The sequence below is a fragment of the Polyangium sorediatum genome, from assembly GCF_029946465.1.
In the GTDB taxonomy this organism is placed as follows: Bacteria; Myxococcota_A; Polyangia; order Polyangiales; family Polyangiaceae; genus Polyangium; species Polyangium fumosum.
The window spans coordinates 1-57,671 of record NZ_JARZHI010000040.1 but is presented as its reverse complement, the minus strand read 5'-3'; the positions used below and the strand labels follow the sequence as shown (position 1 = coordinate 57,671).

General features: G+C 68.4%; 47 protein-coding genes (1 of these 47 running past the window's edge). 24 read left to right on the top strand and 23 right to left on the bottom strand.

Annotated features, from left to right (window positions below):
• The 3 genes from QHF89_RS32745 to QHF89_RS32735 all read left to right on the top strand — a co-directional run.
• A protein-coding gene (locus QHF89_RS32745; protein ID WP_136971297.1) for a hypothetical protein crosses the window boundary here: on the top strand, positions 1-91 show its end. The gene continues 614 nt to the left of window position 1, outside the view; only the last 91 of its 705 coding nucleotides appear in the window; the start codon falls outside the window, past its left edge; its stop codon occupies positions 89-91.
• A gap of 35 nt (positions 92-126) precedes the next feature.
• Positions 127-597 carry a Kazal-type serine protease inhibitor domain-containing protein gene (locus QHF89_RS32740; protein ID WP_284721213.1) on the top strand — a complete coding sequence of 157 codons (471 nt, stop codon included), beginning with the start codon at positions 127-129 and terminating at the stop codon, positions 595-597.
• Between the two features lie 149 nt (positions 598-746).
• Positions 747-2,807: a phosphocholine-specific phospholipase C gene (locus QHF89_RS32735; RefSeq protein ID WP_136971296.1), complete on the top strand. Its 2,061-nt coding sequence runs from the start codon at positions 747-749 to the stop codon at positions 2,805-2,807.
• Between the two features lie 21 nt (positions 2,808-2,828).
• On the opposite strand, the gene QHF89_RS32730 is transcribed toward QHF89_RS32735, so the two are convergent.
• Positions 2,829-3,263 (bottom strand): STAS/SEC14 domain-containing protein, encoded by a 435-nt coding sequence (locus tag QHF89_RS32730; RefSeq protein ID WP_136971295.1) that lies wholly within the window; start codon positions 3,261-3,263, stop codon positions 2,829-2,831.
• Positions 3,264-3,374: 111 nt separating this feature from the next.
• On the opposite strand from QHF89_RS32730, the gene QHF89_RS32725 reads away from it, so the two are divergent.
• The 3 genes from QHF89_RS32725 to QHF89_RS32715 are packed head-to-tail and all read left to right on the top strand — an operon-like array spanning position 3,375 to position 6,403.
• A complete protein-coding gene (locus QHF89_RS32725) occupies positions 3,375-4,445 on the top strand; it encodes a cation diffusion facilitator family transporter (protein ID WP_136971294.1) in 1,071 nt (356 codons plus the stop codon).
• Positions 4,446-4,503: 58 nt separating this feature from the next.
• Positions 4,504-5,766, top strand: coding sequence for a hemolysin family protein (locus QHF89_RS32720; RefSeq protein ID WP_342763977.1), 1,263 nt, complete (start codon positions 4,504-4,506; stop codon positions 5,764-5,766).
• A gap of 52 nt (positions 5,767-5,818) precedes the next feature.
• Complete coding sequence (locus tag QHF89_RS32715; RefSeq protein WP_136930041.1) at positions 5,819-6,403, top strand: hypothetical protein; 585 nt, start codon at positions 5,819-5,821, stop codon at positions 6,401-6,403.
• 18 nt (positions 6,404-6,421) lie between these two features.
• On the opposite strand, the gene QHF89_RS32710 is transcribed toward QHF89_RS32715, so the two are convergent.
• The 3 genes from QHF89_RS32710 to QHF89_RS32700 are packed head-to-tail and all read right to left on the bottom strand — an operon-like array spanning position 6,422 to position 9,417.
• Positions 6,422-7,579: a hypothetical protein gene (locus QHF89_RS32710; RefSeq protein ID WP_136971292.1), complete on the bottom strand. Its 1,158-nt coding sequence runs from the start codon at positions 7,577-7,579 to the stop codon at positions 6,422-6,424.
• Positions 7,580-7,630: 51 nt separating this feature from the next.
• Positions 7,631-8,377, bottom strand: a complete 747-nt coding sequence (locus QHF89_RS32705) for a LytR/AlgR family response regulator transcription factor (RefSeq protein ID WP_136971291.1) — start codon at positions 8,375-8,377, stop codon at positions 7,631-7,633.
• Positions 8,374-9,417 (bottom strand): sensor histidine kinase, encoded by a 1,044-nt coding sequence (locus QHF89_RS32700; protein ID WP_136971290.1) that lies wholly within the window; start codon positions 9,415-9,417, stop codon positions 8,374-8,376. The genes QHF89_RS32705 and QHF89_RS32700 overlap by 4 nt, the downstream gene beginning before the upstream one ends.
• 154 nt (positions 9,418-9,571) lie before the next feature.
• Here QHF89_RS32700 and QHF89_RS32695 point away from each other — a divergent pair, with 154 nt between their 5' ends.
• Positions 9,572-11,038, top strand: coding sequence for a B12-binding domain-containing radical SAM protein (locus QHF89_RS32695; RefSeq protein WP_136971289.1), 1,467 nt, complete (start codon positions 9,572-9,574; stop codon positions 11,036-11,038).
• Positions 11,035-11,598 carry a M23 family metallopeptidase gene (locus QHF89_RS32690; RefSeq protein ID WP_284721212.1) on the top strand — a complete coding sequence of 188 codons (564 nt, stop codon included), beginning with the start codon at positions 11,035-11,037 and terminating at the stop codon, positions 11,596-11,598. The genes QHF89_RS32695 and QHF89_RS32690 overlap by 4 nt, the downstream gene beginning before the upstream one ends.
• A gap of 19 nt (positions 11,599-11,617) precedes the next feature.
• On the opposite strand, the gene QHF89_RS32685 is transcribed toward QHF89_RS32690, so the two are convergent.
• The 7 genes from QHF89_RS32685 to QHF89_RS32655 form a co-directional block, all read right to left on the bottom strand.
• Positions 11,618-13,090, bottom strand: coding sequence for a serine/threonine-protein kinase (locus QHF89_RS32685; protein WP_136971288.1), 1,473 nt, complete (start codon positions 13,088-13,090; stop codon positions 11,618-11,620).
• Between the two features lie 10 nt (positions 13,091-13,100).
• Complete coding sequence (locus QHF89_RS32680) at positions 13,101-13,820, bottom strand: cellulose binding domain-containing protein (protein ID WP_284721211.1); 720 nt, start codon at positions 13,818-13,820, stop codon at positions 13,101-13,103.
• A gap of 9 nt (positions 13,821-13,829) precedes the next feature.
• Positions 13,830-14,915, bottom strand: coding sequence for a CDC27 family protein (locus QHF89_RS32675; RefSeq protein ID WP_136971286.1), 1,086 nt, complete (start codon positions 14,913-14,915; stop codon positions 13,830-13,832).
• Between the two features lie 417 nt (positions 14,916-15,332).
• Positions 15,333-16,172, bottom strand: a complete 840-nt coding sequence (locus QHF89_RS32670) for a C45 family peptidase (RefSeq protein ID WP_136971285.1) — start codon at positions 16,170-16,172, stop codon at positions 15,333-15,335.
• Positions 16,173-16,202: 30 nt separating this feature from the next.
• On the bottom strand, positions 16,203-18,587 hold the full coding sequence (locus QHF89_RS32665; protein WP_284721219.1) for an asparaginase domain-containing protein: 2,385 nt from the start codon (positions 18,585-18,587) through the stop codon (positions 16,203-16,205).
• Between the two features lie 305 nt (positions 18,588-18,892).
• Entirely contained in the window at positions 18,893-22,330 is a 3,438-nt protein-coding gene (locus QHF89_RS32660) for a WD40 repeat domain-containing protein (RefSeq protein ID WP_284721210.1), read from the bottom strand.
• A gap of 86 nt (positions 22,331-22,416) precedes the next feature.
• Complete coding sequence (locus QHF89_RS32655) at positions 22,417-23,181, bottom strand: hypothetical protein (protein ID WP_136971283.1); 765 nt, start codon at positions 23,179-23,181, stop codon at positions 22,417-22,419.
• Between the two features lie 644 nt (positions 23,182-23,825).
• On the opposite strand from QHF89_RS32655, the gene QHF89_RS32650 reads away from it, so the two are divergent.
• Complete coding sequence (locus tag QHF89_RS32650) at positions 23,826-24,149, top strand: helix-turn-helix domain-containing protein (RefSeq protein ID WP_136971282.1); 324 nt, start codon at positions 23,826-23,828, stop codon at positions 24,147-24,149.
• Between the two features lie 262 nt (positions 24,150-24,411).
• Here QHF89_RS32650 and QHF89_RS32645 read toward each other — a convergent pair whose 3' ends face one another.
• Together QHF89_RS32645 and QHF89_RS32640 are read right to left on the bottom strand one after the other, a co-directional pair.
• A complete protein-coding gene (locus tag QHF89_RS32645) occupies positions 24,412-25,305 on the bottom strand; it encodes a hypothetical protein (RefSeq protein ID WP_136971281.1) in 894 nt (297 codons plus the stop codon).
• Between the two features lie 28 nt (positions 25,306-25,333).
• Positions 25,334-26,872 carry a hypothetical protein gene (locus tag QHF89_RS32640; RefSeq protein ID WP_136971280.1) on the bottom strand — a complete coding sequence of 513 codons (1,539 nt, stop codon included), beginning with the start codon at positions 26,870-26,872 and terminating at the stop codon, positions 25,334-25,336.
• Positions 26,873-27,068: 196 nt separating this feature from the next.
• On the opposite strand from QHF89_RS32640, the gene QHF89_RS32635 reads away from it, so the two are divergent.
• The 6 genes from QHF89_RS32635 to QHF89_RS32610 all read left to right on the top strand — a co-directional run bounded on the left by QHF89_RS32635 (position 27,069) and on the right by QHF89_RS32610 (position 33,816).
• On the top strand, positions 27,069-27,956 hold the full coding sequence (locus tag QHF89_RS32635) for an RNA polymerase sigma factor (protein WP_284721209.1): 888 nt from the start codon (positions 27,069-27,071) through the stop codon (positions 27,954-27,956).
• A 39-nt stretch (positions 27,957-27,995) separates the two neighbouring features.
• Positions 27,996-29,237, top strand: a complete 1,242-nt coding sequence (locus QHF89_RS32630; protein ID WP_136971278.1) for a hypothetical protein — start codon at positions 27,996-27,998, stop codon at positions 29,235-29,237.
• 2 nt (positions 29,238-29,239) lie between these two features.
• On the top strand, positions 29,240-30,433 hold the full coding sequence (locus QHF89_RS32625; RefSeq protein ID WP_136971277.1) for a hypothetical protein: 1,194 nt from the start codon (positions 29,240-29,242) through the stop codon (positions 30,431-30,433).
• Between the two features lie 390 nt (positions 30,434-30,823).
• The gene (locus QHF89_RS32620; protein ID WP_136971276.1) at positions 30,824-31,456 is read left to right on the top strand and encodes a hypothetical protein; all 633 of its coding nucleotides are present in this window, start codon (positions 30,824-30,826) and stop codon (positions 31,454-31,456) included.
• Between the two features lie 256 nt (positions 31,457-31,712).
• The gene (locus tag QHF89_RS32615; RefSeq protein ID WP_136971275.1) at positions 31,713-33,119 is read left to right on the top strand and encodes a sigma 54-interacting transcriptional regulator; all 1,407 of its coding nucleotides are present in this window, start codon (positions 31,713-31,715) and stop codon (positions 33,117-33,119) included.
• 43 nt (positions 33,120-33,162) lie between these two features.
• Positions 33,163-33,816 carry a hypothetical protein gene (locus QHF89_RS32610; protein ID WP_284721208.1) on the top strand — a complete coding sequence of 218 codons (654 nt, stop codon included), beginning with the start codon at positions 33,163-33,165 and terminating at the stop codon, positions 33,814-33,816.
• Here QHF89_RS32610 and QHF89_RS32605 read toward each other — a convergent pair.
• Positions 33,794-35,158 (bottom strand): tetratricopeptide repeat protein, encoded by a 1,365-nt coding sequence (locus QHF89_RS32605; protein ID WP_136971273.1) that lies wholly within the window; start codon positions 35,156-35,158, stop codon positions 33,794-33,796. The two genes, QHF89_RS32610 and QHF89_RS32605, sit on opposite strands and share 23 nt — an antisense overlap.
• Positions 35,158-37,932, bottom strand: coding sequence for an nSTAND1 domain-containing NTPase (locus QHF89_RS32600; protein ID WP_284721207.1), 2,775 nt, complete (start codon positions 37,930-37,932; stop codon positions 35,158-35,160). The genes QHF89_RS32605 and QHF89_RS32600 overlap by 1 nt, the downstream gene beginning before the upstream one ends.
• A gap of 154 nt (positions 37,933-38,086) precedes the next feature.
• Between QHF89_RS32600 and QHF89_RS32595 the strand changes: the two genes are divergently transcribed.
• Complete coding sequence (locus QHF89_RS32595; RefSeq protein ID WP_284721206.1) at positions 38,087-38,722, top strand: hypothetical protein; 636 nt, start codon at positions 38,087-38,089, stop codon at positions 38,720-38,722.
• Here QHF89_RS32595 and QHF89_RS32590 read toward each other — a convergent pair.
• Positions 38,719-38,934 (bottom strand): hypothetical protein, encoded by a 216-nt coding sequence (locus tag QHF89_RS32590; protein WP_136930021.1) that lies wholly within the window; start codon positions 38,932-38,934, stop codon positions 38,719-38,721. The genes QHF89_RS32595 and QHF89_RS32590 overlap by 4 nt on opposite strands.
• Before the next feature lie 170 nt (positions 38,935-39,104).
• Complete coding sequence (locus tag QHF89_RS32585; RefSeq protein ID WP_284721205.1) at positions 39,105-40,898, bottom strand: ArnT family glycosyltransferase; 1,794 nt, start codon at positions 40,896-40,898, stop codon at positions 39,105-39,107.
• A gap of 163 nt (positions 40,899-41,061) precedes the next feature.
• Here QHF89_RS32585 and QHF89_RS32580 point away from each other — a divergent pair, with 163 nt between their 5' ends.
• The 5 genes from QHF89_RS32580 (at position 41,062) to mtnC (ending at position 48,069) form a co-directional block, all read left to right on the top strand.
• On the top strand, positions 41,062-41,676 hold the full coding sequence (locus QHF89_RS32580) for a methylthioribulose 1-phosphate dehydratase (RefSeq protein WP_136971269.1): 615 nt from the start codon (positions 41,062-41,064) through the stop codon (positions 41,674-41,676).
• 33 nt (positions 41,677-41,709) lie between these two features.
• Positions 41,710-44,796: a hypothetical protein gene (locus QHF89_RS32575; protein ID WP_136971268.1), complete on the top strand. Its 3,087-nt coding sequence runs from the start codon at positions 41,710-41,712 to the stop codon at positions 44,794-44,796.
• 656 nt (positions 44,797-45,452) lie between these two features.
• Positions 45,453-46,742 (top strand): porin, encoded by a 1,290-nt coding sequence (locus tag QHF89_RS32570; protein WP_136971267.1) that lies wholly within the window; start codon positions 45,453-45,455, stop codon positions 46,740-46,742.
• Positions 46,743-46,792: 50 nt separating this feature from the next.
• On the top strand, positions 46,793-47,377 hold the full coding sequence (locus tag QHF89_RS32565) for a 1,2-dihydroxy-3-keto-5-methylthiopentene dioxygenase (RefSeq protein ID WP_136971266.1): 585 nt from the start codon (positions 46,793-46,795) through the stop codon (positions 47,375-47,377).
• Complete coding sequence (gene mtnC / locus QHF89_RS32560; protein ID WP_136971265.1) at positions 47,371-48,069, top strand: acireductone synthase; 699 nt, start codon at positions 47,371-47,373, stop codon at positions 48,067-48,069. Before QHF89_RS32565 ends, mtnC begins: the two co-directional genes overlap by 7 nt.
• Before the next feature lie 13 nt (positions 48,070-48,082).
• On the opposite strand, the gene QHF89_RS32555 is transcribed toward mtnC, so the two are convergent.
• Complete coding sequence (locus QHF89_RS32555) at positions 48,083-49,018, bottom strand: alpha/beta fold hydrolase (RefSeq protein WP_136930014.1); 936 nt, start codon at positions 49,016-49,018, stop codon at positions 48,083-48,085.
• A gap of 213 nt (positions 49,019-49,231) precedes the next feature.
• Between QHF89_RS32555 and QHF89_RS32550 the strand changes: the two genes are divergently transcribed.
• Complete coding sequence (locus QHF89_RS32550; protein ID WP_284721204.1) at positions 49,232-49,771, top strand: hypothetical protein; 540 nt, start codon at positions 49,232-49,234, stop codon at positions 49,769-49,771.
• A gap of 6 nt (positions 49,772-49,777) precedes the next feature.
• On the opposite strand, the gene QHF89_RS32545 is transcribed toward QHF89_RS32550, so the two are convergent.
• The 4 genes from QHF89_RS32545 to QHF89_RS32530 form a co-directional block, all read right to left on the bottom strand.
• Positions 49,778-51,199, bottom strand: a complete 1,422-nt coding sequence (locus tag QHF89_RS32545; protein WP_284721203.1) for a proteinase inhibitor — start codon at positions 51,197-51,199, stop codon at positions 49,778-49,780.
• 227 nt (positions 51,200-51,426) lie between these two features.
• Positions 51,427-52,866: a cytochrome P450 gene (locus tag QHF89_RS32540; RefSeq protein WP_136971263.1), complete on the bottom strand. Its 1,440-nt coding sequence runs from the start codon at positions 52,864-52,866 to the stop codon at positions 51,427-51,429.
• A 57-nt stretch (positions 52,867-52,923) separates the two neighbouring features.
• On the bottom strand, positions 52,924-53,676 hold the full coding sequence (locus tag QHF89_RS32535; protein ID WP_136971262.1) for an SDR family oxidoreductase: 753 nt from the start codon (positions 53,674-53,676) through the stop codon (positions 52,924-52,926).
• A 9-nt stretch (positions 53,677-53,685) separates the two neighbouring features.
• Entirely contained in the window at positions 53,686-54,123 is a 438-nt protein-coding gene (locus QHF89_RS32530) for a 6-pyruvoyl trahydropterin synthase family protein (RefSeq protein WP_284721202.1), read from the bottom strand.
• A gap of 79 nt (positions 54,124-54,202) precedes the next feature.
• Here QHF89_RS32530 and QHF89_RS32525 point away from each other — a divergent pair, with 79 nt between their 5' ends.
• Positions 54,203-54,841, top strand: coding sequence for a MarC family protein (locus QHF89_RS32525; protein WP_136930010.1), 639 nt, complete (start codon positions 54,203-54,205; stop codon positions 54,839-54,841).
• A gap of 58 nt (positions 54,842-54,899) precedes the next feature.
• Entirely contained in the window at positions 54,900-56,837 is a 1,938-nt protein-coding gene (locus QHF89_RS32520; RefSeq protein ID WP_284721201.1) for a hypothetical protein, read from the top strand.
• A gap of 51 nt (positions 56,838-56,888) precedes the next feature.
• Here QHF89_RS32520 and QHF89_RS32515 read toward each other — a convergent pair.
• On the bottom strand, positions 56,889-57,671 hold a 783-nt coding region (locus QHF89_RS32515; protein ID WP_284721200.1), incomplete at its 5' end, for a dihydrolipoamide acetyltransferase family protein.

Genomic DNA, 57,671 nt, shown 5'->3' with positions numbered 1-57,671 from the left:
CCCGGCGGGAGAGCGCGTCGACGTGCTCTTCGTCGAGACGACCGGCGCCGTTCGCGATCGCCGTCCCCTCACGCTTTTCGTCATCCCCTGAACACCCAAGCGATTCCCTACGGAAGGAGAACCCCCATGTTTCGATCGAATACGCTCGCCGTCCTCACGCTCGCGTTCCTCGTTTTGCCTGCCTGCGGAGTCCACGTCGATTCGGGCGGCGAGCAAACGGGCTACACCAAGGACGAGGCCCGCGCGATGAACGGCGTCACGAAGGAAGGCACCGACGTCTGCGCCCTCGAAGGCTGGTACGACGACGGCACGTGCGACGATTTCTGTGTGGTCGACGACGGCGACTGCGTGGTCGTCGGCGACACGTTGTGCAGCGAAGAAGCCGGCATGCCGTGTGAAGAAGGGTTTTTCTGCGATTTCCCGATCGACACGATGTGCGGGGCGATCATCGATCAGCTCGGGACCTGCAAGCCCAGGCCCGAAGCGTGCGACCATAACTACGATCCGGTGTGCGGATGCGACGGCCAGACGCATTCCAATGCGTGTACCGCGAATGCCGCCGGTACGAGCGTCGCGTCGGCGGGGAACTGCCCCTGACCTCGACACGACGGCCCCGGCATCCGCCCCACGACGCGTGGTTGGACGGAATGTGACAGGTTCGCGAACGCGCGGCGCGGGGCTGCTTCGGCCTTGAGAAGTCCTCCAGCCGGGATAGTCTCCCGGGACGTCTTGGTTGGAGGTCTTCCGTGTCGAAGCTGAGCAGGCGTTCCTTTCTTCAGGTGAGCAGCCTTGCCGCGAGCGGTTGGGCCTTCCCGGGCTGCATCGAGAAGGCGGTCGAGATCCCGGCCCACGTGAGGACACGCTCGATCATGGACGTCGAGCACGTGGTGATCCTCATCCAGGAGAACCGCTCGTTCGACCACTATTTCGGCACGATGCGCGGCGTGCGTGGCTTCGGGGACCGGTTCACCATTCCCCAGGCGGAAGAGGAGAGCGTCTTTCGGCAGCGCAACGGCGCGGAGGTGATCCAGCCCTATCACCTCGACTCGACGGCCGGCAACGCCCAGCGCGTGGAGGGCACGCCCCATAGCTTCGTCGACGGACACGAAGCCTGGGATCACGGCCGGTACGGCCAATGGCCCGCGTGGAAAGCGCCGCAGTCGATGGGGTACTACAAGCGCGCCGAGCTCGAATTCCAGTTCGCGCTCGCCGAGGCGTTCACGGTCTGCGACGCGTACTTCTGCGGCGCCCACACCAGCACGAACCCGAACCGCCTTTTCGCGTTCACTGGCACCATCGACAGCCTCGGCCAGCACGGCGGCCCGGCCATCGACAACTCGCGCGATTTCCTGGGCGCCATTGAATCGGGCTACACCTGGAAGACGTACGCCGAGCGGCTCGAAGAAGCGGGGATTTCGTGGCTCGTCTATCAGGACTATACCGACAATTTCTCGGACAACCCGCTCATCGGGTTCCGCTCGTTTCGACAGGCGTTCTTCGAGGACCAGGAATCGCCGCTCTTCAAGAAGGGCATCGCGTCGAGGCTTTCAAATCAGAACCTCGATGGGTTTCGGGAAGACGTGCTCGCGGGGCGCTTGCCGCGTGTCTCGTGGATCGTCGGGCCGGCGGATTACTCCGAGCATCCGGGCCCGTCGAGCCCCGTGCAGGGCGCCTGGTACGTGCAGCAGGTCCTCGAGGCGCTCATCGAGAATCCCGAGGTCTTCAGCAAGACGGTGCTTTTTGTCACGTTTGACGAAAACGACGGCTTTTTTGATCACGTGCCACCGCCTTGTGCTCCCTCGCGGCGTGACGACGGCGTGCTCATGGGGGCGAGCACCGTGGACGATACGGGAGAGCGTTATGACGATACGCTCACCGAGCCGCTCGGAGGTCACCCGCACGGGCCCGGCGTGCGTGTTCCCATGTGGGTCGTCTCGCCATGGAGCCGGGGCGGGTTCGTCTGCTCCGAGACCTTCGATCACACGTCGATCTTGCGCTTCCTCGAAGCTCGATTCGGCGTGAAAGAGCCCAACATCAGCCCCTACCGGCGCGCAATGTGCGGCGATCTCCTCTCGGCGTTCGATTTCGTGACGCCGAACGACGAGGACCTGCCCGCATTTCCGAGCCTCACGCAGGAAGAGGCCGATGCCCTCCGCGCGGAGCAGGAGACGCTCGCGCAGGTGACGGTCCCGACGGGGGAAAACGGCTCTCTCCCGCAGCAGGAGACAGGGACTCGGCCGTCGCGCGCGCTGCCCTACGAGCTCGAGGTCCGGTGCGTGATCGACGAGGCCGAGGCCATGCTGACCTTCGTGAACACCGGCAACGCAGGGGCCGTGTTCCACGTGTACGACCGGCTCGCGCTCACGGAGATCCCGCGGCGTTATGCCGTGGAAGCAGGCAAATCCCTCGAAGGGCGTTGGCCGGCGACCGGACAGCAATATTCGCTCTTCGTGCTCGGGCCGAACGGCTTCCATCGTGATTTCGTGGATGCGGGGTCGGAGGGCGGGATCGAAATCGAGACGATGTACGACGTGGCCGGGTCACGGCTCGGGATACGCTGCACGAATGCGGGGGCGGCCATGCGCCGCTTCCTCGTGACGCCACGCGCGTACACGAAGGAGGGGGCGACGCTCGATGTCGATGCGATGGGCACGGCGGACGCGTGGTTCGACGTATCCCCGAGCGGCCGCTGGTACGATTTCTCGGTGACCGTGGAGGGGGAGGCGTCTTTCCATCGTCGTGTCGCGGGGCGCATCGAAAATGGAGAGCCGTCGATCACCGATCCGGCGATGGGGACGCCCGGGTGAACCCGGCGAAGGGGACTCGCGTCACCGCCGCGGTCCTTGGCGCGGCGGCGGCGGATCGCGGAAAGGGACGAGTTGCGCGCGGGCCTGGGCCTCCGTCTTGAAAAAAGCAAGCTCGAATGGAAAAGCGTGAGGGGCGAGCGCGCGGCCCGCTTTGACGACCATCGCCGCCACGATTCCGAGCGTGAAGCTCGTGCCATGAACGGCGATGGCGCGGTACGGATACGGACGAGCGGCCCGAGAGAGCTTCGACCGCGCATCGGGAGGGATGCTTTCGAGGTCGCGCATGTCTACGAGGAACGCGAACGTGCCGTAGCGGTCGCCGAGCTCGTACACGAGGCTCTTGTACGCATCCACCTCCGCGACATCCAACGTGCCGTGCATCTCCATGCACAGGAAATCCGGGGCCTCCAGCCATAAGCGTTGCTTCCCGCACATCCACTCGAGCGGAGGGCTCATCCCGCCTTTGTACGCAAACAGAGCGCCCCGCGTACAGCATTTTCCTTCCTCGTACCTGCGGGCGTGGCTTGACCGGGAGGCCGTCCCGCGCTGGGATGCAGAGGAACACCGATGGCGACTCCTTCCTCCTTGCCCGCCGTGATGGCCGCGCTCGCCGCGAACACGCTGGTGACGCTCCTCAAGTTCGTGGCCTTTTTCCTGTCCGGCTCGGGCGCGATGCTCTCCGAGGCCATCCACAGCGCTGCGGACACGGGCAACCAGCTCTTGCTCTTCATCGGGCTGAAGCGCGGCGCGCGGCAAGGCGACGAAGAATTCCCTTATGGATACGGCGGCGAGCGCTTCGTGTTCGGCTTGCTCTCGGCCGCCGGCATTTTTTTCATCGGCTGCGGCGTCACCGTGTACCACGGCATCGAGGGGCTGCGGGATCCCCACCCGACCTCGGTGAACGTGGTGACGTTCGTGGTCCTCGGGCTCTCGTTCCTGATCGAGGGGAGCGCGCTGCTCTTCGCCGTTCGGAGCATCGCCGCGCAGCGCGGGAGCATGCCGTTCTTCCAGTACGTGCGCGAGAAAGCGGATCCCGCGTCGGTGGCGATCCTGCTCGAGGACGGTGCCGCCGTGCTGGGTCTGTTCCTCGCCGCGGCCGGCATCGTCGCGTCGTACCACACGGGGAGCCCGGTCTGGGACGCGATCGCGTCCATCCTCGTCGGCCTGCTCCTCGGGTTCGTCGCGATTCACCTCGTCACGCAGAATCGCGGTTTGCTCATTGGGATGGCCGTCCCCGACGGCGTGGAGGAGACGTTCGTCCGCGTGCTGCGCGAGCGGCCCAGCGTCCGCGGGGTGCGCGACGTGAAGAGCCGGCGGATCACGCCCGAGCTCTACAAGCTCAAAGCCGAGGTCACGTTCGAACCGGCGTTCCTCGCGGCGCGGCTCGATCAGGCGTTGCCCCCGCAGCCCGGCGCCCTCTCGGGCGTGGAACGCGAAGCGACGCTCCGGACGGTGGCGGACGGCGCCCTCCGCGCCATCAGCGACGAAATCGACGCCATCGAGGTGGCCGTCCGCGCTGTGATCCCGGAGGCGGGGCACATCGATATCGAGGTCGACCATCACCTCGAAGAGCGACGCGCCGAAGGGACGCAGGATCACGCGCCTCGTCGGGCGCCGGCCGCCCAGATGTGGGATTGATCGGCTCTCTCGAAGGAGGTCGCCCATCGTCCCCGAGCTCCTCGTCATCCTCGCGCTCGTGCTGGTGAACGGCGTCCTCGCCGGCGCCGAGATCGCGGTCGTGGCCCTGCGGGGCTCCCGGCTCGATCAGCTCGTCGGCGAGAAGAGCAGGCGCGCGCGCGCCGTGAAAGAGCTGCGCGATGATCCCGAGCGGTTCCTCGCCACCGTGCAGATCGGCATTACCGTCATCGGCGCGCTCGCGGGCGCGTTCGGCGGCGCCACGTTCGCCGAAGATCTCGCGCCCTTGCTCCGGCGTGTCCCCTTTCTCGGAGAGCACGCCGACGCCATCGCGCTGGGCCTCGTGGTCGTGCTGATTTCGTACCTCTCGCTCGTCCTCGGCGAGCTCGTGCCCAAGTCGCTCGCGCTGCGCTACGCGGAGACGTATGCGCTTTTCATCGGCAGGCCGCTCCTCGGCCTCTCCTGGCTCGCGCGCCCGCTCGTCTGGTTCTTGACCGCGAGCTCGAACGTCGTGCTCCGCCTCGTCGGGGACAAAACCACCTTCACGGAGGCGCGGCTCTCGCCGGACGAGCTGCAGCAGCTCGTCGGGGAGGCGGCGAAGGCCGGCTCGCTCGATCCGAGCGCAGGCGAGATCGCCGCCCGCGCGCTCGATTTGCCCGAGCTGTCTGCGGTGCAGGTCATGGTCCCGCGCCCGCGCGTGGTGAGCCTGCCGCACGATGCGCCGCTCGACGAGGTGCGCCGCGTCGTCGCCGCGCATGGGTATACCCGAATGCCGGTGTACGAAGGGGATCTGGATCGCGTCATCGGGTATGTGAACGTGAAGGACATCTTCACGCGCGCCACGGGCGAAGCGCCGTTCACCGTGAAAGAGGTCTTGCGGCCCGCGTACTTCGTGGGGGAGACCATGCGTGCGGTCTCCTTGCTCGACGCAATGAAGAATCGCCGAACGCAGCTCGCCATCGTGGTCGACGAGCTCGGCGCGACGAGCGGCATCGTCACGCTCGAAGACCTCGTCGAGGAGCTCGTGGGCGACGTCTTCAGCGAACACGAAGCGCCCGGGCCGGAACTCGTGCGGCGCGAGCCGGACGGGACGTTCCTCGTCCTCGGCAGCGCGCCGGTGCACGACGTGAACCGCGAGCTCGGGCTCGATTTGCCCACCGGCGAGGGCTTTTCGACCCTCGCGGGGCTCGTCCTCGATCTCGCGCGAAGCATCCCCCCGGTCGGGGCGCGGCTCGAAACGCCGGACGGGACGAGCCTCGAGGTCGTCGAGGCCACGCCACGACACGTCAAAAAGGTGAGAATCAGGCCGCCCGTTCCCCGGTAGCAGGCGCGTTGACATTCGCTCCGCAGACGGAGACGCTCGTTCGTGAGGTCACATGCGAACCCACGGAGCTTGTCTGGCATTCCTTCTGACGTCCCTCGCCGCCACCACGGCCGCCTCCGCCGCAGAGCCGGCACCGCCGATGGCGGCGTATGCCCTCCCGTCCGTCGAGGGGTCACGCGAGGTCTGGTACGGCTGGCAAACCCTGACGATCGCCGGCGCCTCCCTCGGCGTGGGGACCGTTCCAGCGGTGTTTTTCGGCGTGCATCCTTATGTCTGGCCGCTTTCACTCAGCGGAATGGTGTTCAGCGGGCCCATCATGCACTGGAAACATGGGCGGGTCGGCAGGGGATTCGCGGTGCTCGGGATGAACGTCGGGGCCGCGGGGACCGCCCTCGGCCTCTCCCTGCCGGTCGCGTGCATCTTCGAGAAATGCGATGGGTTTTACCTCGAATACGGCATTGCCATGAGCTACCTGGGCGCGCTGATCGGCGTGGTCATCGACGCCGCAGCGCTCTCGACCTACGAGGCCCCCGCGCCGCGCACGGCCCAAAGGCCCCCGCGCCTCGTTGACTCGCTCGCGCCGGTGATCGACGTTCGGCAGGGGCATACGGTGCTCGGCGTGGCAGGCGCATTCTGAGCCGTCCATTGGTTCGACTCAGCGTGGTGACAGGCAAGCCAGGATCGCGTCCCTCGAGAGCTTCACGGCGTTCTCCGGCGCGCTCGTGGCCCCTGTCGCGAGGGCGTCGTCGAGCCCCGCGTAACAATCGCCGCCCACGCGTTCCGGGCCAAACCCTGCCACGTAGTTGATTCCCGCCGCGAGGATCTCCGCCTCCTGCGCCGGCAGCGCCACGGTCTCATACCCCGAGGTGTCGGCCCAGTATCCTTCCACCCAGGAGAGCTCGCCGGGGATCCATGCCCCTTCGACCCAGTGCCCCTCGGTCCAGACGTCCACCCATTGCCCCGGATCGCAGACCGTCTCGTAGATGTCGGTACAGTCCTCCTCGTAATACCCCGGATCACACTGGGTCTCCGAATACCCCGTGTCCACCCATTCGTCGGTCCACTCCACGCAGTTGCCCTCGTCGTCGTACGCGGAGCAGTAGCTCTCCCAGTATCCGTCGTCGATCCACACCTCGTAGCAGGACGCCTCGACCCAATACGTCTCGCACTCCGTCTCGACGTATTCGTCGTAGCAGGCGCCTTCCTCCCACAAGGACTCGGAGTATCCGTCGACCCAGAGCTGCTCGTAATACCCGTCCGAGCGCACCCACGCTCCTTCGACCCAGGCTCCGCGTTCGATCCAGACCTCCTGCGAAGCGTGCTCCGAGGCGGTGAGCACGAGGTAGAGGGATTCCCATACGATCTCCCCCGTCGGCTCCATTCTTACATCGTCGGGGAAGTTCATGGAACGAACGGTCTCGTTCCAGGCCGTGATAGCCTCGTGGTCGCTTCGAAGCACCCGGTCCGCCGCGTGCCCGAAGATGTCCACCCGGCTCTGCTCGGAGCCGTCGATCGGCGCCATGACATCCGCCGAGAGCAGCCCGATCGAGAGAAAGGCCTCCACCTTGTCCCACGTCGCTCCGACGGCCACGATCTCGGCGGGCCCCGGACCCTCGTCCACGCGACGCGCGAACTCGACGTCGAGCGTGCGCGCCTGATCGCCCCGCGTGCCCTGGGACATCGTGTCGTCCATCATCTGGTCGAACGCGGCGAAGAAACCGTCGCTGTACTGGACCGGCGGCGGCTCGCGATTCGTGACGCAGCCGCCGAGGAGGGGGACCATCAGCACCCAAAGGGATCGAAGTGAAGTCATGGTGGCTCCTCGCAGGATATCGCGAAGTGTCGTCCTGCGCAGCAACGAGGATCAATCCTCGTCGCTGCCCGTCCCGCGCGTGATCCCGAGCGCGCGGCGCAGCTCCCTCGCCGCCTGGCGAGAGACCTCGACCGCTTGGCCGTCCTTCATGCGCGCGAGGTAGCCGCCCGAGGGCGTGGGTTCGAGCAGGCTCACGTGTTCGAGGTTCAAGAGCGCGCGACGATGGACGCGGACGAAGGTGTCCGCGGGCAGGCGCTCCTCCAGCGCGGCCAGCGAGAGGACGGTGAGCACGCGCCGCCCGCCGGCCGCAATCGTGACGAGCGCGCCATCGAGCTCGGCGAAGGCGATCTCGGCAGGATCGAGGAGCAACACGCCCTCGCGAGTCTCGATCGCGAGCCGTCGCGCAGCGGGGCGAGGGGTGTCCGTTTTGGCAGCGTGGACGATGCGGCGGGCGCGCTCGATGGCGATCTGCAGGCGCCCGGCCTCCACGGGTTTGAGCAAGTAATCGACCGCGCCCACTTCGAATGCGCTGACGGCGTACTCGGCGTGCGCGGTGCAAAAAATCACGTACGGCCGCGGCTCGGGCAACAAGCGGAGCGCTTCGATCCCGGTGAGGCCGGGCATCTCGATGTCGAGCAGGAGCACGTCGATGCCGCCCTGCTGCACGGCTTTGCGCACGGCGTCGCCGCGATCGCACTCGCCCGCGACCACCACGCCCTCGATCGCGCCGAGCAGCCGAAAGAGGCGCGCCCGCGCGAGCTTTTCATCGTCGGCGACGAGCACCCGCAACGCCGTCACGAGGTCACCTCCGGCAGCTCCAGATCGACCCGCGTGTGGTCGCCTTCGCCGCGGATCGCGAGGCGCGCGCGCCCGTCGTAGGCGAGCGCGAGCCGGCGCTCGACCGTAGGCAATCCGTCGCTGCCCGACCTCGGGCCCGTGTAGGGGCCCGGATTCGAGAGCGTGATGCGGAGCGTGCCCTTCGTGCATTGGATCACGAGGCGCACCTCTCCCGCGTGCCCCGCGCCGGGGCCATGTTTCATCGCGTTTTCCGCGAGCGGCAAAAGCACGAGCGGCGGCACGGGCCAGGGCGAGGCGTCCGGATCGATCTCCGTGACGACCGTGAATCGCGACGGATCACGCAAGCTGAAGAGCTCGAAGAGCGTGCGCACGAGCGCGAGCTCCTGCTCGAGCGGCCACCATTCGGCGCGCACGCCAGCGAGGACCGCGCGCAGCATCGACGCGAGGCGCAGCACGGCCTGCTCGGCGACCGCGCCGTCGACGCGGCACCATTCGGCGATGGCGTTCAGCGTGTTGAAAAGGAAATGGGGATCGAGGTGCGCGCGGAGGGCGAGGAGCTGCGCGCGTTCTGCCTCGCGTGCGAGCTTCTCGGCGCGCGCTCGCTGGGCGACGAGGCGCGCCTCGAGATCGATGTCTCGACCGAGCCCCCAGCCGCCGACCCAGTAGAGCGCGAGCGAGCTGAGCAGGTTCCACGGCGCGGTGAGCAAGCTCGGCGGCAGGCGGAACCAGCGAGGGATCACGCCGCCGATGCCGAAGACCACGATCACGCCGAGCGCCGCATACACGAGGATACGAAGCAGCGTGGGACGATCGGCGGCGATCACGCGCCATGAGACCGGCGCGAGCAGCGTGAACGAGGCGCAGAGCGCGACGCCGACCGCGAGCGAGGCCGAGCCGCCCGAGCGCGCCTGCGCGATGAGGAGCGAGACGATCACCACGAGGATCGGGACGAGGCGGCGCGGCGCGGCGAGGGCGCGCAGGGTCGCGAGCGCGAGGGGCTCGGAAGGCTCTTCGGGTCCAGAGGCCACGTTCGCCGTCATTGGCGAAGGTGATAGCCGATCTCGCGACACGGCGGAACGTGCGACCGCTCGACACGGCGCCGCGACCGCTCGCGCCCCACGGTCGACCGTTCACGCACCTTTGCGCGACTCGCCCGGCTGCCGCGGCTATCGTCGTGTCCCCAGGAGACCCACGATGAAGGTGAGGATCGTCGTCGATTACGTGCCCCGCTACCGTCACGGTCATCAATGGCACTTCGTCCCGCCCGTGACGGGGATCCACCTCGCGGCGATCACGCCGTCCGAGCACGAGGTGGAGGTCATTCACGAGCAAGTGCGCCCCGTCCCCGTCGACACGACGCCGGACGTCGTCGCCCTCTCGTTTTTCTCGGGATTCGCCCGCCGCGCGTATCAGCTCGCCGATCGTTACCGTGCGCTCGGCGTGCGTGTGGTCGCCGGCGGTCCGCACGTCTCGTACTGGACCGAAGAGGCCCTGGAGCATGTCGACGTGGTGGTCACCGGCGAGGCCGAGTCGGTGTGGCCCGAGCTTTTGCGTGACCTCGATCGGGGAACACCGCGCCGCGTGTACCGCGGGGAGCCGGCGTCGCTCGCTGGATTGCCGACGCCCCGCTACGATCTGCTCGAAGACCGCTTCCTCGTCCCGCGCGTCCTCCAGGCCACGCGAGGTTGTCCCTTCACATGCAGCTTCTGCACCGTGCCCGATTTGAATCCGGGCTTCCGCGTGCGTCCGGTGGATGACGTCGTGCGCGACATCGCGACCACGCGGTTTCCTCGTTTCTGGCAGGACAAGGTCGCCTGGTTCTGGGACGACAACCTCCTCGTCCAGCGGCGCTGGGCCAAGGAGCTGCTCCGCGCGATGGTGGGCCTCGATCGGTGGTGGCTCACGCAGGCGTCGATCGACATCGTCAAGGATCGCGAGCTGCTCGACCTCATGGAGCGATCCGGATGCATCGGCATTTTCCTCGGCATCGAGAGCCTCGACGAGGCGGATCTCCGCAGCGTCGACAAACGCCAGAACCGGGTGCGCGAATACCGCGATGCGATCGAGCGCCTCCACGATCGAGGAATCTGCGTGATGGCGGGCTTCATCTCGGGCTTCGACGATCAAACGCCGGAGACGATCGTCGCGACCGCCGACCGCCTCAACGCCGTGGGCGTGGACGTGCCCTTCCTGAGCGTGCTCACCCCCTTCCGCGGCACGCCGCTCTACGACGAATACCTGCGCGACGGCCGGATCCTCACGGAGCGCGACTGGGGCCATTACACCGGCTACGGCGTGGCCTTCCGTCCCGCAAAAATGCGCCCCGACGAGCTGCTCACGGCGCATCGGCGGCTCTGGAACCGCGCCTTCTCGCCGGCGCTGGTGATGGATCGGCTCGCGCGTGGAGCCCGGCAATTGAGCCGCGGCGGAATGATGCTGTCGGCGGCGATGAACGGGTTTTACGGTCTGAAACAGCTCCTGGGCAACGAGCCGGCGTCGCCGCCGATCGATGGAGAAGGGCAGATCGTGCACCCCGATCCGAGGGAGGCGCCGTTGCGACTGTCGCAAATTGGCGTGCGTCGCGCCGAAAAGAAGAACGCCGCGGGGCGTGAAGAAGTGCCGGCCGCGGCGCACATCGCCAGCGCGGCAGGCCTCCGGTGAAGCGCCCGCCGCCCTCGCGACGACGAAGGATCGCGCTTCTGAGCTTCGTGCTCGGCCTCGTCTTGTCCTGGGCGGCGTATGCCTTCGACGGCGCTCCTCTTCACCCGCCGGTCGACGGCGTATCACCCGCGCGCATTCCACGCTCCTTTGGCGCGCCGCGCGACGGCCGGCGCTCGCGCCATCAGGGCATCGACATCCTCGCGCCGCGTGGCACGCCGGTGCGCAGCGCTGCGTGGGGGGTGGTGGTGGCGATCGAGAAGCAACGGCACGGCGGGAACGTCGTCTTCGTTGCGGGTCGTGGGGCGCTGCTTTTCTTTTATGCGCACCTCAATGGGTATGCCCCAGGGCTGCATGTCGGGCAGGTCGTCTCGAAAGGAACGCTCCTCGGCTACGTGGGGGACAGCGGCAACGCGAACGGTGTCCCTCACTTGCACTTCGAGGCGCGCCCCGCCGCGACGCTCTTTGCGCCCATCGATCCCCTGCTCTTGATGGGACCCCGGCGCGCGGAACCGGCTGCGCGTATCTTCGCCGCGCTCGCGACGATTGCAGAGCCGCGTTGAATGCGCGCTTTTCAGCCTGCTAAAGCTCCGAGGGGCGATACATCGGGCCGCCGCTCGAAGGCCGCGCGGTCGCCGTCGGGGGCGCGTTTGGATCACGCTTCGTCGTCGCGGTGGCCTTTCCCGTATTCGACGCGGAGGGCGCCGCCCGCGCGGACTCCATCGCGGGCGGCGTGGGCGCCGCGGAGGCGCTCGGCGGGGGCGCGGGCGCGAGAACCATGCTCGGCGTCGGCGTGATCGTCGGCGGATCGACCGAGGGCACCGGCTGTGACAACACCACGGGCGCGCCCTCGTTGGTCCTCGGAGCACGAAGCATCCAAAAGGCGCCGGCGGCGAGCGCGACCGCCGCGACGCTCGCCATCACGAGCGGCGCCGTCCGCATGTGTTTGCCGCGAGTCTCGTCCGGAGGCACGATCACGGCCGACGCGCTCTCCGAGGACTTCCTGTCGGGAGAGCTCATCCTGTCGGGGAAACTCGCGGCCGACGCTCGCCCGGAGACGGGATTCTCGATGCGCGTCGGGACCTGCGCGGCCTGGCCTTCCGCGTTGCTCTTCGCGCGCAAATCGACCAGCGGGGTGTGGACCCCGTGCGCCCGGACGAACGACGCCACGGCGCGCGGCGTGGCGATCTTCATTCCCATGCTGCGGGCGGCTTCGTCCAGGGCCTCGGCGAAATCGGCCGCCGTGGAATATCGATCGTCCGGGTTTTTCTCGAGCGCGCGCATGCACACGGCGTCGAGCGCCTCCGGGACGTCGGGGTTCACGGAGCGCGGGGAGGGTGTCTCGCTCGCCACGACCTTCGCGAGCATCTCGGCCTCGCTGTCGCCGCGGATGAGCCGCTGCAGCGCCATGAGCTCCCACAACAAGACGGCGGCCGCATAGACGTCCGTCCGCCGATCGACCGGCAATCGCCCCGCCTGCTCGGGCGACATGTACCCGATTTTGCCCTTGAGCTGCGAGCCGTGGGTCGTCGAGATACGCGCCTCGGCCCGCGCCACGCCGAAATCCGTGATCCTCGCGACGCCGTCCACGCCGATGAGGACATTCTGCGGCGATACGTCGCGATGCACGAGATGGAGGGGTTTGCCCTGCGCGTCCGTCAGATCGTGCGCGGCGTGCAGCCCGGCGAGCATGTCCAGAAACACGCGGAGCGCGATCTCGAGCGGCAGCGTGTTCCCTTGCTTGTGGAGGGAGCGCAGGAGCTGCTGCAAAGAAGCCCCCTCGATGTACTCCATCACGATGAAGACGCCCCGCTCGTCCTGCTGGACGTCGATCGTGCCGACCACGTTCGGGTGGCGGATCTGCGCGGCGAGGCGCGCCTCGTCGAGGAACATCGCGACGAACTCGGGCTCGTCGGCGAGGTGCGCGTGCATCGTCTTGACCGCCACGAGCCGCTCGAAGCCGCCCATGCCGCGGGCGCGCCCGAGGTACACGGTCGCCATTCCGCCCGATGCGATCAAGTGCAGGATCTCGTACCGCCCTCCGCGCAGATCCATCGTGCTCCCCTCAAGGCTCGTTTCCCCAAACGAGCACACCCTTCGAATAGAGCGTGACCTTCGTCCATTCCTCGAAGTCGACCTTCGTCGGATCGAACGAGTAATCGCTCGTCTGGTTCACGGGCGTGAAGTTCTGCGTGTGCAGGCGCGCCTGGATCTCCCCGGTGGTGTCGCCGGTGACGAGCACCCCGGCGTCGGGCAGGAACGATATCTCGACGTACATGTCGGCTTTCACGCCGGTCGCCGCGCCAAACGTCCCCGCCGTGTAAATGCAGTTGAACGGGGCGAAGTCACAATTGTAGACGAAGTTCGCCCCGCCGTCCCTCGTGAACCAGTAACGGATCGTGAGGTCGCTCAGCGGCACGTTGTCCTGGGTGTCGTTCACGATCTTGAAGTGCGGCTTGATCTGGATGTCGTCGGCCTTCGTGTTGGCCGCCTTGTATTGCAAACGAAGGCCGTCCGGAGGCGGGCCGCCGCCGCCCATGCCGCCGCCGCCCATGCCTCCCCCCATGCCGCCGCCGCCCATTCCGCCGAGGCCCGCTCCACCTGCGCCGGCATCACCTCCGGCGCCGCCGGATCCGGGACCCGTGGCCCCGGTCCCGCCGCTCGGGGCGAGCCGCGGATCGTACCCCTCCCAATCGAAGCTACACGCGCCGACGAAGACCGCGGCGACGGCGGCGACGGCGAGCAGGGGAGACGACGCGGGACCACGCCCAAGGATCGGACCCATTTCCCCCTCCTAAAAAGCTACCGTGCAGTGAAAGCCCGCGCGCCCCGGGGACATCGTGAAGCCCGCGCCCACGGCGGGGCCCGCGGGCGACCCGAAACGCGTGCGTGCAGGATCCGAGGGTGGAGCGCTGCGACCGGCCGACGGCCCGCCGAGCCAGACCATGAGCCCCCCGCCGAGGAGCCCGGCCGCGCCCAGGGCGAGGCTGACATTGGCGGCCGTCGTCAGCGCTGTGCCGCTGTCGACGACGTCGGCATATTTCAGATCGGTACAGCGCGCCCCGTGGCACTCGTCTTCGAGCGTCGCGAACCGGCTCCGGGCCATGAGCCCCGTCACGCCGAAGACGACGAGCCCCGCGACGCCGACGCCCGCGAGCGCGATCCCCGCCGTCCGCACGGCGCCGCCCCGCCGGACCTCGTCGCCGGCCGGCTTCGGGGCCTCCACGCGCACCGGGGCCGTCGGCTCGACCTTCTTGGGCGGCGGCTCCGGGAACACCACCGTCACCTGCGCGCTCTCGCCCGCCTTGACCGCTTGCTCTCGCCGCTCGACGCGCCCGTCCGTGTGGGTCGCCGTCACGACGAGGGTCCCGGGGTCCACCGCCATGGGAACGCCCAGTTTGTCCGGTGGTAAACGTGTTCCATTGACCGTCACGTCGACGCCCGCGGGATTCACGAGCTCGACGACGAGTTTTCCCACCTTCGACTCGAGGAGCGCGACGTGCTTCGCGGCTGCGTCGCGGGTCCGTACGTATTTCGGCTCGGTCTCCGCGCGCGTCGTGGCCTCGCGCAGCGTCGCGGACATTTCTTCGTAGGCCTCGGCCGTCCTCCCGAGCGCGACGAGGCAGGTGCCTATCATGATGCGCGCGTTCGGGCTGCTTGAAGCATTGTAGGCGTGGCGAAAGCCAATGAGCGCCTCGGCAAAGTTGCCTTGATCGAAGAGCTTTTGCGCTGAGGTGTAAAGATCCTGCGCGGATGGAGTGCTTTGGGTTTGGCCCCCCGTCGCGGCGTCTCCGTCCCCCTGGGCGATCGCGGGCGTCGCCGTGCAGAGGAGCAGGGCGACCACGAAACACGGGTACACGCGATTGCGGGTGCAGGTCATTGGCCTCTCCCTCGTGGAGGCTGCGGCGGTACGTGCACGAGAGGGCTCCAAGTGGCCCTTGACCGCTCGCTCGATGCGGACGGTGGTAGGTCCCCCCGGATGCTGCGATCACGCAGCGTCCCGCCTGTCTCCCCGCAAAACCCCATCGCCGAGGCCACGCTACATGAAAGGTTCGGCCGTCGCGACGGCATTGATGGTAAAACATCATTTTTTACCGTAGGCGAGCCTCACGCGCGGCGTCGTGGCCGGGAGGTACCCCGTATCGCTCTGCCTGGAAATGTACGGCCCGGGTACGTCGCCGAATGCTTCCTGGAGTCGCCGCCCGTCGATCTGCCCGAGCGCGTCGGCCGAGGGCCTCTCGTTCTCGCGGAGGAGCCCGTCGAGCCCCGCGAGCTCACCCCGCGGCTCTGTTCGGCTTCAGAGCCGCTTCGTCTCGTACGACTTCGTCCTCGGATTGCCGTTGAGGAGGTAGTCGGCGCTCACGGATCCGTTGGCCGCCGTGCCGATGAACGTGGCCTGCGTGAAATACTGCCCTGGCTGCCCCGCGATGCGGCAAATCGAGAGCTCCGTCTCGCCGTAGTACTGATCCCGCAGCACGGCCTTGATGGCCTCGATGCTCGGCTGCCGATCGAGGATGGCCTCGGCGCGGGCGAGCCGAAGGTACGTGCTGTGATTCTGGCTGTACTTCACGGTTTGCTGGAACATCCGCGCGTGGTTCGTTGAAACGAACCAGCCTTGCCGAGGCGAGAGCGTCAGGACCTTCGCCGTGCCCGGCCGGTCGCCGGGGTAGTATTCGAGAAAGATCGCTTGCGTGGGATCGGCGATCAGGACGATGTCGGGGGACTTGAAGCTCGGATCGGGGTTGCCCGGATCTCCCTGGGTCAAGTACCAATTCGAGAGGTATGCGATGGCGTCCGCGCTCGTGCCGTGGTCGGCGATGGACGCCTCGTAAGCCCGGAACAACGCGTCGACCGGGCTGCTCTCGCCCACGTGGCTGCTCGTGCGCGCGCATAACGAAGGCGGCGTGTCCGGGCTGCCGGGGTCTTGTTCCGTGTAGTAGTCGGCAGCCACGAAGCCGACGCCTCGCTGGTTCACCCCCGACCAGATCCCCGGGCGCCCCTCGCGCCGGAAGGCGAGGTAGCGCCCCGCGATCCCCTCGGCGATGTCGGGCTCGAGAAACTTCGTCTTTTGCGTCAAATCACACTGCTTGAACACATGCGTCGTGCCCTCGACGCGGACCCACCCAATGGTACACATGGCGTCACCTCGTCTTTCCAGTGTCGGGCGTCAGAGGATGTTCACGCCCGCGTTTGGCACGAACATGTAGCAGTAGAACGCGTATTCGACGATCAAGTCATTGGGGTTGTAGTCGGGCGCGGTCTTGTCGGGCTGGATGGGGCCCTGGTTGACCTGCCAGTTCGCCTTCGCGGGATCCCGGATCGGGTTGCCGGCGAAATCGAAGTTCGTGACCTGGTCGTTCCCGTCCTTCTGGGACCAGGAGCGGAACTCGACGTTGTCGTCGCAGCGCGCCCAGTGGTAATCACCGGGCCAGTTTGCGTCCCCCGGCGGCGAGATCATGAGCGCCACGAAATGGCCGTCGAGGGCGCCTTTGGTCCCCTTGCGGCTCGACGCGAAGGCGAAAAGCGAGGCCATGTCCTTGCCGACCTCGATGAGGCCGTCCTTCGTGGCATACGCCGCGACGGTGGCGCCGTCGAGCGTGTCCAGCGTGAGCAGGTTGCCGCTCGCCCGACCCGGCTGCGGGAAGGTGTTCGTCGCGATGTTACACCCGTAGGCATAACAGTTGTTGTTCGGCTGGAACTTGGACGACATGAAGGATCCGTCACAATCGCCCGCCGGGTTGTAGCTGTTCGAGATCCCGCGGACGGTCTTCGCGTATTGCGGGACGCCAATGACCCGCGTGGGGGGCGGATTCGTGATCGTGACGTTGACGGTCGTCGGGGCGATCTGGTGTTCGTCGGGCGCCGGCCCGCCGAGCGCGGCAAACGTGATGCGATGGCGCGTGTCCTCGGGCGCGGCGATGCCGCTGAACTTGAAACGTCGGGGCGTGGAGGACGATTTCATAGGTCTTCCTTTCTCGATGTCTGCGTTCGCCTGCTGATACAAGGTGATGGTGGCCGTGTTCGCGGAGTAGTCGTAGACCTGCAGGTACAAGCTCTCGTCGCTCGTCGATCCGCCGAGGATCAACAAGGACGACGCGCCGCGTGCGTCGCCGGTGTTCGTGGCCCACAACGCGCCGTTGTACCTGCCGTAAAAGACGAGGTTCCCGTCGTCCTGCATGACGAGGCGCCCCGGCATTTCGTCGGGCGGTGGACTCGAAAGCGCGGTCCACAGGACAGCGCCCGTGCTCGTCGTCAGGATCGGCCCACGCGCCGGGTCGTTGCTCAGCGTGGCGCTGCCGTCGAGCGCCGAGATCGATTGGCCCGCCAGGAGCGCGGCATTGGATCGGCTGTCGAGCCGGCTCACGCTCATCATCTCCCCGAGCAGATCGAGCTGCGTCAATTGTTTCACGTCGGCGAGGGACCATCCGTTGTGCTTGGCGGCGGCGAGGAGGACCATCACCTTCGCGAAGGCCGCCGTCGGCGTCATGTCCGCCGGGCTGAGCGCGCCCACGGCGGGCAACCACGCGCCGGCCGCGTAGGCGCTGTCGTTCACCACCCCGCGGATCACCTGCGTGCAATCCAGGATGACGACGCCCGCCTCGTTTGCCTGGTCGAGGGCCTTGTAAATGGCCCCGGCGCTCGGCGTGTCGGGGTTGCCCGACGGAAAATTCCCTTCGCCGTACGATTCGAGGATCAACGCCTTGATCCCCTGACCCACACAAGCGGTGATCAAGTTGGCCAGGATGGCCGTGGAATTGCTGGTGTTGTACCAACCCGGAAACGCATTGAACTGCATGACCGGGAACGCGTTGATGCACGCCTGGATGTCGGCGAGCTGCGCGATCGCCGCGGATCGCGCCGTCGTGTTGTCGAGGCTGACGGCGAAGCTGACGGGCGGAGGCTGTACGTTGTCGGCATGCAAGGTGAACGCGACGCCGTATTGCCCAAGGGCCGGGTAGTTCGGCGAGGAGAACGCGTCGAACTCGCTGGCGTTCGTCTTCAGCACCCGGCTCCCACGGAACAAGTTGCTGTCGAAATAGACGCACACTTCGGGGATGCCGGTCTGCGCGGACGCGACCGCGCCGCAGAAGTTCTGAAACGCGTCCGTGTTGTAGTTCAGCGAGAGCGCCTTCGTCGTCGGGTCCTGATAGAACATCGGGACCTGCGAGCCGGTGATCACGATCGGCTTGCTCAGCGCGGCGGTCGCCACGCCCCGCGCGTCGAAGCACGAGAGCAGGAAGGGCAGCGCCGTGCCGGTGAAGTCCATGCTGTCGGTGCCGTGCAGGACCACCCACCCGTCGTAGTCGGCGTAATGGTTCAAGATGTACGCGCCGAGCAGGCACCAATCCGTCGGCTGCAGGTTCGTGCTGTCCAGCGTCCCGGACTTGGACTCCGGGAACACGAGGTCCGTGATGTAATCGATGCTGAGCCCCGGGAACTTCTGGAGAAGGATCGGGTTCATGATCGTTTCGCACGCTGAAGCGAAGTCGCTCGCCGTCATGGGCCCCAGGGGGTTGCCGACACAGCTAATCGTACCCCCGGTATTGATCACCGCGATTCTCACGATGGTTCTCGCCTTTCTTCGTGCGCGTCGCACGGATGCCTGGAAAGCGCTGCTGCCGAGATGCCGCTGCGAACGCAGCGCGAGCCCGCTCGTATCCCCCCGTCGTGTCCCCCCGCGTAATCCCCCACCTCATCGTCGATCCCGATCGATGAGGGCCTTCAGCATCGCCCCGCCTCGCGCAAAATGTCAAGAGGTTGTTGCGATGGGCACAAGTCTTCGCAACCCTCCGGTGCCCGTCCCTCGGGGGACAGAGCGGGGGCGCTCAGGGGTCGAACTTTGAACGGTGCTTGAGATTAGAACCCGTCGCGATCGCTCGCCGCCAGCAAAATCGAGAGCCCGCGCTGCGGCGCGCCATTGATGTCCGGGGGCATCTGCCGCAAGACATCGAGCACCGCCGCCCACAATCCGCGCGCCCCGGCGGCGGACAGCAGCGGACCGTTGCGATAGGAGCGCATGCCCTTGCTGATCGCCATGAACGCGCGATGCGCCCCGGCGAGGTCGCCGGCCTCGGCCATCACCGAAACGACATCCTGGAGCGCGATGTCCGGATACCCCTCGCCGCGCGCCGCCTCGATCGCCTGGTCCAAGAGCGCGGCGCTGACCTCCACGAGCCCGCCGCGCGACGCGATCCCTGCCATGCGCTGGACCGACTTGCGGTCCTCGGGCATGACCTCGCGGGCGCGCGTGAACCAGTCGTTCCATTCCGGATGCGTCGGGTCGAGCGCGTCGAGCACGCCCACACGCACCTCGTGTTTCTCGGGCTCCGTGGGCCCGACCTTTTCGAGCTTCGTCGCCACGTCGAGCCGCCCGAGCGTCGCCGCGGCGGCGGCGAGGTGCCGCAAAAAATCGCGGTTCCATTGCTTGCGCAGCTTCGGCGCCGCCTTGACGATCGTCGGGAGGTGCTTTTCGGCCCGCTCCGGCGCCACGCGCGCGAGCCCCAGCAAGAACTCCGCGCAGCTCGCGTATTTCGGCACGAGCTCCTTGGCGATCGCCGCTTCGGCGCGCGCCACCTCGCCGGCGGCCACCATTTCCGTGACGAGCCGGAGGCGCGCCCGGGTGGTCGAGAGCCCGTCGAATTCGCCGATCCACGCGTTCGCCTCGTCCCACGCCTTCTGCGCGAGGAGCCGCGTGAGCCCGCGGTCGAGCAGCTCGAATTCGTTGTGCGCGTCGCGCGCCTTCATCCGCGAAACGAGGTGCGATAACTCCTCCGTCGACGCGCGCGGGCAGATGGCCGAGAAGGCGGGCCTCGTCTCGGTCCACGACGGTTTTTCTTCGCCGTCGGCGAGCATGTCGATGGCCTCGCGGATCCGTCCGACCGCGCAGAGCGCTTCGGCGACCACGCGGCGATTCTCGCCCGGGTTGTCCTCGGGATCGACGTTGGCGATCGCCAACGAAAGGAGCTTCTCGCCGCGGGCCGTCTCACCGAGCAGCACCCAGCCCGCGCCCATCATCGCCTGCGCCGGCAATGGGTTCCGCTGCTTGGCTTCCTTTTTCGTCAAGAGCTTCTCGGCCTCGCCGAGCCAGCGGCGCAGCGCGGCCGTCTGCGTGTCGGTCAGCGGTGGGCCCTTGCGCCACGCGAGCGCGGCCACCACGGCCTCGGCGCGGGCCAGGGCCGCAAACCACGGGTTCTTCCAGGCCGACCAGCCGCCGGTGCCGTCGAGCGCCGCCGCGGCGCGATCGAACAGGCCGAGCGCCATCGTCCGCTCGGCCAAGGTTCGCCGGTAATCGGCTTCGAAGTGGGGGTTCTCGAACTTCTTGACGGCCTCCTCGACGAGCGCCGCGATGTCGTCGATCGAGCCCCCTTCCATCGGCCATTTCGACTTCGGCGTCCGCGCGGGCGCCGTGCCCTTCTTGCCGAACTTGCGCTTGAACGAAGCCGGCGCCGCAGGATCGGCCGCCGCTGCCGCCGCGTCCGGCCACACCTTCGCCTCGCCCCAGCGCCACGGCCACGCCCATTTGTGATCGATGACCCACGCGATCTTGGCGTCGACCTCGGCCACGCTGGCGCTCGCGTCGGGGGGCCCGATCACCACACCTTCGGGCAACGCTGCGGCCACCCGCTCGTGGTCGAGCGGGAACGCCGGGTTCCAATCCCAGGTCGATCCGAAATCGTCGCCGCCCACCAAAAGCGGGCTCTCGCCGCTCGCCTCGACCGCCGGGCGGAACCGACCGATCTCCGCCCCGTCGTGATCACGCAAGAAGGCCAGCCCCTTCGACGTGAGGCTGACGAGCACGCCGTCCCCGTAGGACACGCCGCCGCTCGGCTCGGCGATATCGAGCACGCGCGCCGGCGTCTCGCCGAGCTCCCACACTTGCAGCCGCCCGCCCGCCGAGATTGCCGCCGCGTGGCCGTCGGGGCGCCACGAGAAGCCGTACGTCTCGTCGTCGCTCCGCGGCGCCGGCACGTCGGGGCTATACCGATACGTGCCGCGATCGTAAACGAAGATCCCCGGATCGGCGCCCCACTTGTTCTCCGGTTGCACGATCGCGGCGAGCCGCGCGCCGTCGCGCGTGTACATCAACGACCCGGCGCCGACGTGCATCGGCAGCTTCCCATTGGGCAATCCTGTCCGCGCGTCGTAATAGACGATGCCGGCCGGGTGCATCGCGAATTCGCTGCCGTCGGGCGAGAACGAGACGGGCGGATGCGCCTTTTGCTTCCACGAGATCTTCCCGGTCTTCGCGTCGAGGGCGAAGACCTGCGACTGCCCGCTGGAGCCGATGATGCGATCGGGGTGTGACCAATCGATGCCGCTCATCGGCTGAAGGCGTGGCTCGGCGTTCGGGTCGTTCGGGTCGTTGCGGCCGATCGATTCGCACCAGCGCGGCTGCGGCCGCCGGCCGACGAGCGGCACGATCGCCCCGAGCGCCATGTTCGGGCCCCAGCAGGCGATGTAGACGTCGCGGTTGTTCGACGACCACGCCCACGACGGCGGCCGGTTCCATCCGTCGGTCACGTAGGCGCACGAATCGGGCTCGCCGGACTTGCCGAACGGGTCGAAGCTGCCGACCCCATTCGTATCGAACGCGAGGCCGACGCGCTTGCCGTCGGGGCGCCATTGAATACATCCGCCATAATCGGGCCAGCCGACCCCGCCGCGCACGCGCAGCATGTTCACGCAGCGCCCGGCGCGCACGTCCCAGATCTGCAAGACGCCGCCGCGATCGTAATCGTCGCCGACCCACGAGCCAGTGGCGAGGAAACGCCCGTCGGGCGAGAGGTCGCATTCGCTGACCTCGACGTCGTGCCCGTGTGCATGCCCCAGCGTCGCCTGCGGCCGGAGGCGCGCCGTCGCGGCCCGGTGGGCTGCCGTGATCCCGTGCGTGGCCTCGTGGGCGTACAAGACCTCGCGCAGCGCCGGCAGATCGCGGTCCGCCTCGAAGTCGTCCCACGGCAGCGCCTCGATCGCGGCGGCGAGCGCCGGCCCGGGTGCCTTCGGATCGAGCGCCGAAAACCCCGACACCGCAGCGCGCGCCTTTGCCGGTTTTTTGCTCTTCCCGGCGAGCAGCGCCATCAGCTCGTCCTCGCCGAGGACGGTGACGCCGAGGCGGCCGGCGGCGTTGATTTTGCTGCCAGCCTTCTCGCCCGCGAAGAGGATGTGCGTGGATTTGCCGACGCTGCCGCCGATCTTGGCGCCGAGCGCCGCGAGCTTTTTCTCCGCCTCGGCGCGCTTCAACTTCGAGAAGGTGCCGGTGAGGACGACCGTCTTGTCGCGTACGTCGAGGGACATGGGTTATGGATGTACACGTTTTCGCGCGTACCATCCATTTCCGAATGCGGAAGCCGCGGCCGCCGTCCTGCCGCCTACGCGTCGCGTTAACCTGCCTGCGGCGTGGCCGTGTTCTCTTTCGTATCGCCGCTTTGCCGCTTGACCCGCCTGGAGCCGAGGGCGGGCGCGTGTTCTTCCCAATCCTCCTCGTGGAAATAGTGGGCGACGACCTGAAGGCGTGCGTGGGCGCGTACGAGCAAGGTCGCGAACCGGTTGCGGATCTCCACGGCCTCGGTCGGACCCGTCGAGGGTTTGGGCGGGGCGTCCGCCGGCCGAAGGTTCGCGACGAGCCAGGAGCCGACCTCGGCGGTCTCGTTGATTTGCGCGTCGGTGATGGGCTGTTTGCCGCTGATGGCCGCGGCGTGTTTGCGAAAGAGGGAGGCGAGGGAGACGCAATCCTCTGCGCGATCGCGCAGGCCGCGTCCGGCGGCGATGGCGTCGACCTCGGCCTGGGGGACGATCCCATTCTCGGCGAGCCCCTTGGCGACGGACAGGAGTTTCCCACGCAGGTCCCGCGCAAGGGAAAGCTTCGCCTGGACGAGCGATTCGCTCGGCGCCTCTTGTTCGGCTGCGAGGGCGGCATACTTCGTGGCGTGGGCGAGCTCTCGGAGGGCGAGCAGGGAGGCGAGGTCGATATGGGGCAAGTGGGCGGGGATCACGGCCTGGTGATCGTAAATGACCTTCATGCCGGTCGTAATGTTCACGAGGGCGAGATCCGGGTCGAGGCGATAGGGGAGGACCTCGGAGGCGGGGAGGGCCTTCGCCGCAAGCAGGTGCTTTTCGTAGGCTTTTTGGAGATCAGGGTCGGCCATGAAGGGGGCTCCGGTGAAATTCGAGTGATAAAGTGTGGGGGACTGTACAGGGATCTTTGCCGGAGGCACAAGGGGTTCGGGGAAGGGAAGGCACGTTCAGAACAGGATTTGAGGAGAGGGACGGTGGAGTGTAAGGAGGATGAAAGATGGTTTACAAGATGGGACGCAGGAGGGAGGCAGAGATGAAAGATGATTTACAAACGAGGAGGGGCGAGGGAAGGGGAGGTGAGACGGGGTTCTGATGGGGAGCGGATGGCGGGGAGGGACAGCAGAGATGGTTTACGAAAGGCGAGGGGGGAGGGAAGGGGCGGTCATGCAACCTCCTGGGCTCCCTCGTGCCTGGCGGGAGCGCGAAGGCGTCGTGGGCTTGAAGGGTAGTGCCGTGGCACACGCCGAGAGCCCCGATGGCTGCGACATCCAGCAGAACCACCCTGACCATGCGTCACGCGTCGAGCGCGCTGCAAGCGGCGAGCGCTTCCGTTCGCGGGGAGCGCGAACGGAAGGACCTCGTCAGCACCACGCACGTACGTGCGTCGTGGTTTGTCGTGCCGACGAAGCACGAACGCGCGGACGAGATCCCGCAGTGGTCCTCTCGCCAACAGGGTTTGTCCTCGTGAAGGGGCCATGGTAGATGCACCTCCGCCATGCCCAGAAGGACCATCCCCGAACCGCACGCCGCGAAGGTCGGCGAGCGTCTCCGTGCTCTACGCCTCGAACGCGGCCTGTCCCTCGGCGATGTCGCCGACGCGGCCAAGTTTTCGAAGGGCCACCTGTCGAGCATCGAGCACGGCCTCGCGGCGATCACGGTGCCGACGATCTTCCGCATCGCGCACGCGCTCGGGCTTTCGCCGCTCTACCTGCTGACGTTCCCGGAGGACGATGAGTGGGCACGCGCTGCAGAGCTGTTCCGCAAGATGCCCGCGCGCGAGGTGGCGAAGGTGCGCCGCGAGCTTGCCAAGCGACGATGACGGCTCTGCCACGTCGAGCCATCGCTTTGCGTCGCGCACCCAGAGGGGCGAGAGCACGACGACGAGCCCTGCGAGTGGAGCGCCCAGACAGCCGAGAGCCGCGCGCAGTTCCAAGGCGAAACGCCCGAATGCGGACGGGCGCGTCCTTCGCCGGGCGTGGCGCTGCTCGAAGAGTCGGCGCATCCGCGCTGGCATTTGCAGATCGATTGAGGGAGGTGGGTCGTAAGGGGGCCGGGCGGGACGGGCCCGCAGGGCTCCGGGCCTATTCGTCGACGACGTAGATGGGACGCCAACTGAAGTCGGTGACGCCTGCATCGAGGAAGATCCGGCGGACCTTGGGGGTGACGAGGAACCAGGGGGACGCGAAGAGGGCGTCGCTCACGTCACCTTCGTAGTGCGTGTCGCCGAACCACTCCCAGGTCACGTTCACGTCGTGGATATCCGCGAGATCGGACGCGCGGTAGACGACGCGGACGGGGATCTCCCAGGGCGTTTCAAAGCCGGTCCGCCTGCAAGAGCATGGATTGTAAGGTTTGATCGCGGTCGAGCGTGGCGACATCGGCGGCATCGTGTGCGCTGCGCAGAGCTGCCGCCATGGAAGCTGCATGTGGCCCCTCTTCGCGAATGCCACGAACACGCCCCGGAACGAGATTCCGGTCGCGCCGCTCTCCGCGAGCACCTTTGCCAGCTTCTCATCGACGAGCATGTCGTCGTACGGGGTCGCGGCGGCGCGCCGGCCTTCGAGGTTGTGGAGGTCTTGGCCGTCGATGATCATCGCGGACGTCTGCCGGGCGCCGGCGCCGCAGCGCTTGCAGGCTTCGGACATGTCGTAGGTCGTGCCCATCCGCGGCCCACCGAAGACCGTGTCGTCGAAGTTGAACCACATAGTGAGCAGCGGCGCCGCTTCGATCTCCTCTTCGGCGAAGCGGTCGGAGCGAATATCCCGCCATTTGGCGCCGCGCTCCTGGAGGAGCGCCAGAAGTTTGGAGAGTCGCTCGTCCGTTACGTCGAGGGTGACCCACACGTCCACCCGCTCCCCGACCGGGGCATCGGCGATCTTTGCGACGTCCGGCCCGCAGCCGATGGATTCGAGGACAGCCCGTGGATCGCCCAGCAGAGCCAACCCATCAAACCAGATCTTCGCTACAGTTATCATCGCTCATGCTCCCTGCCGTAACGACACCCTACTTGCTGCCGAAGTACGGCTTGATCGCTGCCAACCAGCGCGGATGATCCGCATATACTTCCTCATAGATCGTCCACAGCTTGCCTGGAGTCAGCTTCACCCGCGCGTCAGCCAGAGCCTTTCTTGCATCACGGAGTCGACCCGAGAACCGCTTGTGCTCCGCGTTCTCCAAGATCACCGACGGTAACTTGTCAAGCTCCTTCGTGATCCCAAACTTCCGCGCCATCGCCTCCTCCAGGATGTGATGCGCTTCGTAGATCCCGTTCAGCCCGTCCGTGAACTGGCTCATGGTTTCGTACGGCCCGATGACCTGCATGTCCGCCAGCGAGCCGGCGAGCTTCTTCTTTCCGTACTTCTTCCGCAGGTACTCGATCGCTTCTTTGCTGAGTTCCTCCGTCTTTTGGATCAGGACCGGCAGGTTCTTTTTCCCCGCCGCCTTCATCTGCGCCTCGAATGCCGTGACCTGCGCCTTTGCAAGGGCCGAGAGCTGCAAGAAGGCGACGGCTGCTTGGAGCGCTGGGTGGTTGAACCCATCCGGGTCCTCCCCGCCCACGATGCCGTGCTTCTTGCCGTCCTTGCGGTGGAGGTCGTGGCTCGGGTCCTCCGCGAGCCCCGCCACGAGGGCGAGCTGCTGGGCGAGTTTGTCGAAGTCCGTCTCCTCCTCCTCCTTCTCGTCGCCGTTGCCCTTTCCTTCGCCCTTGCATCCCTCCTTCGTCTGCGCGCACGGGACCGCGCTCACGAGCGCTCGCCCATCCCGGCGCTGAAGCTCCGGCAGCGCCCCTCCCCGATCGACCAACGTGCACGATTCGTCGACGCATTTCGGCGGATGTACCTCGTCACGCGAGGGCAAGACGCCCTCCTTGCTGAGGACCCCCTCCTTCGGCAAAACCATATCCTTCGAGCGCGAGCCTCCGGAAGCCGCCTCCTTCCGCGGCGGGTCCTCGCGACGAATACGATGCTTCTCCACCCGCTCCTCGACGCTGTCCGGGTCGCTCCCGCCATTGCCACCGCTCCCGTTTTCGCTCCCGCCGCCCTCGCCCTTGCCGCTCCCACCTTTGCCGCCGCCGCCCTCGTTGCCGTCCGCCTTCTCCTTCGGTGGCGGATCCTCCTTCTTTGCGGGCGCGGGCGGAGGCACGGGCTTCGGCTTGGGCGGAGGCGGCGGCTCGCAAGCCCCCGCCTTGTCGTGGAACTGGAGGGGAATCAATCCACGATTCTTCAGATCGGCGCGTGGATCGAAGACGAAGAGAGGCAAGACGTCGTGGCAGGCGACGAGCTGTCGGGCCGCGGGGCCAAACACAGGGTTGCCCGAGAAATCGTAGGTCCATTCGTTGTGCGTCGGCCCGTGCGGGTGCATGCACATGCCGATGTAATGGATCGGCGTCTTGCGCTTGCACGCCTGTCCCAGCGCAGGCGGCGCCGACAAGACGAGCCCGAAGGCGAGGAGCAGGACCAGGCAGACCCGGGACGGACGCCACGACGACGACCACGCGCCACGCAGAAAGAATGCCTCGCGCAACAACGAAAGGAGGATATTCATTGCCCTGACCCCTACGTACGGATCCCCGGAGAGTTGGAGAGCCTGGGTAAGCGGCAGGTTGTCCGACCAACATCCTGCCGGTCAAGGATAGAAGTACGAAGCAAGCCGCACTTCGGAGCATGTTCATGCTGAGCCCCTCGAACGCCTCCGTGTCGATTTCCGGTTACCGATCTCGGGCTGCGGGCAAGAAGCGCGTGTGGGGAAGAAGCTGAACCAACCTGATCCTCTCACCGACCTCCTCGCTCTCCGCCCGGACCTCGTCCAGCGATTCGCGCGCCTCCGCTGCGGGCACGCCGACGCCGATGATCTCGCGCAGAATACGCTGATCCGCGGCGTCCGCAGCCTGCACACATACCGCTCCGACGGGGAGCTGCGGCGCTGGACGATGGGCATCGCGAACAACGTGTACCGGCGCCATCGGCGGACGCTGCGTCGTCGCAGCCAGGTGATCGTGACGGAGCCGGAGGACACGGTGGAAGCCGTTGCGCCCGGCCTCGCCCCCGACGTGAGCGCGCAACTCCGCGAGGCGCGAGAGCGCCTCTACGCGGCAGTTGACACGATGCCCGACGTCCTGTTCGAGGTGTTCTTCCTCGTCTACCTCGAAGAGCACACGCTCGACGAAGCGCGCAAGGTGCTCGGAATCTCGAAGGATGCCGTGAAGATGCGCGCGTTCCGCGTACGCAAATACCTCCAAAGGGAGATGCACGAGTTCCGCGACGCGTACCACAGCGTCGTGCCCCCGATCCCGCCGAGTGGGCCGGTTACCTCCCTCGTGCAGCGGTTCGCGCCCATGCTGGGTCACGTGGCGAGCGTGCTCATGGCGGCCTTGCTCATGCTCCCATCTCCGCGCGATGAAGCGCCCCGGGCCGCGTACGTCGGCGTCGCGCGTGAGGTCTCCGCGTGCGCCACGAAGCTCTCGATCACGACCGAGGCCGCCCTCGACGAACCCACGATCCAGCCTCCGGGCGCCCCGCCGCCGAGCGAACCGACGCCCGCGCCCGCGCCGCGGTCAAACCCACCGCAAGAGCAGCGCGTCGAGGTGGACGTGGACATCGAGGAGGGCTTTCTCGTCGACGCGCGGTAGCCGCTTTTCGCCCGCCGTTGGATGACATATCCGTAGGGCGTGCGCGCCCGTCTCGCTTCAATCCTGCTCGTCGTCGTGTCCACATCGCCCGCGTGGGCCGAGGATTTGCACCCGGTTGCCCCGGAGGCGATCGACGAAGCCGCGCGGGAGAGCGAGTTCGCCGCGCTCGTCGCCAAGGGAGATCGCGAGCGCGCCAGCGGGCGTTTTTCCGAGGCCGCGATGTCCTACGCGGCAGCGATGAAGATGCGGCGCGATCCGGTCGTCGAGGGGCGGCTGGGCGTGCTGATGGTCCGCGATCGGCCGGCGCAGGCCGCGGAGCTGCTGCACGACGCGTTGAAGCGCGCGAACACGACGAGCGCGGAGCGGCAGACGTTTTTCAACGCATATGAGGCCGTGCGCGCCCGAGGCGCGTGGGTCGATGTCGTGATCTCCCATGCGGGCGCGCGGATCACGCTGGACGGGGACCCGAGGAACAAGGCGGGGTTGTCCGCATTCTCGATGTTCGTCCTCGCGGGCGAGCACGAGCTGCGCGCGGGCATGGATGGGTATAGCGACGATGCGCGGATGTTCCGCGTCGTCCCGCGGAAGGACCTCCGGATCGAGCTGACATTGAAGCCGCGTCCGCTGTTCGAGGACGAGCGGGAGTTGCAGCTCCTCACGCGAGAGAAGAGTGCGCCGCCGGTAGAGACGATGAGCGATCTCGGGCATGCCGCGTCCGATGCACCGACGTTCACGAAGCAGGAGGATCCGTTCGGGTACGAGGATCCGAAGCTGATGGAGAGGCCTGCGCCTACGCGCTGGTCGATCGGCGCGGGGCCGGTCGTCGTGTTCGGGGTCGCGTCGTGGATGCCGGCGGTGGGCGTCGTGGCGGGAGGGAGCTTTCGGCCGAATGAGTACGTGTCGCTCGGGCTGGAGGGGCGCGCGGCGTGGTTGACGGCGGGGATCGGTGGACTGCCAATCAGCGCGATGACGGCCGGCGGCATCGCGAGCGCGTGCGGACACTACCGCTGGGCCTTCGGGTGCGTGATCGGGCATGTGGGCGTGATCAAGATCGACTGGTCCAGCGAGGTGTTCCTCGCTCGCTCCGATAGTGTCGTCATGCCTGGCGGCGGCGGACGGTTCGGGGCCAAGTTTGTCCCCGCGCGCTCCTTTGCTGTACAGGGCGCGGTGGATGTGCTTGGTTTGTCCCGTGGCATAAAGGTGGGCGTGGGCGACCGCGTGCTCTCGGAGACGCCACCCTTGATGGTGAGTGTGCAACTCATGGGAACGTGGGAGTTCTGAACATGCAGAAGACGCTGTGGTTCCTTCACGGATCGATCGCTGCTCTTGCGACTGCATGCACTGCGCCGCCGGCCTTCGTCTACAACCAGTGCGATCCGAACGCGCCCTTCCCTGACGAGTTCTGCCTCACGCAGCTCGACGCCGGCACCGATGCGAGTGACGCATCCGCCGCGAGTGACGACCCCCCCGAGTCGGAGCAGGAAGCCGCCACGTGCACCGGCCGCTGCGTCCCCGAGCCGAGCAGCGCGTCAGCCGGGGACTGGCCACGCACGCCGATGCTTCTCTGGTACGGGCCGCGGGAGCTCGCGCCTGCGAACTGCGACGAAGCGCGCAAGCTGAGCGGCTACGGCGACGAGGTGGAGCTGTTCGAGAAGTACAGACGCTACGCGTACCTCGACGCGCCCCCCGCGGCGTGCGAGTGCTCGTGCCCGGCCTCGGAAGGCTCGTGCACCAAGCTCCCCGAGACGATCGAGGTCCGCGCTGGCACCTGCGCGGAGAACGGAGCCCCCGCGCTCCCTTTCGGGGGACCCGCCGGCTGGGACGGCTCGTGCACGAGCACGAACGCCCTGCCGGCGGGGGCTGATTGCGGCGGCGAGTTTTGCGCGCAGTCCGTCTATGCCTCTCCGCTCCCCGGCCCGACGAGCGAGGCGTGCCCGGCGATCACGAAGCCGGCCGCATTCACCAAGGCCACGGATTGGCTATGGGTGGGCCTCGCCTGCGAGGCGAAGGAGCGCGAGGGCACGTGCAAGACGTCCACGCACCGCTGCATGTACGACCTGCCGTATCCGTTTCTCCAGTGCGTCGCGCTCCGGGGGATACACGCTACGTGCCCCGGCAACTACGACCGATATGACCCCATCTACCTCTACGGGGAGTTGCCGGTCGACACGCGCGGTTGTACGGCGTGCGCGTGCGGCGGGAACCCGGTCGGGAGCGGGTGTGCCGCGAAGATGCGCCACTATAGCGATGGGATGTGCTCGTTGGAGGCGGACACGGTCGGATTGTCGTCGTTCATCGATCAGTGCGTCCACGTGTCGCCACCCGGGCAAGCCCTCGGGAGCAAAGCCATCACGGACCTCGCCTACATCCCCGGCCTCTGCCTCGCGACGGGCGGGGAGCCCACGGGCGCGGCCTCGGAAGACCCTGCCGACGCCGTGACGTTCTGCTGCCTCGCGCCGTTCGAATTCGCCGAGTAAAAAATCCGGTGACCGTTTGCCGTGTCCGGGCAAGAGCGTAGGTGAGGGGGCGATGTGACACGTCGCTCTCGGCGGCCTCGCGAGGTTGACCCCTACGGCGAGCCCGCGGCGCACGGCGCAGAGCGTCGCCCCCTCCTGCCCGAGCCGAACGCGGTCCTCCTGGCCTCGTAAAACGAAAAGGCGCCGTGTTCGGCTTCGGGCGGGTTCCACGACCGGCAGGAGAGGGCGATGGGGGCGCGTGCATTCTGGGCAGCACCTCTCGCCTCCATCGTCCTCTCCTGCCGGTCGTTCGTCACCGATCCGAGCCGGTTGCGCCGCGCGGCGTTTCCCCTACGCGCACGCCCCACGCGACGCAGCCGCCTCGGGTCGGTGACTTCTTGGAGGGAACCGATGAGCGTCGCACCGCATATCGATGACGATGACGCCGAAACGGCTGTCATGAGCCGCCCGGCGTTCCTGCCCCCGGTGAGCGGAACGTGTGTCTCCGTCGCGCATTCCGAGCCGCCGCACGACACAATCGCGGATACTCCGTCCGCGTGGAGCCGCGCCTGTGCTTTCGCGGGTGCCGTGCTACGCGACTGGCGCGAGCGCGTTCGTAGAGCGCGTCTTTCGGATCGCCTCCCACAGCTTCCGCCGCCGCGATCCGTGAGGGCAACGTGGGTCTCCGCGGGCGCCATCCGTCACGACGAGCGCGGCGAGGTGCTCTTGCTTGAAATCATGCGCGCGCCCCCGACCTACCAGCGCGCCGCCGTCTACGTGGCAAACTACGCATCGGCCCTCCGCAAGCTCGGCAGCGATGCGTATGCCGAGGGGCTTGCCCACTTCGCGCTCTCGCGTATGCGGCCGGATGCCGATGGATTCGTCTCGTTTGCGCGATTGCGTGACATTCTGTGCGACATGTCGGTTTCCCGTACACTCGTGCCGGCATTGCTTCGCCTGGAGAAGGCGGGCATCGTCATCATTGAGAAAACCCAGGAAGCGCCGCCACTGCCCGATCGCGTTCAGCTCCGAATCCCCCTTTGAGCAGTACGGCAAACGATCACGGCTTCGCCTCTTTGACGATCTTCCGTGCGGCCTCGAACCTTCGCTTGACCTTCGCAGGGTCACCGGTGGCGGCTGATGGCGTCGATGTACCTTCCATCCCTGGTCATCTTTTTCCGCGCGGCACGTGAGGGCGCATGGTCTGGACTCGGGAGCAGGCCCGTCCGCACCCCCCCTGACGCATCGCTTCCTCCGGCCTTCGTTTTCCCGTACCCTCGACCTCGGAGATCACGACAGGATGGGTCAGGCGGATCGGGAGGAGCAACGAGGGGCGCTCGAGCTCGTGGTGTACGCCGCGGGAGACGAGGCCGCGGCCACCGTCCTGCCGGCTGCGGGCAGCGTCACCATCGGGCGCGGCGAAGGCAACGACGTGCGCATCGACGACGCGTCCGTCTCGCGCCGGCACGCCGTGCTCCACGTCGGGCCCGTGCTTCGCATCGAGGACAAGGGCAGCGCGAACGGCACGTTCGTGCGCACGAGCGAGGACAAAGGCAGCGCCGTCGAGACACGCCGGGTGCATCGCGCGCCGGGCGAGACGTTTGATGTCGAGCTCGGGGATTGTATCGTGCTCGGCTCGGTCATCGCCGTCGTCCGGCGCGCGCGGCACGAGGAAGGGCCGAAGGCGGTCGACGAGGGGCGCAAGGGCGCCGCGGGGCGCGTGATCGTGGAGGACCCCGGGATGCGCGCGCTGCACGAGGAAGCGCGCAGGGCCGCGGGATCCCCGTTCAACGTGCTCTTGCTCGGCGAGACCGGCGTGGGGAAGGAGATCCTCGCGCGGGCCATCCACGAGGCCTCGCCGCGGCGGGCGAAGCCGTTCGTGGCCGTGCACTGCGCCGCGCTCAGCGAGACGCTGCTCGAGAGCGAGCTGTTCGGGCACAAGAAGGGCTCGTTCACCGGCGCGACCGAGGACAAGAAGGGGCTCTTCGAGGCCGCCGACGGGGGGACCGTGCTGCTCGACGAGATCGGCGAGCTCTCGCCGTCGGTGCAGGTCAAGCTCCTGCGCGTGCTCGAAGATCGCGCAGTGCTGCGGATCGGCGCGGTCGCGCCCAAGCCTGTGGACGTGCGGTTCATCGCGGCCACGAACCGGGATCTGGAGGCCGAGGCGCTGCGGGGAGCGTTCCGGCAGGATCTCTTCTACCGGCTGAACGGGATCACGTTCGTCGTGCCGCCGCTGCGCGAGCGGAAGGCGGAGCTCGGGAAGCTCGCGTCGTTTTTCCTCGAAGACGCGTGGAAGAAGCTCGAGCGCAAGGGCACGCCGACCCTCGCGAAGGAGGCGCGGGAGCTGCTCGAACGGCACGCGTTCCCGGGCAACGTGCGCGAGCTGAAGAACGCGATGGAGCGGGCCGCGGTGCTCTGCGCCGGCGATACCGTGCTGCCCGAGCACCTGCCGCCGCGGATGCGGATCGCGCAGCCGTCGGGGCCGCCGCCCGCGCAGGGCCGGGAAGGGCGCTCGGCGACGCAGCCGATCTCGGAGGACGACGTGCGCGAGGCGCAGAAGCAGCTCGACGAGCGGCAGCGGATCCTCGACGCGCTGGAGAAGTGCGCCCACAACCAGACCCGCGCGGCCGAGATGCTGGGGATCTCGCGGCGGACGCTCGTGTCCCGGCTCGAAGAGTACGATCTGCCGCGGCCAAGGAAGAGGTAGCCGGGGGCGCAGGATGGCAGCACCACGTCGCTCCTCCCATCGGATGATCCTCGGGCTCTTTTGCCTCGTGACGCTGCTCGGCGCCTACGGGGACGGCGCCGGCGGCCTGGATGAGCCGTGGGTTTCGTTGCGGCCCGAGACGCCTCCGGCCGGCGGGGCGGGCGGGAGCGGGGGCATCTGCGGCGAGATGCCGCGTTGCCCGAACAAACCGACGCAGTTCTGCCTCTGCGGCTACATCTGCCCGGACAAGGAGTGCCTGCCGGTCCCGCCGTACTGCGAGAAGGACAAGGATTGCCCGAGCGGGGTGTGCCTGGGCGGCAAGTGCAAGTGCAGCCAGGTGCCCGGGGTCGATGAGTGCAACCCACCCCAGCGGGACGAGCATTCCTACACATGCAGCGGCGAGGGCTACTGCGTGCAGCTCCCCGATCAATGCGAGGGCGAGGGGACGGAGTGTGGCGACGAAGGGGAAGGGGTTTGTCGTCGCTCGCAGTGCTACGAGCGTTGCACGTCGGACCGCGATTGCCCCGCGAGCCTCGTCTGCAAGACCGACCGCTTCTGCGGGGCGGTGATGATCGCGGACGGCCCGCCGCCGGCGTATTCGTGCAAGGCGCGCGGCGGGGAGGCGGAGGGCCGGGGCGCGTGGCTCTTCGTGCTCGTCGGGATCGCCGCGGCGATCAGGGCAAGAAGCCGAAGGTGAGCTGAGGGATCCAGAGCTGCATGAGGCCGTGCGCGGTCTGCAGGCCCTGGCCGGACACGTCGGCCGGGGTCTCCGGCGCGCAGGCGACGGCGTCGTCGCCGGTCGGGGGGCACGCGGCCTGCGCGTCGAAGGCGCGGCCATTGAAGACATTTCCCTGCGCCAGGAAAAGCACGTAGCCGAGGGACAACCCCACGCGGACGCCGCCGATCTTCGCCTCGATGCCGAGCTCCGGCATGAAGAACGTCGGCGCCGAGCGGAGGACGGTGCTCGTGCCGGAGAACAGGAGCGGGGAGGCGTGGCCACGATCGTCGCGGCCGACGCCGCTCACCGGATCGGACGATTGCGCGGCGACGAGGCCGAGCGAGCCGCGGAAGAGGGCGGTCCACCGCGGCCCGAGGTCGACTCGATACCCGACGGCCGGCCCCATGAACGGGCCGCGCAGGGAGAGGTCGTGCGAGAGGGTGTACGTGACGGTCGAGAGGCCGTCGCTGACGGGGACGTCCCGCGTGATCGTGCGCTCGAAGGTCGATTCCACCGAAAAAAAGCCGGTGAAGAGCTCGACGGAGACGTTGTTCGCCGTGATGTAGCCGCCGCGCGCGCCCGTGAGGAAGCCACTCGCGAAGGGGCAATGGTTCGAGCAGGCGTTTTGCGCGTCGCGCTCGGCATTGCTATCCATGGAGCTGCCGAGCGCGGGGCCGCCGAAGGCCTGGGCAAACCAGCCCTCGGAGCGCGCCGGGGTCGGGGGCGGCTGTTCGGCGCCGACGACGATGCGGAGGGATTCGCCGGCCGGCAGGTCGTGATCGAGGAGCACGGCCCGCCGGTTGACGCGCACGGTGTGGCGGCCGGCGGGCAGGTAGAGCGGGCAGGGGCGCGGCAGGGCGCCGAGGTCTTTGCCGTCGATGAAGAGGGAGCCTTGCCCGTCGACGACGTGGAGCGTGGCGACGAGCTCGCGCAGGCGCCGGACGTCGTCGATGAGCGCCTTTTGCTCCTCGGGCGTGAGCTCGCTGCGGAATCGATCGAGCACCTCTTCGTAGAGGGGGATCGCCTCGGCGGCGCGGCCGAGCTTGTCCAGGCAAACGGCGGCGTTTTTCGTGTTCGATTTGCGCGGGAAGAGGTCGCGGGAGGCGAGGTAGCGGTCGAGCGCTCGTTCGAGCTTGCCTTCGCCTTCGAGCGCGCGGCCCTCCTGGAAGAGCTTTTGCGCCTGGGCCTTGTCCGCAGGCGAGAGGACGCGCGGCGGGGGGTAGGGGCCGCAGGCGGACGCCGGGGGCGCGAGGCTTACCGCAGCGGCAGAGGTGAGCACGGCGAGGCCGATGCCGAGGGCGTGTCGGGAGGCGCGTTTCACTAGAATTCGTCGTCCGGTTTCGTCACGGGGCCCTTCGCATCGGCCGGCGCTGCTGTCGGGGCCGCGGCGCCCGTCGGCGTGGGCGTGGCGTTCTCCGGGGGCGCGGGCGTGCTCGCGGGGACCGTGGTCGACGTGGGGGCCGCGGCCGCGGGGGAGCCCCCCTTCGGGATCGGATGCGCGCCCGGCGCCATGATCGCGAGGACAGGTTGGGGCGCGCCGGGCGTGGGGGACGTGGAGGCCGAGGCGGCAGGGTCGGGCTGCGTGGGGCCGGAGAGGGTCTTGCGGATGCGTTCTTCGAGGTCCTTGTTGAGCTCGGCCGTCGCGCGGACCTCTTCGAGGAGGTTTGCCTTTTCCTTGTCGTTTCGCTCGGCCTCGGCGCGCTCCTTCTGCTCGCGTTCGAGCTTCTCCTGGGCCGCCCGCTCCTCGGCGCGCACGGCCCGCACGTACCCGAGCCCGCCGACGACGACGGACGCCGCGACGATGGCCCCCGCGGTCGCCGCGAGCACGGTGCCGCGCCGGGAGACACGCGCGCTCGTGTGGATGAAGCGTTCGGCGGCCGCCGACAAACGGACCGAGTGTTTCCGGAGGAGTTCCTTCGCGAACTCGAGGCGCCGTCCTCGCCAGAGCGTCACGCTTTCGGCGTCGCGGGAGAAGCGCGCGGCGTCGCGCTCGATTTCCTCGGCGAGCATGCGATCGCCCTTCGCCTCGGCGATCCACGACGCGAGCCGCTCCCAGCGCGAGAGCAGCGCTTCGTGTGCGAGCGTGACGGAAGCCTCGGGCCCCTCGGCCGGCACCACGAGCCGCGCCTGGCCAAGCACGTCGATCACGCGGCGCGCCCGCGGGCCCGCGATCGCCGCGAGCTCGTCCACGCTCATCACGCGCCGCGTCCCCTCGGCCGTCGTGAGCGCGAGGAGCACGGCGCGTGTTGCCTCGATCGAGCCTTCCTCGGCCTGCTCCAGCGACGCGAGCACGGCCTCGGCGTGCCGCTCGAGCGCGCCCTCGACGCCGCCCACGGCCGTGAGCGCCGACCGCAAGAGCAGCTTCTTCTCCTTGTCACGCGCGCCCCAGAGCTCGGTCAGCGCAAACTCGACGAGCGGCATCGCGCCCGCCGTCGCGTCGATGCCCGCGAAGAGCTCCTCGGCGAGCGCCGCGTCTTCGAGCGCGTAGCCGTACGACGCGAGCGCGCGCTCCACGCTCTCGCGCCAGTACGTCGGGGAGAGCGGCTCCACGCGGCAGAGGCCACGCGCCATCGTGTTGCCGAGATCCCCCATCGCGAGGAGCAGATGCAAGAGATCACTACGCGCCGCGACGATGACGCGCACGCCGGGCAAGGGCTGCGCGCCGATGCGGACGAGCAGGGCCGCCGCTTCCTCGCGGCTTTCGCCCGAGGAGGTGGTGACGAGCTCTTCGAGTTGATCAACGAAGAGCACGAGGCCGCGCTCCTCCTCGCTCGCGCGGCGGGCCATGGCCTCGCAGAGAGGGCCGGGCGCGAGCGTGGCAGCGTTGGGGAGGAAGGGCCCGAGCGCGGCGGCGATCGCGGCGCGTGGATCGCGGCCCGGCTCGGCGATGGCCGTGTCCCATACGTCGGGCCAGCCGACGATCCCGCCTTCCGCGAGCGCCGGCAGGAGGCCCGCGCGCGCGAGGCTGGATTTGCCGCTGCCCGAGGGACCAACGAGCGCGACGAGGCCACGGCCGCGGCAGAGCTCGATCGCCGCGGCGACCTCGGGCGTGCGGCCGAAGAAGACGTCGCGATCGCGCGCTTCGAAGCGGCGCAGGCCCCGGAACGGGCCCTCGTCCTCGTCGGGCAGGACGCGCGCGCGGCCCGCGAGATCACGCCGGATCTGCTCGAAGTGGTGCGCGACCCACGAGGCCCGCGGCGGCCGATCCTCGGGGCGCGGCGCGAGCAGGTGATCGATGAGCGCAGCGAGCGCGCGGGGCACACCCTCGATGCGCGCGGCGAGGGGAAGCGGCCGCGCGTACCCCGTGAGCACGCCGGGATCGAGCGCGCCGTCGCCGTCAAGGCGCTCGGCGGGGAGCGCGCCCGAGAGGCAACGGTGGAGCGTGACGCCGAGCGCGTAGAGATCACTCGCGGCCGAGGGCAACACGCCGGCGCCGAAGACGGCGGGATCAATGTAGCCGTACGTGCCCGTGATGCGGCCCGAGATCCGCGCGGTGGCGGCGAGCGCGCGGGGCGTGGCGTCGTCGTCCGGCCCCGCGGGGATCACGTCCTCGACGGCCTGAGGGGTCGAGGACGCGGACGCGATGCCAAAATCGATGAGCTTGTACGCGCCGCCGGCCTCCTCGACGATGTTGCTCGGCTTGACGTCGCGGTGGACGAGGCCTGCGCCGTGGACGGCGGCGAGCGCGGAGGCGATGGCCACGCCGACGCGCAACGTCTCGTCGACGGAGAGCGTTCCTTCGGCGTCGAGCCGATCTTCGAGCGATCGGCCGGCGACGTGCTCCATCGCGAGGCCCATGACGCCGGCGGGCTCGTCCACGGCGAGCGTGTAGAAGCGCACGACGTTCGGGTGCTCGACGCGGCAAAGCGCGCGGGCTTCTTCGAGGATGCGGCTCCTGTCGTTCGCGTTCACGTCGAGCGAGAACAGCTTGACGGCCGCGGTGCGCAGCTCCGCCTTGCCGTAGGTCTCGCGCGCGAGCCAGACGGGCGCGTAGCCGCCCGCGCCGAGCTGCTCGACGAGGACGAACGGGCCGATACGCCTCTGCTCCGGGGGGCGCGTGATCAGGTTCGAAAGGGCCGGGTCGAGGGTCTCCAAGGGGTGTTTCGAGGACGAGCTCCGGGGTGCGTCCATGGAGCGCGGCGGCCCCGAGGATGCCCGACCCGCGTCGAGGCGTAAAGGGAAGGCCCGTGAGGGAGCCTGCACGAGGCCTTTCCTTGCACGCTCGGCGCGGGGTAGCATCGCGGAGCCCATGGCCTCGAAGTACCTTTCTGCGGTTCTCCTTCGCCTCGTCGTGCCCTTCGCGGGGGCGTCGTCGTTCGCCTGCGTCGGGTGTGTGGACAACACCGCGGGCGACATGGCGCTCGCCGAGGTCCAGAAGCTCCGGATGGAAGCGCGCGCGACCGAGGCGCGGCTCGCGGCGATCGAAGGGCGGCAGATGTACGTCGGGCAGCAGCTCTCCTACCTCGCCGGCGTCATCGGCGAGGTGGGGCGCGAGGCCACGGCGCGGGCCGAGTCGGTCTCGCGCAAGCAGGAAGAGGTCGCGCAGAACATCGAGCGGATCGAGCGGGCGGCCGTCACCGAGCGGGAGCGCGCGCGCGCGGCGGCCGAGTCGCCGCAGGCGATCGTGGCGCGGGCGCAGGCGATGATCGACGCGGGGCAGATCAAGGCGACCGTGAAAAATGGGCGGACGAAGCTCGAAGCGGTGGAGGGGTCCGCTCCGGCTTCGCCGCCGGTCCCGTCACCTATGCCCACGTCACCTGCGATCCGGAGCGTGGATCTCGAAGACCCGTGGTCGGCGCAGCGCAAGCCGACGGCGCCCGCGGCGCCCGCGTCGCCGCCCGTGAAAGGCACGGGGCGGCGGATGTCGGACGACCTTGGTTTCTAGGCGCTCCCGCCGGATGACGTCCACATCGTCGGCGTGGCTTCGGGCGCCTCGGTGAGCCCGCGCAGCACGCGCAGCGCGTGGGAGAGCGTGCCCCAGAGAGCCTCGTAGGCCGCCGGTTCGAGCCGGATCGACGTCGCGCCGAGGTGGATCGAGATCACGTTGCACTGCGGGCAGTGGTCGACGCGGGCGACGGGCCCACGCGAGAGCGTCACGGGGGCGCAGGGGGAAGCCTTCGCGGGACAGGACATGGTGCGTGTCTCCTGGGGGTTCGTGCTCGGGTGTCGTGCTCGGGTGTCGGGTGCGTTGATAATGAAAGTGATGTTCAATATCGATACAGGGTCGAGAGGGACCTGTCAAGCGATCTCGTGCGGACGCTTGCGGATCAGTCCTCGTCGTCGGGGGAGGCGGCGCTCGGCGGGGGGACGAGGCGGATGCGGGGCCGGGGCGCGGGCGTGGCGGGGCGCTCGGGCGCGTCGAGGGCGTACACGAAGAGGCGTCCGTTCACGACGAGGAGCGGCGCCTTCGCGAAGAGCTCGGGGTGGCAGCCGGGGCTGCGGGCGCGGGTGACGGCGTGCACGACGGCGACGCCGGGGCCGGGGCGCTCGCCGCAGCGCAAACGCTCGAATTCGATGCCGTTCGCTTCGAGCTCGCGCGCCATCATCCAGCCATACCGGTGGTAATACACAGGCCCGAGGTTCCGGGCTTTCAGGGCGGCGGCGACGTCGGCCATGTCCTGCCCCCAGTCCTCGCCGACGACGCTGACCACGGGACCGAAGACGGGGCCGAGGGTCAGGGCATTAAAATACCCGACGGGGTGACGAACCCAGGCGATCGCCGAGGCGAAGGTGCCCGCGCCGAGCAGGGCGAGGAGCATCTGCGTCCGCCGCCGTCCTTCCTCCCAGAGCCGCGAAGCGACGATCCCGGCCCCGATGACGAAAAAGGGCATCACGGGCAGGACGTGCCGGACGCCGATGTTGATCTTCGAGCCGATGGAGATGGCGAGGAAGAGGCCACACGCAGCGAGGATCGTTCCCGCCGCGCGATCCGGCGCGGCGCGGCGTCGGATCGCGCGGGCGAGCCCGACGCCGAGCAAGACGAGCACGGCGAGCGGGTTCTTGATCGCGAGCATCACCGGGAAATAGCCGGCCCAGCCGCCGCCCGCGCGCATGCCGAGGAAATACGTCGAATGCCCGTCGCGGCTCTGCACCGAGACCATCGACAAGCCAAAGACGTACGTGTACGGCAGCGGCACCGGCAGCCAGCGCGGCAGGCGCGCGAGCGGCGAGCGCTCCTCCAGGAGCTTTTGATCCGCCCGCTTCGAGATGTAGCTCTGCGGCTCGGGCTCCGCGAGGATCCGCTCGACCGTCCAGCCGGTCCGCTGAAACCCGTACGCCGCATTGACGGCGAGGACCGTGGCGAGCGTGACGGCGCCGGCGTGCGCGGCGAAGCGCCCGAGCCTGCCGCGTCGGGTGGGCGCGTCTCCGTCGGCGCCTCCGCGCCACGCGAAGAAAAGCCCCAGCGACAGGAGCAGCGGGACCAGGAACGCCGCGCTGTATTTGATGCAAAATGCCGCCGCGACGGCGAGCGTGGTGGTGATCGCCGTGCGGAGGCGCGGCCGCTCGAAATGCTCGGCCGCCTCGCCCACGGCGATCGTCGTGGCCAGGGCGATCGGCAGATCCGTCGTGACGAGCCGGCCGTGCGCGAGCAGCGTCGGGTGCAGGCAAGAAAGCCCGAGCGCGAAGAGGGCCGCGTGATCCCCGGCCCGCCGCCGCGCGAAGCGAAACACGTAAAGCCCGAGCAGGAACGAAAAGAGCACGTTCACGTGCCGCGCGACGACGAGCTCGGCCCGCGCCGCCGCCCAGTGCGCCGTGAAGTATTGCTCGGCCAGCTTGCCCGTGTCCGCGTCGGCCCACGCTGGAAACGAGGTCAGATCCACGCGGGCGCCGAGCAGCGCGGCGGGCAGGGCGAGGAGCGCGTCCGCGAGCGGCGGGTGCGCGTAGCCGAGCCGGGTATCCCCGAGCCACCAGTAGGACAGGCCCCGCACGAGGTGGACCGGCTCGTCCATCGTCGGCGAATCCAGGTGGACACCGACGAGGGAGGTCCCGAGGAGGATCCCGAGGAGCAGTGCGGCGAGCCAAAGGATACGACGTTTTGGGAGGGTTTCGAGCGCGGGCATCGACGAAAGCGGCCGAGCGACCGAGGGCCGCCCCATTCCTGTGGAAATCTCCGTGTGGGGGCCGCGAGGCCAGCAAAGTCGGCCGGGATTGTCAAGCGAGGACCGCCCTGCCGCCGGGCATGCCAGGGCTTGCTCGTGTTGCCCCGGCCGGGTAGGGTCGAGCGTGCAGGAACATCGCCTCCCCGAGTCCGCCGCGGCCACCTTGCTCTCCCTCGCGAGCCGCTGCCACGCGCGAGGCTGGGCCCAGGCGACGAGCGGCAACTTCTCGGTGCGCCTCGACGCGCACCGCTTCGTCATCACGAAGAGCGGCCTCGACAAAGGCGCGCTGCGGGCCGAAGACCTGCTCGTCGTCGACCTCGAAGGTTCCCCGCTCACCGAAGGTCGCCCCTCCGCGGAGACGCCACTCCACGCGCAGATCTACCGGCGTCGTCCTGGCATCACCGCTGTGGCGCACACCCACTCCGTCGCGGCCACGGTCCTGTCCCGCGCCCTCCTCGCCGAGGGGTACGTCGTGCTCTCCGGCTTCGAGATGCTCAAGGCCCTCGTCGGCATCAACACGCACGAGACCTCGATCCGCCTGCCCATCTTCCCGAACGATCAAGACGTCCCGCGCCTCGCCGCGCAGGTCGACGCGGAGCTCGGCGACGACGACTGCGTCTATGGCTACCTGCTCGCGGGGCACGGCCTCTACACGTGGGGCGAAAACGTGAACGAAGCGGCGCGGCACGTGGAGGCGATCGAGTTCCTCCTCGAGTGCGTGCTGCACGGGCGGCGCTGAACGAGGGGCCGGTTGCTGTAGAGTGCCGGCCCTATGCGTTTTTTGTTTGCGTGGTCTTTGACCACATTCCTGTTGTTGGGCTGCTCCTCGGACAATGACGACACGCGGACGGCGGAGCCCCCGCCGCCGGTGTTCAAGTGGAGCACGCCGGATACGTTCGTGGTCCAGAAGCTCGGCGAGCCCGTCACGTACACGCTGACCGTGACGACGCCCGAGGGAAGCCCTTATCCGGCGGAGTATTCGAAGGACATCTCGTTTCCGCGTGGAGCGAACCCGCCGACGGTCATGAAAAACCCGTCGCCCGGCGTCTACGAGATCACGGTGAGCCCGACCCAAGTGGACGAGTACGTGCTCTCCGCCCACGTCGGGATCTTCGCCCGTCCGGGCGAACCCATGAGCGGGTATGCGCGATTCGACCCATCGCCGCAGCTCTTCGTGGACGTGTGGGGCGGCGCGTCGCTGGACCTCTCGCCCGACGTGGGCCGCCTGGAGCTCGCGGTCGGCGAGCTGCGGCCCGTCGACGGCGTCGGCGTGGCGCCGCTCTCGGGCAGCAATCTCTACGAACAATCCGTCATCTCCGGCGACGAGGTCGAGCTCGAGGTCGAGGACACCAGCATCGCCCGCCTCGGCGCGAAGAAGGTCCTCGAAGGGGTGGCGGAGGGGAGCACGGGGCTTCTGTTTCGTGCGGGCGAGCGCGTGATTCGTGTGCCCGTCACCGTGACGTCGAAGGCGATGACGACGTTGCCTCCCGAGAGCTTCGTGCGTTTCAACGACGAGCACACGGCCGAGCCGATGACCGCGATCGAGCCGGACAGCGGCGCCGCCGATGGCACGATCGGCCTCGATTCGAACGGCGCTCCCGTCTTCGCCGTGAAGCTGAAGTTGAGCGGCGTGCGCGCGCAAGAAACGGTGTTCAAGGGCGGGCAACGAGGCGCCGGCATCCGGACCTGGACGGGCACCGGTTACGGCATCGAGCGTATCTCCGCGCCCTGGGAGGACGTGACGAACACGCACGTCACCGTCGACGAGAAAGGCCACATCTACGCCGTATTCGGCTCGACGACGCGCGGCCGCTTCATCCTCGTCGATCGCCCCGGCGAGGGCCCCTTCCACGAATGGCGCCGCCGCGAGCTCGACTCCACGCTCGACGAAATGGCGGGTGTCGGCGACTCCAAGGCCTACCAGGAAGAGCTACGCCACACGCAGCCCGTCTTGATCCCGAAGCCTGGGGGCGGCGTGTACGTCAGCTACGCGGACACGTACGAGTTCCGCACGGAGCGCACCCTCCTCCGGGACGAGGCTGGCAACACGATCGATTGCTCATGGCATGTCAAGCTGGTCGAGGTCGACGGCGACGAGCTCCGGACCCAGCTCGTGGTTCGCACCGACTATAAGTATTCGCAGCCCAGTGATTGCGTCTTCGAGTATCGGTTGCCGCTGATCCCGGACCCCGTGCGAAAGCTCGTCCTGCTGCCCGCCTTGCCGGGGGAGGAGGGCCCCACCGTCGTGGTCGCGGGGACGCCGCTCCACGCCGAGAACGGCGCATGGGTCGAGAACACCACGCTCGACTTCCAGCCGAGCACGAACCCCGACGTGCCGCCGCCCGTCGCTTGGCCGCTGTCGGGCCCCGGGCCCGTGCCGAGCGCCATCGGCTGGTACAGCGCCGAGGTGATCTTCGGACAGGAGGGGCTCGCGTCGCCGAAGAACCACGCGACCTGCTTCATGAAGCTGACGCCCTTCGCGAACCCGATGTCGACACGCGCGGGGGATTATTTGATCGGCGCCGGGGCGATTCCCCGCGATTTCGACGTGGCGCGCGTCGGCGCCGAAGGCCGCTGCGTCTCGCTGATGTCGGTCTTCCGCCCCGAAGGGGGGTCGGTCGTGGACTTCCTCGACGCCGAATACCTCCGCGGCCTCCAGGGCTCGCCGAAGCGGCTGTATGGCCTCTACGACAACAGCGGCTCGCTCGCCATTGCGAGTATGCCCGTGCCCCAGACGCCCGACGGGACCGGCGACCTGCCGAGCCGCATCGTGCGCCCCGAGCTCGGCCCTTGGGACGTCGTCCTGCCGCCCGTGTTGACCGACGACGGTTCCGCCGTGGTGATCACCGAGGGGTATACGGGGGGCCTCTCCGATCCACCGATGGACGCCGCCTTTTTGTTCGGGGGTGTCTTCTCGGCGTCGAGCCCCGCCGCTCCGTTCACGCATTCGGGAGAGCGACCGGGCTTCGAGAACAGCGAGAAGGCGCCGCTGCGTCTGCGCGTGCTGGGGAGCGACATCTACGCATTCGCGCACGACGTGGGCGGCCTGCGGATTTCGAAGAGCACCGACCTCGGCACGAGCTGGTCCAGCGTGTCCCTGTTGCCCGCCGCGGGCGTGTTCGGCGGGCTCGAAGCCGAGGTATTCGCGACCGGCGAAGCCTTCGCAGCGATCACCGTCGACGAGGTCGCCAAGCTCTACTTGCAGCCGTCCGTCCTCGCGCCCTCTGCCTTCACGGAACTCTCCGCGGGCGCCGTGCCGTTTCAGGGCAAGCAGACCCGAGCCGTGAAGCTGATCCGGGACGGCGAGGAGCTGGTGCGCGTCGGCCTGGGCTCCGAGGTGACCGTTCATCGTTATTCCAAGACCGGAGCGCTCCTCGCGGCAACGCAGCTCGTCCTGTCGGCGCCGGGCTTTTCCGTGTCGAGCGTGCTGCACGCGGTGCTGGACTCGCAAGGCCGCGTGGTGCTCCTCAATCGGAAGGACGAAGCCGCAACGGTGACGCTCCGCCTGCTGCGCCCCGGCGCCTCGGACACGACGACGCTGGCCGTCTTCGAGGGCCTCGGCACGGACGGCTTCATGATGGAGAAGCTCACCGACGGTCGCTTCGCGCTCGTGGCCCAGCGAGCCGTCGACGCCGCCCACACGCGCCTCTTCGGCGCCCTCTCGTCTGACGACGGTGCAACCTTCGGCGACGAACTCCCCCTCCTCATCGACCGCGGCCCCTACCAAATCCCCCTGGGCGTCGCCCTGAACGGGACCGAGCTCTTGGTCCTGGCCAAAGACACCTGGCAGGCCCGCTTCCCCGCCGGGCTTTCGCACGGTGGGCGCTTCGATTTCCAGACGGTGCGCTGGTCCCCCTGACCTGACAGACGACATCGGCCCTCGTCCTCGCCTGTTCCACGCCACGACAAGCCACGTCCCCGCCGCCAGGTTTCAGGCACGGAGCCGAACAAGGTGCGTCCGCGCGGCAGGGCCCCTGCCTCGCCGCCCAACACAGGACGACGCGTGTCCTCGGGGGAGGTCTCGCCGCCCAACACGGGCCCTCGGCCCTCGATGTGTCTTGTCGAGGGGACGATCGGCCCGCGTCGAGGCCCAACCTCAGCGGTCCGGCCGCGTCCCTCGCGCGGTCGTCCGTCGGAGCTCACCGTTGCGCTGCCGAACACGCACCGTCGACGGCCGAGGGCCCGTGTTCGGCGGCGGCCGCGGCCTTGGCACGCAGGCCCGTCGCCCGTCTTCCCTACGGCTGTTCGAGGAACTGCGCATCGCGCAGTTCCTCGAGCTTGGGTCCAGCCCCTGGCTGGTCCGGGTGCAGGGGCGGACAGCCCCTGCTGGGGTCTGGGGCGACGCCCCAGCTCCGCGCCTTCGTGCCGTACGTTGTCACGGAAGTTCGCCAATCTGTAAAGAACGCAAACGAAACGGTAACGGCGTCGCGACCGAGTCGTAACGAGTTCGTCACCGAACTCGCCTAGCGTGGTGAGCCAGAAGAAGAAAGGCCGGGACGTCCCCGGAATCCTTCCATGTTGCTCGCACGTCTGGCCGCGCGCTCGGCCCTTGGCGCGGTGTTTGGTCTTCTTTTGTCTTCGCGTTCGGTTGCGGCGGATGTCCCTGCTGCGCCTCGATCGGGGATCGCGCTGGCCACGCTTCCGGCGGTGGATCCCGTCGCGGTCAAACCTGCGCCGAGGCCTGCGGCCGAGCCCGCCGCGCCGAAGCCCGGCGAGGGGGCGGGCAAGGCTTCGCAGCACTGGTACGACAAGATCAAGATCCGCGGTTATTCGCAGGTCCGTTACAACCAGCTCGGCGCGACGAACGAGCGGCTCGTCAATACCCAGGGCGACCGCTCGATTGGCAAGGATGGCGGCTTTTTGATCCGCCGCGCCCGCCTGATCGTCCAGGGGGACGTGCATGAGCGCGTCTTCGTGTACATCCAGCCTGATTTTGCGAGCGTTGTCTCCGACCAGTACCATGTCCCCACGCTCCGGGACTGGTATGCGGACATCGCCCTCGACAAGAAAAAAGAGTTCCGCTTCCGCGTCGGCCAGTCGAAGGTGCCGTATGGCTTCGAGAACATGCAGTCGAGCCAGAACCGCGCGCCGCTCGATCGCTCGGATGCGTTGAACAGCGCCGTCAAGGACGAGCGGGATCTCGGCATCTTCTTTTACTGGGCGCCGGAGCGTATTCGCAAGCGGTTCAAGGCGCTCGTCGACGATGGGCTCAAGGGCTCGGGGGATTACGGCGTCGTCGCGCTTGGCGTGTACAATGGCCAGACCGCGAACCAGAAGGAGCGGAACGACACGCCGCACGTCGTCGGTCGAATCACGTGGCCGTTCCAGATCGGCAAGCAGATCGTGGAGATTGGCGGCGGCGGGTATGCGGGCAAGTTCGTCGTGAAGACCTCGGACGACGTCACGGCGGCGGAGGAGATCCGCGACGTCCGCGCCCACGCCTCGTTCGTCCTGTACCCGCAGCCGTTTGGCCTCCAGGCCGAATACAACTTCGGCCGCGGACCGGAGCTTGTGGGCGATCGTGTCGTCGAGCGACCGCTCCACGGCGGGTACGTCATGGCCATGGCCAAGATTGGCAGCTTCCTGCCCTACGTGCGTGGCTTGATGTACGACGGCGGGCGCAAGTTCGAGACGAACGCGCCGCATTACAAGATCCGCGAGCTGGAGATGGGCGTCGAGTGGCAGCCCATCCCCGCCGTCGAGGCCACCGCGGCGTACGCGATCGCCGAGCGCACCTACCCGGAGCCGCCTTACCCGCAGGAGAGCGGGCGCCTCCTGCGCCTGCAGATTCAGGTCAATTACTGAGCGCGTGAACGGGCTTGCGGCGAGGATCGGTTTGGGTCGATCCTCTCCGGGTGAGCTCGATCCACGTTTTTTCGGAGAACGATCCCGATACGCTCGTTCGTGCCTCGCGAGACCCCGCCGAGATCGCGGCGATCCTGCGGGAGGTCGGCGTTCGTTTCGAGGCCTGGGAGGCTTCCTTTTCGTTCACGCCTTCGGCCCCCGCGGAGGAGATCCTCGCCGCCTACCGGGAGCCGATTGAAAAGCTCTGCCGCGAGGGCGGGTATCCCTCGGTCGACGTCGCGCGCCTCGCGCCGGACCCAAACGATCCCGCCTGGCCCGCGAAGGCTCGGGCCGCGCGCGAAAAATTCCTCGAAGAGCACACGCACGGCGAGGACGAGGTCCGCTTTTTCGTGCACGGCGCCGGGGTGTTTTATCTGCGCCTCGCCGGGCAGGTGCTCGCTGTGCGTTGCGCGCGGGGGGATCTCCTCTCGGTCCCCGCTGGCACGCGGCACTGGTTCGACATGGGCACGCAGCCGGACTTTTCCGCGATCCGGTTCTTCGGCACGCCCGAGGGCTGGGTCGCCTCCTTCACGGGCGACGCCATCGCGCGGCGTTTCCCCGACGCCGACGCCCTCACGCGAGGCGCGCCGTGGTGAAGCGTATCGTCACGGACATCGAGGGCACCACCACGTCCATCTCCTTCGTGACGAGCACGCTCTTCGCCCACGCGCGGGCGTCCCTCGCGTCGTTCGTTCGGGCGCACGCCGGCGAGGCGCGTGTCGTCGCGGCGCTCGACGCGGCGCGGACGGAGGCGGGGGAGGCGGGCCTGTCCGACGCGGCGGTGATCACGCTCTGGCTCCGGTGGATCGACGAGGACCGCAAGGCGACGTCGCTCAAGGCGATCCAAGGCATGATCTGGGAGGAGGGCTATCACGCGGGGGCGTATCGATCGCACGTGTACCCGGACGTTCCGGGCGCGCTCGCGCGGTGGAAGGCGCAGGGGATCGGGCTCGCCGTCTTCTCGTCCGGATCGGTGCTCGCGCAGAGGCTGCTCTTCGGGCACACGATCGAGGGGGATCTCGCGGGCTTCTTCGACGGGTGGTTCGACACGACGACGGGCAAGAAGGCCGATCCCGCGTCGTATGCGCGCATCACGGCCGCGCTCGAGGTCGCGCCGCACGAGGTGCTTTTCCTGTCGGACGTGAAGGCCGAGCTCGACGCCGCGCGCGCGGCCGGGCTCCTGCGGGTCGGGCTCGCGCGGGACGGCGCTCCGCCCCTCGTGGATCATCCGACGGCGCGGAGCTTCGATGACATCGTGATCGAAGGGGACGCCGTGCTCGTGCGGTGACGCGCAGGCGCGGCTAACGCGCGAGCTTGCGGACGAGCCACTCCGCGGCTTCGCGGGTCACCTCGTCCCGGTTCGTCTCGTTGAACAGCTCGTGACGCGCGCCCGGGTAGACGCGGTACGTCACATCGGAGAGGCCCGCCTTCGCGTACGCGTCGAGCAGCCCGCGCAGGTTCTTCGTCCGCTCGTGGACCGGGTCCTCGGAGCCCGCGACCACGCAGATCGGCAGGTCCTTCGGGAGACGGGCGAGCGCGTCCGGGCGCGCGAGCGTGCCCATCGCGCCGAGGAGCTGCACCCATAACGTCGTCGTGGCCGAGAAGCCGCATCGCGCGTCGGCGACGTACTTGTCGACCTCGGCCGCGTCACGCGAGAGCCAATCGTACGGCGTGCGGTTCGGGCTGAAGGTCCGGTTCCACGCGTCGAACGACATCCCCTGGATCACCACGCTCTTGCCGCGCTCGCCGAGCCGCGCGCGCTCGGCCTTGGCCACGAGCACGCCCGCCCGCGCCATCAGGCTCGGCGGTCCGTTCGTGCCCGAAAGGAGCACGGCCCCGAGCTTGTCGCCCACCGCGGGCAGCGCGCCCTGCGCGATGAGCGAGCCCATCGAATGGCCGAGCAGCGCCTGCTTGAGGCCCGGGTAGGCGGTGCGGGCGCGGGCGAGCAGGCCGCGCAGGTCGGCGACGACGCGGCCGAAGCCGTCGCCGGGGCCGAAGTAGCCGAGCTCGTCGTCGGACTTCGCGGTGCGCCCGTGGCCGCGGTGGTCGTGGGCCTCGACGACGAGGCCGCGTGCGGTGAGGGCCTCGGCGAGGCGCGTGTAACGGGCGCCGTGCTCGCTCATGCCGTGCGACACGTGGACGACGCCGCGGACCTCGGCGCCTTCGTCGGGGGAGAAGACGTGCACGAAGATCGGCTTGCCGTCGTCGGCGATCCATTCGAACGAGGAGGTACGCATGCGGAGGGCGGCCGTTCTACACATGGTCCCGGGCGGATGGGAAGGACCAGTGTGTCCGGGGCGAGAGTGCCACGTCCGCGAAAGAACACTTGCGGTGGTGTGAAATTCCCGGTAGAGGCACGCCCGCCCGATCTTCCGAGCTCGTCCCCGTGTGGCGCTTGCGCCCCGATCCCCGGGGGCTCGGATCGTGCAGAGGAGCAGGTAGACCCCGCGATGCGATCCAAAACAGCCGATCCGACCGATGGTCAACGTAGGCCCCGCCGTGGTCGTGAGAAGTGGGTACGGCGGTGGGGCCGGATCGAGCGGGACGACCTCGAGGCACTCGTGGCAGAGCTCGAAGGCGGCGGCGAAGTGGACGAGATGGCGGCGGCCTCGGCGGCGTGGCTCGACGCGATCTCGAAGGTGTCGGGGGCAATTCTCTGCGGCGCGACGCTCGTCACGGAGACCTACCTCGTGGGGCCTCTGCCGACAGGCGAGGAGCTCGCGAAGTTCGGGTGCAAGAGCGTGCGTGACGGCCGGATGATCGAGGTGTTCCAGGCGTTCGACGAGGGCGGGCTCGATGAGCGTGGCCCTTACGCCGTGACGCACCGCGAGCGGGACTGGTCGGCGTTCGGCGCGGCGCGCGCCTTCGTGGATTCGGTCGGGCCGAAAAACGCGATGCTGGCGCTGCAAGCGCTGCACGAGGGGAAGACCGCGCAGCGCCCTGCGACGCGGCCCCGGCCGGCGGTGGTCATCGAGGTTGTCCGGGCGTAACCCTGCTCAGAGCGGGGCATCGAACAGGCAACGCGTGATCGGGACGCCAACGTCCGCCCACACATACAGATAATATTTCGTCCCCGGGACGAGCTTCTCGGGGCTGCCGTCAGCGGGGTAGCCCTGCTGCGTATTCGGCAGAACCTCGCCGTAGGTGATACCGCTCTTCACAGGTGCGGCTTTCGACGCCACGTCGAGCCGCCACATCGTCCCCTCGGGCAGGTCGAGGTTCGGCGGAACGCCTGGGTTCTTCGCGTCCGCCGATAAGACGTAAACGTAACGTGCGTCGCCGCCGGTCCAGGTGATCTTGCCGGCGGCGTCCACGCCTAGGCCGGCGTCGCAATCGCTCGGCACGTAGAGGCTCTGTTCATACAGCGGCCCGCCGAACGGGGTTTCGTCCGCAAAATCCTCCTTTTTGAATCCGCGGCGAAGAAGCTCACCCTCGAAAAAAGCGACCATCCTTGCCGGGTCCGTGGTCGGCAGGCCGGCGACGTCGCGCGAAAAACCGTTGTTCTGGTCCGGCGGATAAGCGCCGAGCGCGGCCGAGGAGACCCAGCCGGCCGCGAGCGCGAGGCCCGTCGGATAAAAGCTGTCGGTCCAGATCGGGCCGGCCTCGATGTACCAGTTCGATGGACCCTCGGCGGGCGCGGCCTTCTCCGAGTGGCAACAGACGCAGCCGCAGGCCTCGACTTGCTCGGTCACCCACGCGAGCTCGCCGAGCCATTGCGTGTCTGTGAGGCGCGGATCGCCCTCGGGCGTCTTGAAATCGGAGGGCGGGGCCGGCCAGTAAGGGCGTTGCGTGAGGACCGCCTCGCAGGACGCGTACGCCGCGAAGTTGCGGCCGGGCTCGGTGCAGCCCGAGATCGCGCCGAACGTGCAGACCTTGCCCTCGCTCTGGCCCGAGGGCTCGCCGGCCTTCGGGTCCACGCACGCCTCGGTGGGCCATTCGAACACCGAACCCTCGGGGGTGGGGTCGCCCGGGGCGTCGACCACGCCTTCACACGCGTCGGGCACGAACTTTCCGCCGCCGAAGAGCTCGCAGCCGCGCTGGGTCGAGGTGCATTGGGCCGTGTCTTCGCCGGGGAAGACGATGCTGGTTTCGTCGTCCTTCCCGCCGTCGAGCACGCATCGGCCGAGCGACGTCGGATAGGTACAGCTCTCCGCTTTCGTGAAGGCGGACTTCGCGAGCGCCTTGCAATCGGCCTCCGCGGTCTCGGCGGACCAGCCTTTGCCGGTGTAATCGCGGCACTCTTCGGCCTGGGTGAAGGGGCTCGTGTAGACGCAACGACCGGGCGCCGCGGCGGCGGGCTCCGGGCCCGGCGCGGCCTTCTCCTCGGCCTTCTGACAGGCGCCGAGCCCGCCGAGAGACGAAACGAGCAGCGCTGCGCCCAGCATCACGTGCGGAGAACGGAGGAGCTCTTGCTTCACGGTCGGTACTCCTGAACCTGGCCTTCGAACGAAGGGTGGGTGTGGTCTCGCTCGCTATTTTGTGCAGCGAACGTTCTACGTAATATCGTTTGTTCATAGAACGTGCAAACTTTGTCTAAACTTTTGTGCGTGCGAAGTAGCATAGGACACGTTCGTGTCCAGGCGGCACGGAGGAGGGGAGCTAGGGAGCGAGGGGGGCGGAGGCGGGGCGACGGGCGGGGAGGGCGTCAGAGGGCGCTGCGACGGCGGACGCGCGCCCAGATTCCGCCTTTCGGGCGGAGCGTGGTGAACGTCTCGGGCTCGACGTCCTGGGGCTCGACCTCGAAGGACAAACCCCGCATCAGCGTGGCGAGCACGACGGGCCCTTCCATCAGAGCGAAATGGTTGCCGATGCACACGCGGGGCCCCACGCCGAACGGGACCCAGGCCGATTTGTGGCGCTTCGCCTCGTTCTCCGGGGAAAAACGGTCCGGATCGAAGCGCTCGGGATCGGGGAAGAGGTCCTTGCGGTGGTGCATGCCGTAGACGTTCACGAAAAGAATGGTCCGCTCGGGGAAGGTGTGGCCGCCGAGCTCGACGCGCTCGAGCGCGCGCCGCGGCAGCACGATCACCGGCGGATAGAGGCGCAGCGCCTCCTTGAAGACGCGCGTCGTGTAGGCGAGTTTTTCCGGGTCGTAGGACGTGGGGCCCTCGGGGCCGAATGCGTCGGCCTCGGCCTGCACCTTCGCCCGCGCGGCCGGGTCCCGCGCGAGCAGGTAAAACGACCAGGCGAGCGCGGTCGCCGTGGTCTCGTGCCCCGCGATGAACAACGTATTGGCCTCGTCGCGGACCTGCTTGTCGCTCATGCCCTCGCCGCCGAGATCCGCGTCGCGCGCATACAACAATCGCGTGAGCAGATCTTTTCGATCCGCGTGGCTCGCCCGGCGGTCGTCGATCATCGCCTGAATACGTTTGTCGAGGACCTCGAGCGCCTTCACGACCGTGGGATCGTTCCGGCCGGGCATCAGGATCGGCGCGTCGAGCGCGGCGCGGGCGCGGGCGCGGACGTCTTCGAGCCAGGGCGGGAGCTTTCCGTCGAGGTACTCGGTCATCTCCAGCGCCGAGACCTGCAGCGTCATGTACGGCGTCGCCATGCGGTCGTTCACCCAGCCGAGCGCGACGGTGAGCGCCTCGCCGAGTTCGTCGGCCTCGTCGAAGGTCCGCGCGTCGAAGAGGGCGCGGCCGACGACGCTCATCGCGATCCGCGTCATCTCGGCGGCGAGGTCCGTGCGCTCTCCCTCCTTCAGCCGCTCGCGGGCGCGCAGCGCCTCGCCGTTCATCGCGCCCACGTAGGTCTGGAGCTGCGTCGGATGAAAAAGCGGCGAGAGCAAGCGGCGCTGGCGCCGCCAGAGATCGCCCTCGCTCGTGAAGAGACCCTGGCCCGCGAGGTCGTGGAGCAGGATCCGGATCCCCGGGGATTTTTCGAAGCTCCGGGCCTTCTCCACGAGCATCTCGTGCGCGACCTGAGGCCCGTTCACGAAATAGAAGCTGCGGTGGACCATCCGGGCCGCGACGAGGTCACCCTGGTCGGTGACGCGCCGGAAGAAGGGCAATCGGTCGTCCTGGAAGAGATGGCCGTGCCCGAGCAGGTTGTCGCCGGGGGCCACGGGGATCGACGTCGGGGTCATCCCCCTCGATAACACATCCGCCGCCCCCACGGCAGCGGCCGCACGGGGCCTCCGCCCTCAATCCGGCATCGAATCCGGCGGCGTGGCCCAGCCGAGGTGCTGCCCGCCATCCACCGCGATCATCTGCCCCGTCACCGCGCGCGCCGAGAGCAGGTACCGCACGGCGTCGCAAACGTCCTCGGGCGTGGCCCCGCGGCCGAGCGGCGTGGCGGCGCATTGCGCGGCGAACTGCTCGGGGGTTTGCTTCGCGCTCGGCAGCGTCGGCCCCGGGCCCACCGCGTTCACCCGGATGCGCGGCGCGAGCGAGAGCGAGAGCGTCCGCGTGAGCGCCCAGAGCCCGGCCTTGCTCACCGTATACGTCGTGTAATGCGGGCTCAGGTTCCACACGCGCTGATCGAGGACGTTCACGACCGCGCCCTCCGCCCCCTCGGGCAGGCGCCGCGCGAATTGCTGCGTGAGCACGAAGGGCGCCCGGAGGTTCGCCTCCATGTGCAGGTCCCAGCTCTCGCGCGTGGCCGTCTCCGGCGTGTCGTATTCGAACGTCGAGGCGTTGTTCACGAGCGCCACGAGCGGCCCCACGAGGCCCGCCGCGCGCTCCACGAGCGACGCCGTCTCCGCCTCGTCCGCGAGGTCCGCCCCGACCGCCGCCGCGCGCCCGCCGGCCGATTCGATCGCGGCGACGAGGCCCTCCGCTTCTTCCCGTGAGCGGTGGTAATGGACCGCCACCGAAAAACCGTCCCGCGCGAGCATCATCGCAATCGCGCGGCCGATCCGCTTGCCTGCGCCGGTGACGAGGGCTGCCTTGCTCATCAAACCCCCTCAGCGCTCGTCGTACGTCGCGACGGCCGTGTCCGTCTCGTAAAACGACACGGCCGTGACGGGCACGCCGTGCCCGCGCAGGTGGTCGAAAATGAGCTTCGCGAAATTCTCGGCGCTCGGATTCACCGGCAGCGTGACGAACGCCTCGCCCGCCTGCTTCAGGAAGGGAATGACGGGATCGTCCTCCCGCAGGATGAGGCGGTGGTCGAACTGCGCGAGGATCCAGTCCTTGCCCGCCTTCTCGATGTCGAAGAAGTCCGCGACGAACCCTTTGCGGTCGAGCGTGGGGGCCGAGAGCTCGATCTCCACGCGGGCGTTGTGGCCGTGGATGCGGGCGCAAGGGCCCTCGTAGTCCAGCAGGCGGTGGCCATAACAAAACCGCACTTCTTCGGTCACGCGGAACATGCGGAAGGCGAGATACCGCGGCGTCCGCCCCACGTCAACCCGCCTCGCGGGACCGATGTGCCTGGCTTCTCGCCCGTTCCGGGCTATAGCGAGCGCATCCGGGAATGTGCCCTTGACCGAGCTCGTGACGTTTTTCTTCGTCGCCCTTTCGGCGGTGTTCTTCGTGGTCGACCCGATCGGCGTCGTGCCGATTTTCCTCGCCATCACGTCGAACGATCCGCCCGATAAGATCCGGCAGATGGCGCGCCGCGCCTGCGTCACGGGGTACTTGATCCTGATGACGTTCGCGATCTTCGGCGGCGTCATTTTCAAGATCTTCGGCATCAGCCTCGGCGCCTTCCGCGTGGCGGGCGGGCTCCTGCTCATGCTCACCGCGCTCGACATGCTGCGCGCCAAGCGCGCGGGGACCCGCACCTCGCCCGAGGAGACCGAGGAGAGCGCCCGCAAGGAAGACGTGGCCCTCGTGCCCCTCGCCATGCCCCTGCTCGCCGGCCCGGGCTCCATCGCCAGCGTGATGGTGCTCATGTCCCAGGGCAACGGGCGGAGCCTCCTCTTCGCCGTGCCCGTCCTCCTCGCCGTCACGATCACGTTTGTCGCGGCCTATTACATCCTGCGCGCCGCCTCGCTCGTGCAACGTGTCCTCGGGAAGAGCGGCGTGGCGATCCTGGAGCGCGTGATGGGCCTCATCCTCGCGGCGATCGCCGTGCAATTCGTCGCCGACGGCGCGCGCGATTTGTTGCGGGCCCCTTGACGCTCGCTTTGGAGCCGGGTCTCCTCGCAGGGTCCTTATCCTTGCAGGGAGGCATGACATGAACGGTCGACGCGGGACGATCTTCGGAGTCGGTCTGGTGGCGCTCCTCGCGCTCGTCGGGTGTCCTGATCAGGTGACGGGCGGCGGCACGGGCGGTACGGGCGGCGCGGGCAGCGGCACGGGCGGCAGCGGCAACGGCGGCGGCGGCGTGGGCGGCGGCCCCGTGGGCTGCATCGCGGCCGAGCGGCTCGACCTGCTCTTCGCGATCGACAATTCGCGGAGCATGGCCGACAAGCAGAACATCCTGGCCCGCGCGATCCCGGACATCGTGCAGGGCGTCGTGAATCCGCCGTGCATCGACGAGGCGGGCGTGGCGGCCTCCCAGCAGCCGAGCGCGCCGACCGAGGCGTGTCCCGCCGGCACGTTCCGCGCCTTCGCGCCGATGACCGACATCCACGTCGGCGTCATCAGCTCCAGCATCGGCGGCCACGGCTCGGATTCGTGCCCCAACGTGGACACGAACAGCACGGAGTGCGCGCCAAACCCGAACCTGACGAACAACGACAAGGCGCACCTGCTCGCGCGCACGAATGCGTGCGGCACGGCGCAGGTGCCGACCTACGTGAACAAGGGATTCCTCGCCTGGGATCCCGAGCAGCAGCTCCAGCCGCCGGGCGAGGCCGTGGTCGACGACGGGATGGGCGGCGGCCTCGTCCCCGCGCTGCGCGAGATGGTCATCGGCGTCGGGCAGATCGGCTGCGGCTACGAGTCGCAGCTCGAGAGCATCTACCGCTTCCTCGTGGATCCGGAGCCGTACGAGAGCATCTCCATCGTGAACAACAGGGCGACGCCGGAGGGCATCGACACGGCGCTCTTGCAGCAACGCGCAGAGTTTTTGCGGCCGGACTCGCTCGTCACCGTGCTCCTGTTGACCGACGAGAACGATTGCTCGACGAAGGAGTACGGACAGTTCTATTACGTGAACCAGCTCCGCGTCGGCGCGAGCAACGTGCGGATGCCACGCGCGCGGCAGGAATGCGTGCTCTACCCGGACGATCCGTGCTGCAAATCGTGTGGCCAGGATCCGGGGGCGTGCGCGCCCGATCCCTCGTGCCAGACCCCGGACGGCCAGATCGCGCGCTACGACGCCGAGGAGGACGACATCAACCTGCGCTGCTGGAATCAAAAGAACCGCTTCGGCATCGATTTCCTCTATCCGATCGACCGGTACACGCAGGCCTTCACCCAGCACATGATCCCGAACCGCGTCGGTGATCTCGTGCCGAACCCGCTCTTCTCCGACCTCGACCCGACCGACGACCTCACGGACATCCGCGGGCCCGCGAAGGTCCTCGTCACCGGCCTCGTGGGCGTGCCCTGGCAGGACGTGGCGCGAGACATGACCGACGCTTCGAAGGGCTTCAAGTCCGCGGCCGAGCTCGCGGCGCCGATCGGCGGGACCAACTTCTCGACCTGGGACGTCATCCTCGGCAGCAACCTGACGAACTTCAAGTTCAAGCCGCTCGATCCGCTCATGATCGAGTCGGTCGAGAAGCGCGTCGGCACGAACCCGATCACCGGCGACCTCCTCGTCGACGCGGCAACGCCGAACGCAAACCCGATCAACGGGCACGAGTGGACCATCCCCAACGACGACCTCCAGTACGCGTGCATCCTGCCGCTCCCACCGGGCGAGGCGCGCGACTGCACGGACCCGAGCCTCACGGCCTGCGATTGCCGCACGGAGTCCAACGACAACCCCCTCTGCGAGCCCGATCCCGCGAACGGCAATGCGCCCACGCTCCAGGTCCGCGCGAAGGCGTACCCGAGCCTCCGGCCGCTCGCGTTGCTCCAGGCGCTCGGCGATCAGGCGGTCGTCGGCTCGGTTTGTCCGGTGAACCTCGACGACCCCGCGTCGCCGTCGTACGGCTATCGGCCGATGGTGCGGTCCGTGGTCGAGTGGCTCACGCGCCGCAACTGCCCGAAGAGCCCGTGAGGGGATAGGTGCGAGGGTGCGCCCCGCGACGGGGGCGCACCCTTTTCGTCGTCAGGAGACGAGGATCTGCATCGGGCGCTCGAGCAGCGCCCGCAGCGCCTTCAGGAACGTCGCGCCGACGGCGCCGTCGATGACGCGGTGATCGCAGGAGAGCGTCATCGCGAGGCGGCGACCGGGGACCACGGCGTCGCCCTTCACGACGGGCTCGCGCCGCACCTGACCGACGGCCAGGATCGCGCCCTCCGGCGGGTTGATGACCGCGGAGAACTCGTCGATCCCGTACATGCCGAGGTTCGAGATGGAGAACGTGCCGTTCGCCATTTCCTCCGGCTTGAGCTTCTTTCCCTTCGCGCGGCCCGCGAGATCGCGGATCTCCGCGCCGATGGTGGTGATGCTCTTCTTGTCGGCGTCGCGCACGACGGGCGTGACGAGGCCCTCCGACACGGCGACGGCGACCGAGATATCGACGCGGCGGTGCACGAGAATGGCGTCGGGCGTATATTGCGCGTTGCACTCGGGGACGCGGCGCAAGGCAATGGCGCAGGCCTTGACGATGAGATCGTTGAGGGAGATCTTCGTCGCGTCCTTGCCGGGCTCGGCCGCGGCGGCGAGCTCCGCGTTGATCTGCTCGCGCAGCGCGTTCAACGGATCCGCGTCGACGTCGATCGTCAGATAGAAATGCGGGACCGTCTGCTTCGACTCGACGAGCCTCCGCGCGATGGCCTTGCGCATCATGCTGAGCGGACGCACCTCGGGCGCGGCGAGCTCGCCCGGCGCGGCGGCCACGGGCGCCGGGGCGGGCGCGGCCGCGGGGGCCTGTGCCGGGGCGGGCGC

What these genes read in the sequence shown, in the direction of transcription:
- QHF89_RS32715 (WP_136930041.1), top strand. Translation starts at nt 5,819, where the DNA reads ATGCGAACCCACGGAGCTTGTCTGGCATTCCTTCTGACGTCCCTCGCC.
- QHF89_RS32680 (WP_284721211.1), bottom strand. Translation starts at nt 13,820, where the DNA reads ATGGGTCCGATCCTTGGGCGTGGTCCCGCGTCGTCTCCCCTGCTCGCC.
- QHF89_RS32700 (WP_136971290.1), bottom strand. Translation starts at nt 9,417, where the DNA reads ATGACGGCGAACGTGGCCTCTGGACCCGAAGAGCCTTCCGAGCCCCTC.
- QHF89_RS32655 (WP_136971283.1), bottom strand. Translation starts at nt 23,181, where the DNA reads ATGGCCGACCCTGATCTCCAAAAAGCCTACGAAAAGCACCTGCTTGCG.
- QHF89_RS32625 (WP_136971277.1), top strand. Translation starts at nt 29,240, where the DNA reads ATGCAGAAGACGCTGTGGTTCCTTCACGGATCGATCGCTGCTCTTGCG.
- QHF89_RS32725 (WP_136971294.1), top strand. Translation starts at nt 3,375, where the DNA reads ATGGCGACTCCTTCCTCCTTGCCCGCCGTGATGGCCGCGCTCGCCGCG.
- QHF89_RS32555 (WP_136930014.1), bottom strand. Translation starts at nt 49,018, where the DNA reads ATGCGTACCTCCTCGTTCGAATGGATCGCCGACGACGGCAAGCCGATC.
- QHF89_RS32730 (WP_136971295.1), bottom strand. Translation starts at nt 3,263, where the DNA reads ATGAGCCCTCCGCTCGAGTGGATGTGCGGGAAGCAACGCTTATGGCTG.
- QHF89_RS32695 (WP_136971289.1), top strand. Translation starts at nt 9,572, where the DNA reads ATGAAGGTGAGGATCGTCGTCGATTACGTGCCCCGCTACCGTCACGGT.
- QHF89_RS32550 (WP_284721204.1), top strand. Translation starts at nt 49,232, where the DNA reads ATGCGATCCAAAACAGCCGATCCGACCGATGGTCAACGTAGGCCCCGC.
- QHF89_RS32640 (WP_136971280.1), bottom strand. Translation starts at nt 26,872, where the DNA reads ATGAATATCCTCCTTTCGTTGTTGCGCGAGGCATTCTTTCTGCGTGGC.
- QHF89_RS32675 (WP_136971286.1), bottom strand. Translation starts at nt 14,915, where the DNA reads ATGACCTGCACCCGCAATCGCGTGTACCCGTGTTTCGTGGTCGCCCTG.
- QHF89_RS32520 (WP_284721201.1), top strand. Translation starts at nt 54,900, where the DNA reads ATGAACGGTCGACGCGGGACGATCTTCGGAGTCGGTCTGGTGGCGCTC.
- QHF89_RS32650 (WP_136971282.1), top strand. Translation starts at nt 23,826, where the DNA reads ATGCCCAGAAGGACCATCCCCGAACCGCACGCCGCGAAGGTCGGCGAG.
- QHF89_RS32615 (WP_136971275.1), top strand. Translation starts at nt 31,713, where the DNA reads ATGGGTCAGGCGGATCGGGAGGAGCAACGAGGGGCGCTCGAGCTCGTG.
- QHF89_RS32660 (WP_284721210.1), bottom strand. Translation starts at nt 22,330, where the DNA reads ATGTCCCTCGACGTACGCGACAAGACGGTCGTCCTCACCGGCACCTTC.
- QHF89_RS32595 (WP_284721206.1), top strand. Translation starts at nt 38,087, where the DNA reads ATGGCCTCGAAGTACCTTTCTGCGGTTCTCCTTCGCCTCGTCGTGCCC.
- QHF89_RS32575 (WP_136971268.1), top strand. Translation starts at nt 41,710, where the DNA reads ATGCGTTTTTTGTTTGCGTGGTCTTTGACCACATTCCTGTTGTTGGGC.
- QHF89_RS32535 (WP_136971262.1), bottom strand. Translation starts at nt 53,676, where the DNA reads ATGAGCAAGGCAGCCCTCGTCACCGGCGCAGGCAAGCGGATCGGCCGC.
- QHF89_RS32540 (WP_136971263.1), bottom strand. Translation starts at nt 52,866, where the DNA reads ATGACCCCGACGTCGATCCCCGTGGCCCCCGGCGACAACCTGCTCGGG.
- QHF89_RS32685 (WP_136971288.1), bottom strand. Translation starts at nt 13,090, where the DNA reads ATGGATCTGCGCGGAGGGCGGTACGAGATCCTGCACTTGATCGCATCG.
- QHF89_RS32620 (WP_136971276.1), top strand. Translation starts at nt 30,824, where the DNA reads ATGAGCGTCGCACCGCATATCGATGACGATGACGCCGAAACGGCTGTC.
- QHF89_RS32570 (WP_136971267.1), top strand. Translation starts at nt 45,453, where the DNA reads ATGTTGCTCGCACGTCTGGCCGCGCGCTCGGCCCTTGGCGCGGTGTTT.
- QHF89_RS32740 (WP_284721213.1), top strand. Translation starts at nt 127, where the DNA reads ATGTTTCGATCGAATACGCTCGCCGTCCTCACGCTCGCGTTCCTCGTT.
- QHF89_RS32610 (WP_284721208.1), top strand. Translation starts at nt 33,163, where the DNA reads ATGATCCTCGGGCTCTTTTGCCTCGTGACGCTGCTCGGCGCCTACGGG.
- QHF89_RS32710 (WP_136971292.1), bottom strand. Translation starts at nt 7,579, where the DNA reads ATGACTTCACTTCGATCCCTTTGGGTGCTGATGGTCCCCCTCCTCGGC.
- QHF89_RS32670 (WP_136971285.1), bottom strand. Translation starts at nt 16,172, where the DNA reads ATGTGTACCATTGGGTGGGTCCGCGTCGAGGGCACGACGCATGTGTTC.
- QHF89_RS32645 (WP_136971281.1), bottom strand. Translation starts at nt 25,305, where the DNA reads ATGATAACTGTAGCGAAGATCTGGTTTGATGGGTTGGCTCTGCTGGGC.
- QHF89_RS32585 (WP_284721205.1), bottom strand. Translation starts at nt 40,898, where the DNA reads ATGCCCGCGCTCGAAACCCTCCCAAAACGTCGTATCCTTTGGCTCGCC.